This window comes from Paraburkholderia sp. EB58 (assembly GCF_050436665.1).
Lineage (GTDB): Bacteria > Pseudomonadota > Gammaproteobacteria > Burkholderiales > Burkholderiaceae > Paraburkholderia.
Window position 1 is genome coordinate 57,672 of the sequence record NZ_JBNDMQ010000032.1, and the last position, 54,240, is coordinate 111,911.

Annotated in this window: 45 protein-coding genes and 2 pseudogenes (1 of these 47 cut by a window edge); 19 read left to right on the forward strand and 28 right to left on the reverse strand. The window is 56.5% G+C overall.

The window, feature by feature from the left end; all coding sequences use genetic code 11:
* A protein-coding gene (locus P3T40_RS33895; RefSeq protein WP_429272078.1) for an FAD-dependent oxidoreductase crosses the window boundary here: on the reverse strand, positions 1-711 show its 5' portion. The gene continues 1,326 nt to the left of window position 1, outside the view; only the first 711 of its 2,037 coding nucleotides appear in the window; the start codon lies at positions 709-711; the stop codon falls past the left edge of the window.
* Between the two features lie 246 nt (positions 712-957).
* Between P3T40_RS33895 and P3T40_RS33900 the strand changes: the two genes are divergently transcribed.
* Positions 958-1,542 (forward strand): TetR/AcrR family transcriptional regulator, encoded by a 585-nt coding sequence (locus P3T40_RS33900; protein ID WP_429272079.1) that lies wholly within the window; start codon positions 958-960, stop codon positions 1,540-1,542.
* A 186-nt stretch (positions 1,543-1,728) separates the two neighbouring features.
* Here the strand turns inward: P3T40_RS33900 and P3T40_RS33905 are convergent, their stop codons facing one another.
* On the reverse strand, positions 1,729-1,983 hold the full coding sequence (locus P3T40_RS33905; RefSeq protein WP_429272080.1) for a hypothetical protein: 255 nt from the start codon (positions 1,981-1,983) through the stop codon (positions 1,729-1,731).
* Positions 1,984-2,728: 745 nt separating this feature from the next.
* Here P3T40_RS33905 and P3T40_RS33910 point away from each other — a divergent pair.
* On the forward strand, positions 2,729-5,041 hold the full coding sequence (locus P3T40_RS33910; protein WP_429272120.1) for a YjbH domain-containing protein: 2,313 nt from the start codon (positions 2,729-2,731) through the stop codon (positions 5,039-5,041).
* Positions 5,042-5,064: 23 nt separating this feature from the next.
* Positions 5,065-5,778: a carboxypeptidase regulatory-like domain-containing protein gene (locus P3T40_RS33915; protein ID WP_429272081.1), complete on the forward strand. Its 714-nt coding sequence runs from the start codon at positions 5,065-5,067 to the stop codon at positions 5,776-5,778.
* A gap of 90 nt (positions 5,779-5,868) precedes the next feature.
* On the opposite strand, the gene galU is transcribed toward P3T40_RS33915, so the two are convergent.
* Together galU and P3T40_RS33925 are read right to left on the reverse strand one after the other, a co-directional pair.
* A complete protein-coding gene (gene galU, locus P3T40_RS33920; RefSeq protein WP_429272082.1) occupies positions 5,869-6,753 on the reverse strand; it encodes a UTP--glucose-1-phosphate uridylyltransferase GalU in 885 nt (294 codons plus the stop codon).
* Positions 6,754-7,321: 568 nt separating this feature from the next.
* The gene (locus P3T40_RS33925) at positions 7,322-8,248 is read right to left on the reverse strand and encodes a GlxA family transcriptional regulator (RefSeq protein WP_429272083.1); all 927 of its coding nucleotides are present in this window, start codon (positions 8,246-8,248) and stop codon (positions 7,322-7,324) included.
* Positions 8,249-8,855: 607 nt separating this feature from the next.
* Between P3T40_RS33925 and P3T40_RS33930 the strand changes: the two genes are divergently transcribed.
* Positions 8,856-9,323 (forward strand): GDP-mannose mannosyl hydrolase, encoded by a 468-nt coding sequence (locus P3T40_RS33930; RefSeq protein WP_429272084.1) that lies wholly within the window; start codon positions 8,856-8,858, stop codon positions 9,321-9,323.
* An 18-nt stretch (positions 9,324-9,341) separates the two neighbouring features.
* On the opposite strand, the gene P3T40_RS33935 is transcribed toward P3T40_RS33930, so the two are convergent.
* The 3 genes from P3T40_RS33935 to P3T40_RS33945 form a co-directional block, all read right to left on the reverse strand.
* A complete protein-coding gene (locus P3T40_RS33935; protein ID WP_429272085.1) occupies positions 9,342-9,620 on the reverse strand; it encodes a hypothetical protein in 279 nt (92 codons plus the stop codon).
* A 112-nt stretch (positions 9,621-9,732) separates the two neighbouring features.
* Positions 9,733-11,142: a UDP-glucose dehydrogenase family protein gene (locus P3T40_RS33940; protein ID WP_429272086.1), complete on the reverse strand. Its 1,410-nt coding sequence runs from the start codon at positions 11,140-11,142 to the stop codon at positions 9,733-9,735.
* A gap of 32 nt (positions 11,143-11,174) precedes the next feature.
* Positions 11,175-12,440, reverse strand: a complete 1,266-nt coding sequence (locus tag P3T40_RS33945) for a glycosyltransferase WbuB (RefSeq protein ID WP_429272087.1) — start codon at positions 12,438-12,440, stop codon at positions 11,175-11,177.
* A 645-nt stretch (positions 12,441-13,085) separates the two neighbouring features.
* Between P3T40_RS33945 and P3T40_RS33950 the strand changes: the two genes are divergently transcribed.
* The 3 genes from P3T40_RS33950 to P3T40_RS33960 all read left to right on the forward strand — a co-directional run bounded on the left by P3T40_RS33950 (position 13,086) and on the right by P3T40_RS33960 (position 16,622).
* A complete protein-coding gene (locus tag P3T40_RS33950; RefSeq protein WP_429272088.1) occupies positions 13,086-13,727 on the forward strand; it encodes a hypothetical protein in 642 nt (213 codons plus the stop codon).
* Between the two features lie 697 nt (positions 13,728-14,424).
* Positions 14,425-15,633: a glycosyltransferase gene (locus P3T40_RS33955; protein WP_429272089.1), complete on the forward strand. Its 1,209-nt coding sequence runs from the start codon at positions 14,425-14,427 to the stop codon at positions 15,631-15,633.
* 95 nt (positions 15,634-15,728) lie between these two features.
* Positions 15,729-16,622, forward strand: coding sequence for a beta-1,6-N-acetylglucosaminyltransferase (locus P3T40_RS33960; RefSeq protein ID WP_429272090.1), 894 nt, complete (start codon positions 15,729-15,731; stop codon positions 16,620-16,622).
* Between the two features lie 399 nt (positions 16,623-17,021).
* On the opposite strand, the gene P3T40_RS33965 is transcribed toward P3T40_RS33960, so the two are convergent.
* Entirely contained in the window at positions 17,022-17,288 is a 267-nt protein-coding gene (locus P3T40_RS33965) for a hypothetical protein (RefSeq protein ID WP_429272091.1), read from the reverse strand.
* Between the two features lie 601 nt (positions 17,289-17,889).
* Here P3T40_RS33965 and P3T40_RS33970 point away from each other — a divergent pair.
* The 4 genes from P3T40_RS33970 (at position 17,890) to P3T40_RS33985 (ending at position 23,727) form a co-directional block, all read left to right on the forward strand.
* Positions 17,890-19,026, forward strand: coding sequence for an acyltransferase family protein (locus P3T40_RS33970; protein WP_429272092.1), 1,137 nt, complete (start codon positions 17,890-17,892; stop codon positions 19,024-19,026).
* 364 nt (positions 19,027-19,390) lie between these two features.
* Positions 19,391-20,899 carry a hypothetical protein gene (locus tag P3T40_RS33975; RefSeq protein ID WP_429272093.1) on the forward strand — a complete coding sequence of 503 codons (1,509 nt, stop codon included), beginning with the start codon at positions 19,391-19,393 and terminating at the stop codon, positions 20,897-20,899.
* Positions 20,900-20,968: 69 nt separating this feature from the next.
* Entirely contained in the window at positions 20,969-22,351 is a 1,383-nt protein-coding gene (locus P3T40_RS33980; RefSeq protein WP_429272094.1) for a hypothetical protein, read from the forward strand.
* Between the two features lie 266 nt (positions 22,352-22,617).
* Positions 22,618-23,727 carry an acyltransferase family protein gene (locus P3T40_RS33985; protein WP_429272095.1) on the forward strand — a complete coding sequence of 370 codons (1,110 nt, stop codon included), beginning with the start codon at positions 22,618-22,620 and terminating at the stop codon, positions 23,725-23,727.
* Between the two features lie 265 nt (positions 23,728-23,992).
* On the opposite strand, the pseudogene P3T40_RS33990 reads toward P3T40_RS33985, so the two are convergent.
* The 14 genes and pseudogenes from P3T40_RS33990 to P3T40_RS34055 all read right to left on the reverse strand — a co-directional run.
* Positions 23,993-24,407: pseudogene (locus P3T40_RS33990) on the reverse strand (transposase domain-containing protein); the annotation flags it as partial.
* A gap of 54 nt (positions 24,408-24,461) precedes the next feature.
* Positions 24,462-25,064, reverse strand: a complete 603-nt coding sequence (locus P3T40_RS33995; RefSeq protein ID WP_429272096.1) for a putative colanic acid biosynthesis acetyltransferase — start codon at positions 25,062-25,064, stop codon at positions 24,462-24,464.
* Positions 25,061-26,203, reverse strand: coding sequence for a glycosyltransferase family 4 protein (locus P3T40_RS34000; RefSeq protein WP_429272097.1), 1,143 nt, complete (start codon positions 26,201-26,203; stop codon positions 25,061-25,063). Before P3T40_RS34000 ends, P3T40_RS33995 begins: the two co-directional genes overlap by 4 nt.
* A gap of 42 nt (positions 26,204-26,245) precedes the next feature.
* Positions 26,246-27,496 carry a hypothetical protein gene (locus P3T40_RS34005; protein WP_429272098.1) on the reverse strand — a complete coding sequence of 417 codons (1,251 nt, stop codon included), beginning with the start codon at positions 27,494-27,496 and terminating at the stop codon, positions 26,246-26,248.
* A complete protein-coding gene (locus P3T40_RS34010) occupies positions 27,493-28,632 on the reverse strand; it encodes a glycosyltransferase family 4 protein (RefSeq protein WP_429272099.1) in 1,140 nt (379 codons plus the stop codon). Before P3T40_RS34010 ends, P3T40_RS34005 begins: the two co-directional genes overlap by 4 nt.
* 12 nt (positions 28,633-28,644) lie before the next feature.
* Positions 28,645-30,093: an oligosaccharide flippase family protein gene (locus tag P3T40_RS34015; protein WP_429272100.1), complete on the reverse strand. Its 1,449-nt coding sequence runs from the start codon at positions 30,091-30,093 to the stop codon at positions 28,645-28,647.
* The gene (locus P3T40_RS34020) at positions 30,065-31,015 is read right to left on the reverse strand and encodes a GDP-L-fucose synthase family protein (RefSeq protein ID WP_429272101.1); all 951 of its coding nucleotides are present in this window, start codon (positions 31,013-31,015) and stop codon (positions 30,065-30,067) included. Before P3T40_RS34020 ends, P3T40_RS34015 begins: the two co-directional genes overlap by 29 nt.
* Before the next feature lie 5 nt (positions 31,016-31,020).
* Positions 31,021-32,139, reverse strand: a complete 1,119-nt coding sequence (gmd, locus tag P3T40_RS34025) for a GDP-mannose 4,6-dehydratase (RefSeq protein WP_429272102.1) — start codon at positions 32,137-32,139, stop codon at positions 31,021-31,023.
* A 65-nt stretch (positions 32,140-32,204) separates the two neighbouring features.
* A complete protein-coding gene (locus P3T40_RS34030) occupies positions 32,205-34,418 on the reverse strand; it encodes a polysaccharide biosynthesis tyrosine autokinase (protein ID WP_429272103.1) in 2,214 nt (737 codons plus the stop codon).
* A gap of 4 nt (positions 34,419-34,422) precedes the next feature.
* Positions 34,423-34,863: a low molecular weight protein-tyrosine-phosphatase gene (locus P3T40_RS34035; RefSeq protein WP_429272104.1), complete on the reverse strand. Its 441-nt coding sequence runs from the start codon at positions 34,861-34,863 to the stop codon at positions 34,423-34,425.
* Complete coding sequence (locus P3T40_RS34040; protein WP_429272105.1) at positions 34,860-35,906, reverse strand: polysaccharide biosynthesis/export family protein; 1,047 nt, start codon at positions 35,904-35,906, stop codon at positions 34,860-34,862. Before P3T40_RS34040 ends, P3T40_RS34035 begins: the two co-directional genes overlap by 4 nt.
* A 171-nt stretch (positions 35,907-36,077) precedes the next feature.
* Entirely contained in the window at positions 36,078-37,457 is a 1,380-nt protein-coding gene (locus tag P3T40_RS34045) for an undecaprenyl-phosphate glucose phosphotransferase (RefSeq protein WP_429272106.1), read from the reverse strand.
* Positions 37,458-37,502: 45 nt separating this feature from the next.
* On the reverse strand, positions 37,503-38,933 hold the full coding sequence (locus P3T40_RS34050) for a mannose-1-phosphate guanylyltransferase/mannose-6-phosphate isomerase (RefSeq protein ID WP_429272121.1): 1,431 nt from the start codon (positions 38,931-38,933) through the stop codon (positions 37,503-37,505).
* 187 nt (positions 38,934-39,120) lie between these two features.
* On the reverse strand, positions 39,121-40,134 hold the full coding sequence (locus tag P3T40_RS34055; RefSeq protein ID WP_429272107.1) for a helix-turn-helix domain-containing protein: 1,014 nt from the start codon (positions 40,132-40,134) through the stop codon (positions 39,121-39,123).
* 1,081 nt (positions 40,135-41,215) lie between these two features.
* On the opposite strand from P3T40_RS34055, the gene rfbC reads away from it, so the two are divergent.
* Both rfbC and P3T40_RS34065 read left to right on the forward strand, forming a co-directional pair.
* Positions 41,216-41,764, forward strand: coding sequence for a dTDP-4-dehydrorhamnose 3,5-epimerase (gene rfbC / locus P3T40_RS34060; RefSeq protein WP_429272108.1), 549 nt, complete (start codon positions 41,216-41,218; stop codon positions 41,762-41,764).
* Positions 41,765-42,123: 359 nt separating this feature from the next.
* Positions 42,124-43,059: a GlxA family transcriptional regulator gene (locus tag P3T40_RS34065; protein ID WP_429272109.1), complete on the forward strand. Its 936-nt coding sequence runs from the start codon at positions 42,124-42,126 to the stop codon at positions 43,057-43,059.
* A gap of 42 nt (positions 43,060-43,101) precedes the next feature.
* On the opposite strand, the gene P3T40_RS34070 is transcribed toward P3T40_RS34065, so the two are convergent.
* Positions 43,102-43,404 (reverse strand): hypothetical protein, encoded by a 303-nt coding sequence (locus tag P3T40_RS34070; RefSeq protein ID WP_429272110.1) that lies wholly within the window; start codon positions 43,402-43,404, stop codon positions 43,102-43,104.
* Positions 43,405-43,857: 453 nt separating this feature from the next.
* Complete coding sequence (locus P3T40_RS34075) at positions 43,858-44,256, reverse strand: response regulator transcription factor (protein WP_429272111.1); 399 nt, start codon at positions 44,254-44,256, stop codon at positions 43,858-43,860.
* A 1,027-nt stretch (positions 44,257-45,283) separates the two neighbouring features.
* Between P3T40_RS34075 and P3T40_RS34080 the strand changes: the two genes are divergently transcribed.
* Both P3T40_RS34080 and P3T40_RS34085 read left to right on the forward strand, forming a co-directional pair.
* A complete protein-coding gene (locus P3T40_RS34080) occupies positions 45,284-45,679 on the forward strand; it encodes a hypothetical protein (RefSeq protein ID WP_429272112.1) in 396 nt (131 codons plus the stop codon).
* Positions 45,680-46,411: 732 nt separating this feature from the next.
* Positions 46,412-46,804 (forward strand): hypothetical protein, encoded by a 393-nt coding sequence (locus tag P3T40_RS34085; protein ID WP_429272113.1) that lies wholly within the window; start codon positions 46,412-46,414, stop codon positions 46,802-46,804.
* Positions 46,805-47,599: 795 nt separating this feature from the next.
* Here the strand turns inward: P3T40_RS34085 and P3T40_RS34090 are convergent.
* Positions 47,600-47,833, reverse strand: a complete 234-nt coding sequence (locus tag P3T40_RS34090; protein WP_429272114.1) for a hypothetical protein — start codon at positions 47,831-47,833, stop codon at positions 47,600-47,602.
* 655 nt (positions 47,834-48,488) lie between these two features.
* On the opposite strand from P3T40_RS34090, the gene P3T40_RS34095 reads away from it, so the two are divergent.
* Together P3T40_RS34095 and P3T40_RS34100 are read left to right on the forward strand one after the other, a co-directional pair.
* On the forward strand, positions 48,489-49,055 hold the full coding sequence (locus P3T40_RS34095) for a phosphatase PAP2 family protein (RefSeq protein ID WP_429272122.1): 567 nt from the start codon (positions 48,489-48,491) through the stop codon (positions 49,053-49,055).
* A 217-nt stretch (positions 49,056-49,272) separates the two neighbouring features.
* Positions 49,273-50,298 (forward strand): GlxA family transcriptional regulator, encoded by a 1,026-nt coding sequence (locus P3T40_RS34100; RefSeq protein ID WP_429272115.1) that lies wholly within the window; start codon positions 49,273-49,275, stop codon positions 50,296-50,298.
* A gap of 223 nt (positions 50,299-50,521) precedes the next feature.
* Here the strand turns inward: P3T40_RS34100 and P3T40_RS34105 are convergent, their stop codons facing one another.
* Positions 50,522-51,070 (reverse strand): IS630 family transposase, encoded by a 549-nt coding sequence (locus P3T40_RS34105; protein ID WP_429272116.1) that lies wholly within the window; start codon positions 51,068-51,070, stop codon positions 50,522-50,524.
* Positions 51,067-51,528 carry a helix-turn-helix domain-containing protein gene (locus tag P3T40_RS34110; protein WP_429272117.1) on the reverse strand — a complete coding sequence of 154 codons (462 nt, stop codon included), beginning with the start codon at positions 51,526-51,528 and terminating at the stop codon, positions 51,067-51,069. Before P3T40_RS34110 ends, P3T40_RS34105 begins: the two co-directional genes overlap by 4 nt.
* 298 nt (positions 51,529-51,826) lie before the next feature.
* Between P3T40_RS34110 and P3T40_RS34115 the strand changes: the two are divergent.
* Positions 51,827-52,036: pseudogene (locus P3T40_RS34115) on the forward strand (ATP-binding protein); the annotation flags it as partial.
* 13 nt (positions 52,037-52,049) lie between these two features.
* Here P3T40_RS34115 and P3T40_RS34120 read toward each other — a convergent pair.
* On the reverse strand, positions 52,050-52,790 hold the full coding sequence (locus tag P3T40_RS34120) for a 3-ketoacyl-ACP reductase (protein WP_429272118.1): 741 nt from the start codon (positions 52,788-52,790) through the stop codon (positions 52,050-52,052).
* Positions 52,791-53,881: 1,091 nt separating this feature from the next.
* Between P3T40_RS34120 and phaP the strand changes: the two genes are divergently transcribed.
* Entirely contained in the window at positions 53,882-54,163 is a 282-nt protein-coding gene (gene phaP / locus P3T40_RS34125; RefSeq protein WP_429272119.1) for a TIGR01841 family phasin, read from the forward strand.
* Positions 54,164-54,240 lie beyond the last annotated feature (77 nt).

Genomic DNA, 54,240 nt, shown 5'->3' on the forward strand with positions numbered 1-54,240 from the left:
GATGCCTTCTTCCTTCGTGACGCCGCCGGCGAGCATTTCGTCAGCGGTATAGCGAAGCCCGAGAAGGAAATTTTCCCCCACCCGCGCGCGGATCGCCCGCAACACGTCAAACGTGAATCGCAAGCGGTTATCGAGCGCCCCACCGTACGGTGCACCCAGCGTGTTCGTAAGGGGCGACCAAAACTGGTCCATCAGATGACCATAGGATTCGATCTCAAGCCCGTCGAGTCCCGCTGCTTTCATGCGCTCAGCAGCATCAGCGAAGTCTCGAATGATGCGATCAATATCCCAGTCTTCAATCTTCTTCGGGAACGCCCGATGCGCGGGCTCACGGGCGTGCGAGGGAGACACTGCCGGCAACCAGTCGCCCTTGTCCCATCGGGTCCGGCGCCCCAGGTGCGTGAGCTGGATCATGACCTTTGCGCCATGCTCGTGGCATTCGTCCACTAGGTCCTTCATCCAGGGAACCACCTCGTCCTGATAGGCGAGGATGTTGTTGAAGACTGGCGGGCTGTCTTTCGAAACCGCCGCCGATCCCGCGGTCATCGTCAGGGCGATACCCGCTTTGGCCCTCTCGACGTGGTAGGCGCGGTACGCCTGCTTCGGCATGCCGTCCTCTGCGTACGCCGGCTCATGCGACGTAGTCATGATGCGATTGCGGAAAGTCACATGTTTGAGCGTGTACGGTTGCAGCAACGGATCGGTAGACATGCAAGCGCCTCTGGTCACGAGTGGGGACGTCTCAACTGCTTGGGTTGGTTGAAGATTAGGATTTGTGTACACACGTGTCAAGTTCATGGACATTGATGTACACTTTAATCATCAATGCTCTATCAGCGCTCAACGGTAGTCATTGCGGCACAATGCGCCGTTGATCCAGCGCGCAGTAGCCGGATTCGCTCACCAGGATTTCATCTCGTGGACCAAACCGTTGACGCCGTACGCGGCTCGGCAGACATGTGGCTCGATGTCGCCTACGAAAGCCTCCTCGATGGAGGGATCGAATCTGTCCGCATCATGCCTCTCGCAAAGAAGCTAAATTTATCCCGCACGAGCTTCTACTGGTTCTTCGAAGATCGTGAAGCGTTATTGGCCGCGCTTTTGAGCCGGTGGAAGTCCACGAACACCGGGAACTGGATCAAGCGGGCCGAAGCGTATGCAGAAAACGTATGCGAAGCCGTACTCAATGTGTTCGATTGCTGGTTCGACGATGCGATATTTGACTCGCGGTACGAAGCCGCAATAAGGAGCTGGGCACATCAGTCGCCGGAGATTGCCCGCGAGGCGGCCGACGACGACGAGCGACGGGTCGCCGCCCTCACCGCCATGTTCACGCGCTTTGACTACAAACCACTCGCGGCTGACGTTCGAGCCAGGGCGATGTATTTCACGCAGTTGGGATACCTCTCGACCCAGCCCAACGAAGACATGGCAGTACGCATGTCGCGCATCGCCGAATATGTCGAGGTGTTTGCGGGCGTACGACCGGAGGAACGGGAGCTCCAGCGGTTCTTTTCGCGGCGAGGCTTTAATGTGAGCTGACATGCTAGTGATGTCGAGACCACTTCTTTAGCGAGTAGCGAAACCATGATCAAGCTCGGCGTGCTCGGCGTGGGGGATCTCACCGAAAGACGGTAGCGGTCTATCCCGCCGAATCGATGGATGTATTCAACCAACTTGCCCAGCGCCAACAGTGAGAGACACCGCCTATAGGCGTGCCACCGTCCATCATCGGAACAAAGCAGCGAAAAACGAAACGGTGCCAACTGGAAGTGCCGCAATTGAACCCCAGCCCATAACCCTCAGTGCGCTTTCCAGCGCAATGCTCAGTGAACCACCCTGAGGACGGGAGCGGAACTCGAGACTAAGCACCCTGTTGAAATGTTCTGTCACGGTCCATACCGCGTGGAGAAATCTCAAGAAGATGTAGACCGTGACCCAAGCGAAGCAAAAAGTGAAAACTGTTGAAAAGGCGATAGTCATACAGGCTCCGTGCCATGCTCGGCTCGTCCGAGTGAGTGGCTTATGAACCGGATTCATCGACTCCAGGCGCGGTTAAGGCCCAGCATTCACAATGCGTGACCTGCATTACCGGGTAGGAGATGCGAAAAGATGCGACCTCCGATGAAGCATGAGCGGCCTTATCGCGCATGGTCATAGCGGCATCGGCAAGCGAGGGCACACAGGACAAAAATATCGCATAGCCAATTGCTTGATATTTGCCAAAACAATGAGAGATTCCGCCAATCGCTTGCCGAGCGGCGCGGCGAGGAATCGGATCCCGATCGTGCCTCAATAGCCAACTTCAGGTCGCATTCGGACACTCGATGGCGGAAGCCTTATTCGTTCTATAGGATCGTCCCGAACTACAAGAACCCCTCAGCAAAGCCCGCGCGGTCCTTGTGTTGTGTATTGCGTATTTGCAAGGCGTGACGTTTCGACATCCGGACTGCCTCGCCCCGGCTCGCCGTCGCTGGATGCGGCATGAGCGTCGCGGCAGCTCCCTCTTCTATTCCGTAAGCCAAGCGAACCCGACACCGCTCAGGCGGCCCCCGTTCGTTCGTAAAGTGGGCGCCGGAGCTTGCACGCCTGTCAATTGGTTCATCGATAAAAAGGATTTAGCAGATTGCACGCAAATCGACCTCGACTCGCCCCACACGCGCTGGCACTCGGCGCTGCGTTGGCATTTTCCGCGTCGGCGCATGCAGTCGATCCCGCGCTTAGCTCCATGGGACAGGCAGGCGGCCTGGTCATTCCGTATGCATTCGCATTACCGGAGGGCGTTGCCGAAGCCCAGTACAACAACTACATCGATCCGCGATACGGGAATCAGGCGACTAGTTCCCAGATCTACTGGGGGGCAGTCGGGATCCTGCCGTATGTCGAGGTGGGTGGCGGCCTAGCGAACTATCCGGGGAATGTGCCGGCACCATTCCCCGGCGCGGATCACATCATTCTTCGTCACCTGATGGCCGACGTTAAAGTGGAAGTGCCGCAGTTCTTCAAATATCAGCCAGCCATTGCGTTCGGCATGACCGACATCGGTGGCCAAACCCACTTTTTTCGCTCCAAGTACGGCGAGGTATCACAGCCTGTCGGGCCGCTCAACCTCACAATCGGCTACGGGCAAGGCGATCGGCTTGACGGCGTGTTTGGCGGTGTTCAGCTGTCGCTCTGGAATACGGGGCTCTCGCTGCTGGCAGAAGACGACTCGAAGACACCCTACGCTGGCGTGCGTTATCAGTCGCCCCGCATTAGCTGGCTAGCTGACGCCAACATAATCGGTACGGTGACGCGCGCGCTCAGTTCGACAGACGGTGTAATGCCGCGCACGTCGGTCTCGGTGGGAATTCAGATACCGTTCGGCAAGCGGTTCAGCCCACAGCGCTGCGCGGACGGTTTGTGCGACGGTCCCGAGGCTCAGGTGCAGCAGGGACCAACCGATGCAGACGGAGTCGAAGCTATCCCGCTGCGCAGCTTGCCGCAGCCACACCCAGTGGCAGAGCAAGCGAATGACGTCCCCGAACAAGCAATTTCATTTGTCTCGCCTCTGCAATCCGACGCATCCGTCGAGGTGGCTGATGATGCATCGCCTGCGGTGCCCGCTGAGCGCGCACCGGCCAATCACGCGTCGCAAGACACTTCAGCGCTCGATTCGGTCGCCGCGCAACTGTTTGCCCTGGGCGTCGATTCAACGCTCGATTCGATCGCCGAGCAACTGCTTGCCATGGGTCTCGAACGCGTGCGCGTCGCCGTCAGCGGGCAGGATCTCATCATCGAATACGAGAACCACCGGTACAACCAGAACGAAGCCGATGCGCTTGGCATTGTGCTTGGCGTGGGAAGCATCAATGCGCCGCGTGGCATCGAGCGAGTCCATGCGGTAATAAAGAAGGACAATCAACCGCTCGCCGACGTTGCAGTCGATCGCGAAGCGTACACACAATTCCTCGCCGGCGGCTCACCCGCAGCGGCAAGCGCATCGATGACGATGCGAACGCACCCGACCTATAACGCAGACTCGATGGCATGGCACGGCAACGAGCAGTATCACGGTCTCATGCGTATTCAGGTCTCGCCCGTTACGAACTATCTATACGGCACCGAGTACGGAAACTTCGACCTGTCGCTGGGAGCGAACATCGCGGGATTCGTTCCGCTTTGGCGGGGTGCCGAGCTGTACGCGAGCTACATGGCGCCGCTGTACAACACGAAGAACATGGACGAAGGTCAAGTGTTCAGTCAGTACCGTCTGCGCGGCGGGCTGTACAGCGCGGCATTGACGCAGAGTTTCTGGATCATGCCGCAGGTCCTGAACGAGGCCGCCGTGGGCAAGTTCGAGTACAACTACCTCGGCGTCGAAAACGAAACCACCGTATTCGTCCCTGGCCGTCCCGACATCGTCCGTCTGCGTCTCGCGTATCTGCACCAGGAGCCCGGCCAGGACACGCTGCCGCACGAGACGAATGCGATGCTCACATACAGATGGGTACAACCGTCGTGGAAGTTATGGATCGAGGGCGGCGTGGCCCGCTATGTCGGAGGTGACAAGGGACCGCTCATCACATTTACGCGTTGGTTCGACGATGTTTCAGTCAGCGTATCTGGCGAACATAGCGGCCGAGGCACCTTTGCGGGCGCAGCCATCAGCTTCCCGCTCACGCCGCGTCAGGGCATGAAGCCGGGTATAGCCCAGGTCGAGGGTTCCGAACAGTTTGCATTGGACTTCCGCACGCGCGTTGGCTCGGCCAACTATCTGACGCCTGGCGCAGCGGAGAACCTGAACTTCCCGTATAGCACCGACCAATATCTTCTGAACCAGGGGCGCTTTAGCGCGGGCTACTTCGCGACGCAGCTCTATCGGATGCGCGACGCGTACGACCGTTATGCAAAACCTGCTACCGATCCGGCGGAATCGGAGCGGCACGACGAGACAGCCGGTCCTTCCGCTGCAACAACCGTGGTTCCACGAGACGTCTGTGAAAACCGTTCACAGGATTTGAAAGCAACGCAGGCGCAGCCCCTTGCTTGCCAATTGTGAGTGACTTTCTTTTGGAGAGAATGATGAAGCTACTTGACACCCGCGTGTGGCGCACGCTGCAGTTTGGATCGATCGCGCTGGCAAGCAGCGCGCTAGTCGCATGTGGGGGAGGCGGCAGCAACCCACAGGGGACCATCCAGGGAACGGCGGCAGTCGGCGCCGCGATGGCAAATGCCACTATCCAGTTGAGCTGTAAGAGCGGCTCCGGCAGCACGACTGCGAATTCAAGCGGGGCCTATACGGCTACGTTCACGTTCACCGGCCCATGCCTGATTACGGCTACAAGCGGCTCGACTGTCCTCAATTCGATTGCTTCGGGTGCTGGGACGTACAACGTCACGCCGCTCACACAGTTGCTTCTGAGCTACATTGCCGGCCAACTCGGCACGACGCTCAACGGTTTGATTGCTGGGATCACGACCAATTCCAGCTTTCAGAACGCGCTGACGAGTAGCACGGTGGTCGCCAACGCAGAAAACGCGGTGGCGCAACTGATACAAACCACGTATGGCGTGACGCTGTCCACGAACTCGTTCCTGACTACATCGTTCACGCCGGGTCAATCTGGAGCCGACTCGGATCTCGACAGCCTTCAGGCGGCTGGGGCTATTACGAGCGATGGCCAACCCGCCGCAACGCTTTCGAGCGCGGCCGTGACCTCGGGCGCCTCAGCGCCCATTTCAGCCGGCGGCGGCTCAGGTACGGCGACCGGCGGTACCGGTGGCACGGGAACCTAGACAAAGCTCCCGGATGTTTGCCTGCCGTCCTCTTGGACGCGCAGGCCTTCCCACCGTCGCAGCATCAATGCGCGACGATGAGTCAATCGGTTAAACAACCCGCAGCGCAGCCATATGCTCTTCCAGGTATGCCCGGAAACCAGCGCTAACTTCCGGGTGCCGCAGTGCGAACTCGACTGTGGCCTTCAGATAGCCGAGCTTGCTGCCGCAGTCGAAACGCGTGCCGTGATACTTGTACGCTAGCACCTGCTCGTCGGCGAGCAGCGACTGGATCGCATCGGTCAACTGCAGTTCGCCGCCGGCGCCGGGCTTCAGCGCGCGCAGATGTTTGAAAATTCGCGGCTTGAGCACGTAGCGGCCCACCACGCCGAGGTTGGACGGCGCGACTTCCGGCGCCGGCTTTTCGACGATGCCCGACATCTTGATGATCGAATCTTCCCATTGCTTACCGTCGACGACCCCGTAGGACTTGGTCTCCGACGGCGGGATTTCTTCTACGCCGATCACCGAGCTGTGATAGTGATCGAACACCTCGACCATCTGCGCCAGCACGGGCTGCTCGCCGTGCAGCAGGTCGTCCGCGAGGATCACGGCGAACGGGTTGTCGCCGACCAGCTTCTCGGCACACATCACCGCATGGCCGAGGCCGAGTGCTTCGGCCTGGCGTACGTAGAAGCAGTCCACATGGCTCGGCTTGATGCTGCGCACCAGTTCCAGCAGCTTGTCCTTGCCGCGCGCTTCGAGCTCGGCTTCGATCTCGTACGACTTGTCGAAGTGATCTTCGATAGCTCGCTTGCTGCGGCCCGTGACGAAGATCATTTCGGTGATGCCGGCGGCCATGGCCTCTTCGACCGCGTACTGAATCAGCGGCTTGTCGACGACGGGCAGCATTTCCTTCGGGCTCGCCTTGGTCGCCGGGAGGAACCGGGTGCCAAGACCTGCTACAGGAAAAACCGCCTTGGTAACTTTTAGCATGAGAGATCCGGGTGTGATTGATTACGCAGCTACGCTTTGACACAAGAGCATTAAAAAAGCCTGCCCTCCCGAAGGAGAACAGGCTCAAGTTCCGAGGACCATCTGCTCGCCCTTCAGACCTCGTACATTTGCCGGTCCGTCAGACGACCAGCAGTCAGGATAGGGCAGCCGAAAGCTCTGTGATAGCACATGGCGGAAACGATCGTTATTTTGGCAGCGCAGCATAAGGGATATTTGACTGTCTCGCCGTAACCGTAACCGTAACCGCTCATCTTGATCCCATAGAGACCCATAAAGCGCGCTCGAATCGCCCAGCTTTGCGATCGCAATCGTTTGCGTGCTGTGAACTAGACCTTATTTATTATTTTATTTGCTTTTAAATTATGTGATGGTCTGCAATTTTTACCTGTTACATATACGCAAACCTGATTTCCAAATCTTGCTTAATCAAAAAAGCAATAATTGGTTCGATGCGATGAGGTTTTTCAAAAAATCTCATTCCACTACAAATAATTTCGTAATGCGCGAATATGCGGCGACCGAACCGCTGCTACGGCGGACAGTCGCGTTATGCCGACTTGTTCATGGGGCGCTTGCTAGCGCGGTACTCGGTCGGCGTTGTGTCGAGATGTTTGCGGAAGAGCTTCGAGAGCCAGCCACCGCCCCCGAGTCCACAACGGCGCGCGATCTTGTCAACCGGCAGATCCGTTTCGACAAGAAGGCGGCAACACATGTCAAGCCGCACATAAGACAGATACTCGGACGGCGTGACGCCCATTTCGATCTTGAAGCGGCGCAGGAAGTTTCGCTCGCTCATGGCTGCAACCTGTGCAGCCTCATCGATGGAGATCGGTCGGTCGCCATTTGACTCGAGCCAGCGGGCCGATGCCTGAATCTTTTCACTCACGTACGTGGGCGCATTCTCGCGGATGGTCGCCGTAAAGCGCGCCTGTTGAGGCCGCGGCTGGACGTGATCTGCAATCTGGCGCGCGATTTCGGGGCCGAAATCCTCCTCAACTAGCGCCAATGCGCTTTGCAACGGACTGGGGAAAGCCGTCGTGACCCCACCTTCAGGCGCACAGTATGAGTTGGTTTCCGAAGCGCGACGGCCCCAGCGCGGGGTACTGTCAGCGCGTCCAAATCCCGCGGCGTCGAGCAGCAACCGCCCTTCGCCGAGCGGGACCACCAGTTCGCTGCGCTGGCATTCGCGACGCAGCCAGGTAGTCAAGCGCTCATCGCGTACTGCATTGCGCACCCCACCTCCGCCGCTGACGAATAGCGTGTGGAAACCGTCCGGATGGCGCCGCTCCTCGACTCCTTCGGTCCAAACAAACACGGACGACGAGCTATCGATACGGCCACCGACTGCGGATAGAAGGAAAACGTTGTAACTTGCCTGGCCGCTCACAGGGGTATCCGTACTGGTGAGCGCATTCGCCGACTGGAACACTTCCAGGACCGCAGCTGTCTCGGGCAGCGCAAAGCCACTTAACAAAACAATTCCAATGTTTCTCGCCGTCCGCACGCCTTGCAAAACGCCCAGCGGCTCTACGCCTTTTCTCTGAACCGCCTCAATACACCCCATCATCTGAATTCCCCGGAAATTAGAAGAGCCCCTCCAGCTTCTTTTTGAGCTGGATTATTGGTTGCAAACATCGTACAAAAGATTTTATCCCGCCATTATGCACTGGCGGAATTTGCCAACATGTTGGCGGATCCAATCAACGCCACAATCGACCCCAATTGCGGCGCAACAACAGTGGGAATTGTTACCGACCTAGGTGAATTGGAAGCCAGGCAAACGAATTTTCGCTCGACTTAACGACCGCTGCGAAAAATAGTATTGAAATTTGAAAAATGTGCGGCAAATGGTCATTCAGAAACTCGCAAACGATTGGGGTGCCCGATCAGGCACGCTAATCCGTTTGGACGGCCCGCTGCGAACGGAGAATTACGGCAGCGCATCAGCTGACCGATCGCGTCCGCACCCGTGTCGCAAGCCGAAAATACCTTGTCGAATTTCGCCAGGCCTCGCACGGGCAAGTATTTTTCGGTAACGATGCGCAGTGGCCGAACCATCCCTGCGGCAACCCAATGTCACTATGCTTCCAATCGAAAAATTCCTGCAAACGGTCGACGCCACCCCTTTGGTCGCCATCGATCTGATTGTCCCAAACGAGAACGGCGGTTATCTGCTTGGACACCGCGTCAATAAACCCGCACAGGGGTTCTGGTTCGTACCGGGCGGCCGCATCCGCAAGAACGAACGCCTCGACGACGCGTTTCGCCGGATTGCATGCGATGAACTCGGCAGCGCAGCCGTCGAGCGAACCGACGCCGCTCTTGTAGGCGTATACGAACACCTGTATGAAGACAATTTTAGTGGGCAACCCGGCATCTCGACCCACTATGTGGTACTGGGCTACAGGCTGCGTCGCCCGATCAAGCTGGAAAATCTGCCCAACACCCAGCACACCGCCTACCGCTGGGCAACCGAGGAAGAAATCCTGGGCGATTCAGCCGTTCACTTGAATACGCGCGCCTATTTTGGCGAGCCCTTGTCACGCTAACTCTCGACTGCAGGGCGCTTAGCGGCAAGTGCCGGCGAGAAGCGCCTCGTCCTCACGCTCAGCCGCAGCCGCGATCGCAAGATTGGTCGCCTCGCACGCGGCGCTCAAGCATGCCAAGTCGTTCTCGCTCATCGGCAATGCCTCGCAGGCGCTTTTGACCAGCGCGACATAAGCCCGTGCCTGGACCGAAGTGACGTTGCCGTTTATCACGTCATTTCGATGCGCCCACAACAATTCCACGGTTGCTTCGACCAGTTTGGTGGTTTGATCCTCTACGCGGGACAGATTGTTCGACATCGATCTCCCTTCAGGGAAAATATTCCACAAGGTCATGTAGGCAGCCGGCACGGCAACTGAGCACCGTGCCTGGCTGGCAACGAATGGCTGGATCCAACGTGAGAGCTGCCGCTCAGCCCTGCACGACGCGCAGGGTCTGCGCTGTATCCTCGACGGTCGGAACGTACGGCCGGCCTACGCTGTAGTACTCGATCCCCAACTCCGCCATGGCCGTGGGCTCATACAGGTTGCGGCCGTCAAAAATCAACGGCTCGATCAACGCCTGAGTCAGCGCGCCAAAATCAGGGCTCTTGAATACCTTCCATTCGGTGACGATCACTACTGCATCGGCACCGTCCACACTCTCCGCTTGCGTCTTCGCAAACGACAGTCGCGAGTGCGCTTCCGGCGCATCGCGCAGGTCGAGCGCGAAAACGCGCCGTGCTTCGTCAATCGCTACGGGATCGTATGCACAAACGGTTGCGCCGCGTTCGAGCAACCCGATCACCAGCTTGCGGCTTGGCGCCTCCCTCATGTCGTCGGTGTTTGGCTTGAACGCTAGCCCCCATACCGCGAACGTGCGGCCGGTCAAATCCGCACCGAGTCGATCGGTGATCTTGTTGATCAGCACGTCCTTTTGTTCTTCGTTTACCGTCTCCACTGCCTCGAGAATGCGTAGCGCCTGACCAAACTCGGCGGCAGTCTGCACGAGCGCGCGTACATCCTTGGGAAAACACGACCCGCCGTAGCCGGCACCCGCATACAGAAAGTCGTAACCGATCCGCGGATCCGAGCCGATGCCACGACGTACCGACTCGATATCAGCCCCAACGCGATCGGCGAGATTCGCGAGCTCATTCATAAACGAGATCCGAGTAGCCAGCATTGCATTCGCGGCGTACTTGGTGAACTCGGCAGAGCGCACATCCATGTAGCGCGTGCGTTCATGATTGCGGTTAAACGGCGCATACAGGCGCTTCATCTGCTCACGGGCGCGTTCGCCGATTTCGTCTGCGTCGCTGCCAATGACGATACGATCCGGTCGCATGAAGTCATCCACCGCTGCGCCTTCCTTAAGGAACTCAGGGTTCGACACGACCGAAAACTCATGGCGCGCGCCGCGGCGCGTCAACTCGCTGGCAATGGCCTCATGCACGCGTTGCGCAGTTCCGACCGGAACCGTTGACTTGTCGACCACCACCTTGAAGCCGTCCATGTGACGACCGATGTTTCGCGCTGCAGCCAGCACGTATTGCAGGTCGGCCGACCCATCTTCGTCAGGCGGCGTACCGACAGCAATGAACTGCACATCGCCATGAGCGACGCTTGCCGCGATATCCGTAGAGAACTGCAGGCGTCGGCTTGCGCGGTTGCGATCGATCAGTTCTTTCAAACCGGGTTCGTGAATCGGCACGCCGCCGCTGTTAAGGATGTCGATTTTGCGTTGATCGACGTCAAGACAAAAAACGTCGTTACCGATTTCCGCAAGACAGGCTCCAGTGACAAGACCCACGTAGCCGGTGCCGATAATGGTGATCTTCATGTTGTCCTTGTAATGAAAAGACGCTTGCGATTTCAGACGTCCGAATGCCGCGCGTCAGCTGCCGAGGTGCCAGAAGTACCGGCGCGCAGCGCGGACAATTTCGTCTCGAATTCGCTCAATACGGCGTCGCGCGACAGCACTGCCTGGGCGAATTCTCGACCCGCCGCCCCGAGACGCGCTCGCTCGACCGCGTTGCTGGCCAGCCTTTCGATGGCCGAGACCAGCGAGATCGCGTCTCCCGGCGGCACCACCACGCCACGAGGGAATACGGCTTCGTACAACTCGGTGCCGGGACTGGCCATTGCTATGACTGCCCGGCCGCTCGCTAGCATGCCAGTCAGCTTTGATGGCATCACCAGATCCGCCGCGTCAGCGCGCTGAGGCAACACGTGAATATCGGCCAGGTTCAATAGTTCGTTCAGTCGGTCAAGCGGCTGCAGGTCGATGAAGCGACAGTTGCGCAAATTGCCGCACAGCGCTGTGACGGCATCCCGTGCCGGGCCGGTGCCGCAGAACACAAAGATCACATCGTCGCGCTGGGCAAACCCAACCGCGGCCGCCGCGAGCACTTCGAGGCCCTGTTTCGCGCCCATGTTTCCCGAGTAAAGGACCACTGTTGCGGCGTCAGGGATACTCAGTTCGCTCCGTAGCCGGCTATGCCGATCGAGCGGATAGATCGATTCGGTGTCGGCCCAGTTTGAAAAGCGCACGACCTTGCTTTCCTCGACCCCTTTGCGTAACGCGTGTTCAACCATCTTTCCTGATATCGTAGATACGGTATCGAAGCGTTTGAGCAGCACCCGCTCGAACGCCAGTGCCGTACGCTTTAACAAAGAGCCCTTCAGCATACCCAAGCTGAATGCAGCGTCTACCTCGTAGTCCTGAATGTGTAGCCACGCATAAGCACCTGTCAGTCGAGCGACCAACCAGCCGGTCGGCGCATTCATCAAGCTCGGCGCTATGCAGACGACCACATCCGGCCGCCAGAACACGTGGCGCAACAATACAGGGAAACTCGATAGCGCAAAACTTGCCAAGTGGGCAATGCGCCGCGCGCCCTTCGGCCGCGAGGGTACCCATAGCGGCGTACGCCAGATATGCACACCGTTCCGCCGCTCATTCGCGTAGCGGAATGCGGAGAAGCCGGTGGCGATGCGCCATGCGGGGTAATACGGTGGCGCACAAACGACGCGCACCTGGTGACCGGTAGCGGCGAGTGTTTCCGCCATCTCGGCGGTGTATTTGCCAATCCCGGTTAACTCCGGCGCGTAGTTGATGCCATATAGAAGAATTTTCATTGGGCTCCGGCGCAACATCGCTGCAAATGTTGCAGCGCATAATGACTGCATCTTGAGCGATGCGCATCTCAATGAGGCGCCATGATGTTGGTGTAGTCCGCCAACATCATGGCCGTCCTTGTGCGTGCATCACTCAATTAAGAGAAGATGACGGCGGATACACTTGTGGTCCGAGCAGCCGTTAATCGAGCGTTACTCGGATCTGCCTGCACGCGGCCGAGCGCAACGATATGAGCGCGGCGCAGCGAATTGAATTCGGGGTATCGGTCTGACGCGGCGCTTGACAGTCAGCGGCCGCTCTCCTCGCTTCAACTGTGTCAAGCACCAGATCGAGCAGCGAGCGCCATCTTATCGAACGGCGTCCTCGTTCTCGATGGGACGGCTGAACACGTCCTTATATTGGCTGATACCGACACATCCGGCATGTGCTCATCCCAGCCAATCTTTGTCGAAAACCGCAATTACCTTGTCGCTTTACGCCAGCGCACCCTCGAACAAGTTTTCTTCAGTAAAGATGCACGCTGCTCGGACTGTCACTCGGGGGGGATATCCGGTTAGTTGCTATCGGTACGCCGACTGGTTTTGGTCCGGTTCTGACAACGGCAATCTTGCCGATGAATCGACCTGCATATGCATGAGTCACGGATGAAAATGAAGACCCTGTTAATGGTGTTGGCGTCGGCGGTGACCGCGCTCGCCTGCGCGTCGGCCAGCGCACAATTCAGCTCGAATTCGATGCAGGACCGCACTTCGTCTCGCAGTCAACACACCAATGCACAGTCCGCTTCAGAGTTACCCCTGAATTCCCTGTTAGGAGCGCCGCAGGACGACGAGGAAACCCAACTTCCCGACAACCATGCCTCAAGTTCGGCGCGGAGCCACGCTTCGACGCAAAACAACCAGAAAGGCAATGCACAGGCCGATCAGGATTCCGCACTAAGTCCGCTTTTAGGTGCCCCGGAGGACTACGAGCGTAGCTACATTTCTGGGCTCGGCTACGCCCCCAAAGAGCAGGCTACCGCGGATGAGGCGGCCGACTATAGCCTTACGCCAGTTGAGAGAATGTCGGCGCCTGATCCTGCCGAGCGCGGAAGCGCTTCCTCTGAAGGAGCGGCATCTCATAGCGGTACGGTTGGCACCCGCGTCGCAGGTGAAGGCCGCAAATTCCAAGAATTCCAGCCGCCCACCACCCTTACCCGGACATCGATTTCTGCCTCGCAGTACGATTCATTCGGTGCCACCGCCGTTTCGGATCCTACGAGCACGATCTACAGGCCACCATGGTAGATCGGCTCCTCGCGGAATACTTCGGGCATAAAGCCGAATCTCCGGTTGAGCTGGGTTGCTTCAGCGCACCGCTTGCAGTATCAAGCAACCTCCTCCTATATCGGTGAAAAGCGCGACCGAGTCGGCTTCACCGTGCCTGTGCTAGCCGTGAACGTGAAAGCTGTGCTTACCCAGATCAATCCCGATCCGTGTCACGTCTTGCATGATGGCCTCTTCACAAAGAAAAGCACCCGACCAACGTAACTCGCTCATCGGGAGGGGAAGCCATCTCGCCAACCGCCCGGCGGCAGTTGGATTAGGGGTGCGGATTCTGTCTTTACATCGTCCGAATCCTTCAATCCTTTGGCGGATGCAGGTACGCGTTGGATGAAACTATAGAACCTTTTGAGTGGTGCTATTGCGGGCACTGCATGGCAAACATATTGCTTAATCGGCCACCGGAAACGAATAACCGAAAAATCGGTGATCTGCACAACTGCGGCGGTACGCCCGGTGTTAGCAGACACACTCCATCGAACCAGATTTGTGGGAACAGGTCACGTGCGGACGCCAAAACACTCGGCGGGCGCGGCTCCAGCGCTGACCAGCATTCGATTTTTCGCGGCACTGATCGTCGCTCTCTTTGCGAGCCGATGCCCGAGCACCTACGCATGAAGTTTATCGTTCAACCCGCGCTCCCTACTAACAGCTTATTTCGATGAAAATTCTGCATTTGCTCGCAACTCTCGACCCGAGAGCCGGCGGCCCAACCGAGAGTGTGCGCCAAAGCGGCATCGAGATGGTGTCGATGGGGCACGAAGTCGAGGTGGCGTCGCTTGATGCGCCCGATGCTCCATTTATCTCCGCATTTCCGCTGCCCACGCATGCGTTGGGACCGGCGCGCCGCAACTATGGATACACACCGCGCCTTGTGCCGTGGCTGCGCGAGCACGCGTCGCATTTCGACGCAGTGGTCATTAATGGGCTATGGCAATACTTTGGCTTCGGTGCATGGAAGGCTTTGCGGGACCTTGATGTGCGCTACTACGTGTTCGCGCACGGCATGCTCGATCCGTGGTTCAAGCACGCGTATCCGCTCAAGCACCTGAAGAAATGGCTCTATTGGCCGTGGGCCGAGTATCGTGTGCTGCGCGACGCGCGCGCGGTTCTCTTCACAACCGAGGACGAACGATTACTCGCGCGTGAGTCATTCTGGCTCTATCGAGCGAATGAACGGGTCGTATCGTTTGGAACCAGTGCGCCGCCCGCGAATGCCGCGCATCTGCGCGAGCAGTTTTGGAAGACCTACCCGGCACTGAAGAACAAACGCCTCATTCTGTTCCTCGGCCGGATTCACGCGAAGAAAGGTTGTGATTTACTGATCCGCGCATTCGCGAAGGTCGCTAATCTGGACAAGGATGCGCACGTCGTCATCGCCGGACCCGACAGCACGGGCTGGATGGCTACGCTGAAAACGCTGGCCGAAGAACTCGGCATCGCCCACCGTATTACGTGGCCCGGCATGCTACGAGGCGAACTGAAGTGGGGCGCGTTCTATGCGAGCGATGCGTTCATTCTGCCATCGCATCAAGAGAATTTCGGCATTGCGGTTGCCGAGGCGCTTGCCTGCGGCGTCCCCGTACTGATCTCGAACAAGGTAAACATCTGGCGCGAAGTTCAGGCCGACTGCGCGGGGTTCATCGCGCAAGACACAATCGCCGGCACCGAGGAAAATCTGCGCCGCTGGCTCGCGCTCGACCCAATAGTGCGCATGGAGATGCGAACACAAGCGGCCAATACGTTCAACTCACGCTTCACTGTTCAGGCAATGGCGAAGGATTTGCTGAATGTTCTGCAAGCAGATTCGACTGGCTTACAACATGCGAGTGGGTCGTCTTCCGCGTCTGTTTCGCCCTCTAAATCCTGAAGATACTCCATCTGCGCTCGTGGCCCTGGCTCTTAACACCCGCGCATTGAAAATTGGATCGCACCGAAAAAATCCATTCCAGTCGGGCATTTACCATGAAAAAATTAGCATATCTTATTCTAGTGCACTCCGACGCCCAGCAATTCGGAAAATTGATTAATTCTCTGGGAGAAAATTGCGATATTTATGTGCACGTGGATAAGAAGGCCGAGATCACGCCTTTCTTGCAAATCGCAGGTGGTAAAAATGTCATATTTGCAAAGTCACGTGTCTCAATATCCTGGGCCGGCATATCAATGATCGATGCTCAGAATATTTTGCTTATCGATGCACTAAACAACAAGGAACGCTACTCGCATTTAATATTTTTATCGGGAAGTTGCTATCCAATAAAAAATCAAAAAGAAATATATGAGACCATCACGAAATATCCACAAAGAGAATTTATTAAATTCATTGACATGAGGGAAAGCCCGGGCCACTACATGAAGCAAATCAAGAGAAAATGGTTCAATGAACCACTCTTGAGCGAAAATTGGCCGCTCTCACACAACCCCGAAAAAATATTAAGGAAGATCGCCACTAAATTCAATTTTATAAATCGATGGAATGATGCAGTAATTCCCTGTTTTGGGAGTCAGTGGTGCGCGCTGACAGTTGACTGCTGCCAACATATAATCGACTATCAACGCAACAATCCATGGTATAGAGAGATGAACCGTCTCACCTTTTCGCCAGACGAACACTACTACCATACGATAGTAGGAAACTCCCCCTACGCAGACATGTCAGATGGCGTCCAACACTTTGAAGGGCGCGGAACGTGGCGCTTAGCCAATTTTCACATAATCGACGAAACCCTTGCAAAATGGTTCACGATTCGTGACTGGGACCAAATAGCGACTTCTGACAAATTATTTGTTAGAAAAGTACGAACATTAGATGGTACAGAGTTAGTTGCTCGCATTAATCAAGAGATCCTCTCTTAATTTTTTCAGACAGACGACTTTTAAGCGATGCCCAGTCCGGCATACAGAGGCATCCAACTGATGGCACACTGACCGGCATAGCAGCGGTTCAATGGAAGAATTCATTGTGTATAACGGGGAGTGAAGTCAGATTGATCTATTCCCATCCGATGGCGGCCAAATATCTTGGATATTCGAACCTGAAAAACTCGCCAATCGATACTCACCTCTGGGCATCAATCGAAGCGCGCATGAACGCGCCGAGGCAAGCTGCGTTTGACATCGTCGAATCGCCGAGGCGATCAAAACAAGCGAGACCCGCGAGAGCGTTTGACATTGCGATATGCGTGGCCACCTCGCGGTAGGCGATCCAATGCTCTTGACGAAAGGCCGCACGTGCCGTCGTCGAGAGCGCATAGATTAGATGGTGGTCAGTAGTGCCGGTTCGACGGCAATCGACTTCCCGTCGATCAGGCCGCCCTCCGCGGGCATCATGCCGAACTTGATGCGCGGCCACTGCCCAAAGTAGCCGCGCATTTCGCGACGCTTGACTCGCTTGTGCGTATCGGCGGCGTGATCACCTCGACGATGCGCGGAACGTCGAAACGCCTCGACACCGCGATAGGTTCCACGTAAGCGTCCGATCGTGCTTGCAATTGCCCCCTTCGTTGCCACGAAACCTGGCATACGTCATATCAGTGCGTAAGAGAGATGACTGGTGAACGGCGGGCGGCGAGCGAGTCCAGAGCTAATCGGCTATACGGGCAAGATGTCGATTAAGCGAGGAAAAAATGGCTTGCTAAGACCACTGCCTTAATGCGGCATCCTGATGCATTCGAGCCTGGTTGTCACCACCGAAGGACTGCCACTGGGCCTGGCTGCGCTCCGTGCGCGCGGCGTAAGAGAGAACGCCAGACTGAGACTGCTCAGGCGAGTGAGATTCTCGCCCGGCCTCGGCATTGCCTGTCGGTATCGGGTCATTCGTCGCCCACGCTATCCTTTCATATGAATCGATCGCGACAAAATCGATCGGCCACACCGATCCGAGAGCCGAGATTGGAATCAAAACTCAGGCTATACATCGTCCGAATCCTTCAATCTTTCGGCGGATTAGATCACATTGATCTAAGTATCCTCCGCTAAGATCGCTCCAATCTCCCGACGGATTGGTTTGCGGCAGTCACTCATGTGACCAGAGTGGCCTAACTTTTTTGGCGCGTTCACAGCGAGCATCGGTACGCGGTTGTTCGCGTCGACGCTACTCGGACAGCCTGAGGGAATCTTCCACGTGCGAACAGCCATACGACCAGGCGGCGAACTGCCAGCGCTAACTAGCATTCGATTTTTTGCGGCATTGACAGTCGCGCTATCGCATTTCACCCGACTCGGACTACTCAATCTGCCAGCTGCGTTTCTAGCCTTCGTCGACGGCGGTCGGCCGGCAGTGTCACTTTTCTTCGTATTGTCGGGCTTCATTCTGACTTACAAGTATCAAGGGTCGATGGACGCCGGAGGCGCATCGCGGTTCTACGTCGCCAGGTTCGCAAGGATCTATCCGGTGATGTTGCTTTCTCTGCTCATAGCGATGGCTGTCACCATCTACCTACTGCGAACTGACAACAGCACCTTGGTGCTCGATTGGTATGCGCTAAAGAGCAACGTCTTTGCATCGCTCGTTGCAAGCCTGGTAGCGCAGCTACTACTGCTTACAGGCTGGTTTCCGTTCGCATCGATCAATCAGCCCTGGAACGGCCCCGCATGGAGCATTTCATGTGAGGCCTTCTTCTATGCTCTTTTCCCTTGGCTGCTTCGCAAACTAGGATCGAAAACCCTCAGCAACGTCGCATTGATGTGTGCTTCGGCTTGGATTCTCCAGGGAATCTGGATCGTTTCTGTGGCCCACTGCCTACCGATTGGACGAGCGGGCTTTGTCATCTCCCAATTTCCTCTTACCCACCTGACGGAATTCGTCATGGGTATCGGATGTGCGCTCTTCTTCATCCATGTTCGATCAACCGGTCGGTCGTCGCATCGTTTCGGATTTGCGCTTGTCTCGACAGCGTTGCTAGCGATCGCGCTCCTTGCCGCTTTTCACCTCGTCAAGCCCGCCTATTATCTCGAGTCACCCTTCTTCGCGGTGCTAATACTCGGTTTGGCCCTGCTTGAGCGCCCAGTGCTAGGGCTACTCAACACCCGACCCCTCGTAGTTCTTGGGGAGGCCAGCTTCTCGTTGTATCTGATTCACGTGCCCCTCGCGCATTTGGCCCATATTGCTGGGCTTCATCGTGACAACGGATGGGTAGCATTACTTGTCGCTGTGGGCTTGAGCGTACTGGTATTTCGCCATTTCGAAGAGCCAATGCGCAAACGAATCCGATACGGAATTGCCCCGGCGCGACAAGCGACGGCTTCTACGGCATCGTGAGTCCGTCGCCGGGCGATTCAATGGCCGCACCTTGGAAACGAGAAGACCGCCGAATGGCGGATGTATGGGGGTGCGCGATAGGAATTTCCGCTTCGCGTCGGCGGAATCCTTCAATCTTTTGGCGGATTCGGCCAGATTAGCGCAGGTATTCTCTCATTCGGGATCGACACATTGGCACTCTTCAGAACGTCAGAGTATCAGTTACTTATCTAATCCGCCCGGAGAGAATGTCCGGCTGACTTGGTGCTCGCCCCCCAGGAATCCAGCGCATTGGCTGCACTGACCACCAACAATCGTCCATGCCGCAACAGCACCGGGCTCCGATTGATGTGATGCCCGCAAGAACTCAAACGCTGATGACAACATGAAAGTGACGCGCCGCATGATATTGGCCCGATTGGGCCAATTTGGGCTCGGGCTTGCACTGAACCGTACCCCGAACGCTACCGCCGCGGCCCAAAGCCTCACCATACCTCGCACGCAACTCGAAACGCTGGAAGAGGAAAATTTCAGCGCACGTGGGCGCGCGGGCGCCATGGGTGATGATAAGGCTGATGACACCGCAGCGCTTCAGGCGTGGATCAACTACTTAGTTGCCAACCATAAGCGAGGCACGCTTGGCACAGGTACCTACCGCGTGAGCGCCCCTCTCGTCATCCCAGCCGGGTACGAATGGGCGATAGATGGCGACATTGCCGGCGGCACGCGGATTCTGCAAACAGCGGACAACGTGCCGATCCTTGACATTGGCGCGACCGGCCCCAAGCCGCTGATGCACACTTGGCGAATCTCTAACATCGAGTTCGATTATGCGAACGACCAGCCCGCTTCGAACAAGAACGCTAACCCGATCCTGTTCTCACAAATGGTATGCGAGTTCACGCTGGCGGACTTACGCTTCGCGCGCGGCTCGTATGCGATCAAGGTGAAACCCGGCATCGGTGGTCCGTGGGGCGGCGACTGGGACAACCTTGTCTTCGGGGGCAAACTTAGCGGTGGAGCGATGGATTGGACCCGCGCAACTAACGCCGTGCCGAACAACAGATGGGGACGCTTTTTCATCGACTGCCACAGCATGGAAGGTCCGGTCCTCCGGAATATCAAGGGGTATAACTGGACCATAGACACGATCGAGTTCATCGCCGCCAACCGTGGAGCACAACTCATATCGATGCAGCCGGGCTCGATCTGCACAATCGGAGCACTCAAACTCGAGAACGGCATCTATCACAATGCGGTCGACCTGATCGAAATCGGTGCTGGCGCGCATGTCAAGCTCGCGCAGTTCCATATCGGCGGCAATGCTATGGTCCTGCATCCGGATGTGGGCGCGATAACACTTTTTGCGACGGGGATTGGCGGCCCTACGGGTATGTTTGAACTCGATACCTTGGTCGCGATCTCGACCGAGTTTGGCGGCGACATCTTCGTGATCAGTGGGGCCAAGGGCGACATGAGCATCAGAGATATATCGCTTGACCGGCATCCTTGGCAGCTCTGCGACAACACTTCGACAGCAACCGGCGACACGTTGACTATCGATCAGTACAAGAACGGCCACCTATCGGGGAACCTTGGAGACGCTAACTACGTCGTCACGCTTGGTGATCCAAACGTCCTGTCGTTCGAGACGCCCTTCACTTCGCCGCGCACGCTGGAACTACCGTCTATCGCGAACAGTTTGTTCAACGGTCTCTACTATGAAATCCGACTGGACGGCGCGGTCAATGGCGAAAATACGCTCACGATTGAGTGCGGGAGCACACAGAAATTCGTCGTCCGGAGCGACAAGATCACGATTCGCTTCGCGTGGCGCCGCAATGCCAACGCGGCAAATGGATGGATCATGACGCAATACGAAGCACTGCCGTGAAGCGAACGTTGCCCGAAAACATGCAACGTATGTAATATCGCAAAAATCAGATAAATTATAGAGGGAAAGATGCCGGGGAAATACGCTCCACTACTGATCATGCTTCTTGTCTTTCCTTTGGCCTTCGACTATAAGAGCGTGGATAACAATCAGGGCCACTTACTCCAGATCGCGCTTGCCGTGCCTCCGATAATCACGGGCATATTGCTGGCCCTAAAGGGACCGAAATTCCGCTACAGGTCACAACTTAGGTCATTCGTGATAGGCGCGCTCGTGGTGACCGTGGTCGGAAGCATCGTACCCCAGCTCATTAATGGAAACGAGATCGGCAACTATTTGCGCGTGCTACTGGCCTTCATTCTGTTTCTCATTGGCTATCTGGCGGGGTGTCACCCGTGGAGCGAAAGCCGATCAAAGTCCTTCGATTTCTGTATCTTCGCGGGCATGGCCCTGTCGATGGTTATGAGCTTCGTATTCGGGATGGCAACCGGTGGTTCGATTGACGACGTCCGGTATCACATCATCTCCCCAGTGCTTTTAGGCTTTCAAGGGACGCTGCTTTACGACATCGTCATGCAGCGCTCACGATCAAAGATCGCATTGGCGCTCTTCGTTGCCACAATGGTCATCGAACTTTTGAGCGTCACGCGAAGCTTACTCATTGGCACTGTCCTGCTGTTCTCCCTCGCTACGTGGCTCGCGGCTCCGACGATCCGTCACCTAATCAAGTCACTGCTGCGTACTTTCGTTGTCGTCGTGGCACTTGCGGGAGTGGTTATGATCGGAGCGGAGTTGGTCTTCCCATCCGTGCTTGACCACTGGACTCAGCGGATTTTCTTCGCCGAGAGCACGAAGAGCGGCAAGGACCCGACGACGCTCACCCGCCTAGCCGAAATGGAGGATCAGTACGATCAAGTCACGTCAACCGGCACATCGATGTTTCTTGGGATGGGATATGGACATCACTTCGGCTATGCCAAGGACTACATCCCTGAGTTAGAAGATATTGCAACACGTCAGAATCTGGAAGACATGGATGCTTGGGAGGCTGGTCATAATTTTTGGGTATACCAATTCTTCGCCGGTGGGATTCTTTTTGGCACGGTCTTACCGATTGCATTGCTATATGCGCTCTATCGATGCTCTGTATCGTATCGCCGCTGGCGACGTGCGATCCCCAATGCCGTATTCCTTCCCAATATGGGCAGGTATCTAATGGTAGTCTCCGGTATGGTTGTTACCACGATCGGCGGGAACCCCATGGGAGCGCGCTACTCTGGACTGATATATGGGCTCGCGTTGGGGCTGCTTGTTGCGGCTCACTCGAAAGGCATCTTGATGCTACGCGAAGCGCAATACTTGGAAAATCTCAAGCACCCTCGAGGACGTGGCGAGAGGGAAAAATCGAACCCGGCGCGTGTCGAAATCGAACTGAACCGTTTTGCTAAATGATGGCAGACGTTCGCTATTCTATAAGCCGAGTAATACGCAGTCTATCGAACCGCTCATGGCGACCGGTCTTGCTCTCATTTTGTACTGGGACTTTGCAGACGACTCGTTCGCGTACAGCTCATGTTACTCACGACCCGACGAAATGCCTAACGAAGGTGCGGCGGATAGAGACATAGTTTTTGTCCACCCCTACGCGATCTCCCTAACTAAGCTGCCAATCAGCGGCTCGCACCATCGGCCGACCATAGATTCCAAAGAAGCGGGAAATGAAAAAATCGCAAATCCAGTCATTCGAAGGCTTGCGCGGTGTCGCGGCGATCCTGGTCGTGCTCTATCACGTGACCAACCTTCACTTTCTCGCAATAGTCAAGGCCGGCTATCTGGCGGTAGATCTCTTTTTTGTCCTAAGCGGCTACGTCATGTGTGTCAGCTATGGAAGCCGCCTCTCAACTGCAAGCGAGTTTCGATCATTTATGCTAGCGAGATTCGCAAGACTCGCACCTCTATTATTTTTCTCTTACGCCACTTATTTTCTATTCGATAATATTTTTGCCGACGGCACGCATTTTATATCGCCATCTTTATTCGACGTCGCCGCCACGTTATCAATGACATTTGGGCTCGGGCTGCCACATATTAGAGTGTTCAATTTCGCGAGTTGGAGTATTAGCACCGAATTCTACACCTACGTCCTTTTCGGCATGCTCTGGATTCACATCCCAACACGATATCGAACAGCGTGTGCAACAGCACTAGTTGTCAGCACAGCCATTACGCTCTTCACGATAGACTACGCCATAAATCATTGCAGCTCAAATGGGAAAGCATGCTTGGATAACGTCGCGTCCGCAGGAGCGACTATTCGTTGCATTAGTGGATTTTTCTTAGGAGTCTCCGCTTTTTACTTTTCGAAGATTGACCTATTTACGGAATTACTTACGCGTCCGTTTGTCAGCACAGCAATAAGCGCAATTTCTGTTGTAATAATTTCAATCTCGACTACCCACGGGCTAGCTGCATTCCTATGCCCCGCCATATTTCTTTTACTGGTTATCGCTCTTAGTACTGACGTAGGGCCGGTTGCATATTTTCTTAAAACAAAATTACCCCAAACGCTCGGACGCCTATCTTATTCGCTGTATTTAATGCACATGCCCTTGTTGCTCATCTTTGGCAATAGGCTTGAGCGGTCCTCCGGTATTCTTTTCATCGATTGGCTTTCAGCTTTTTTGATATGCCTCGTATTGACGGCTGAAATTACCTTCCGTTTTATTGAAACACCCGGGAAAAAATTTATCCTCGATAAATTCTCCAATAGTAAAATTATCTCGAAAAATCAATCAAATGACACATTGAAAACAGATCACGCCTCATGATAACCACGCTGCAACAACTGCTATCGCACACGCTCCGTGAATCTCGTCAGCAGCGGCATCTAAAATGCCACCCCTCTCTGGAATTGCATTCAATGGCTGGCGAGCCGCCATAATGCGGTGACATTCCAGGTCACCGCACACTGCAAGCACCCGCAGTTTCGCCGAATGAAGGTAGCGGCTGGAAGTAACCGTCCAGCCACGACCGTTCTTGACCGCGTGTTGATATCGAAGAGTCGAAGGTAGCGCGTTGGACTCGGGCGAGGTCAAGGTGAAGTCTTTCGACGACGATCCAAGGCAACAGTTCGTCTACGCGATTGGCCGGGATGCTCGGCGATGCGAGCGATGACGTGGCGCAAGTAGGTCTCGGGATTAAGGCCGTTCGTTCTGACCGTACCGACTACGGTGTAGATTGACGCGCTGCGTTCGCCGCCGCTGTCAGAGCCGAAGTGCAGGAGCTCTTTTCGGCCGAGAGCGATGGCGCAAGGCGCGTTCAGGGCGATTATTGTCGATTTCGAAGGTACCTCCCTCTACATCACATACGGCGTCAGCGCAGCCCGCTGGTTAGGCGCGTAGTTAGTTGATTGCTTTAGCGGTATCGTCTCTCCATGACACTGTACTCAATGTCGGACGCAGCCAACTCTCAACACACCAAGTAGCGGACTAGCCTGTTTCGGCCGAATACTTGCCGATACCGCTCAATTTCGGCGCGTAGTCGATGCCACAGATCAGCATCCCTATGCGATTTCCCTACGCTTTATGGGGCGACACGGATGACCGAAGCAAACCATTCCGGCTGGCATGTCAGTGAATACGGTACTGCGCGCGCCGATCAGAGCGCCACGCTCGATCGTCACGCCCGGGGAAATAAAAACGTCGGCCGCCACCCATGCCTGTTCACCGATACGAATAGGCTTGCTGCGGATTGCAAAGTCGGCGCGAGCCGGATCATGATCTCCGCCGCACAGATAGGACCGCTGAGAAACAACCGCGTGCGCACCTATCTCGATCGGTCCAAGGCTGTAGAGCACCACGTCATCTCCGATCCAACTGTATTCCCCAAGCGTGACTTTCCATGGGTAGGTCACTACGACCGTCGGCCTAAGTAACACCCCCTTACCAACGCGTGCACCGAACGCGCGCAACAGGAAACGCCTCCAACCATACAAAAATTGAGGCGACGGACGAAATAACAAAGCTTGGCAAATCCACCACAACTGAACTAGCACGGCGTTGCGCCCCCGAAATCCGCTCGGTATGGAAAACCGGCGCAGATCTTGGAACGTGGGTTCGTTCGTCGTTTGCATAGCTTCTTGCTTCACGATGGGCTCGCAATTCATCGTTCAATTACCTTGTAGACGACCTCGGCTAACCTTTGGCCCAATGTCGGCGAATTGAGTCGCTGATATTTTGAAAAGGCACCAGTTGCCGTTTCACGTATCGCTTCTGGCGGCAACGCCCAGATTTCTCTAAGCGATGTAGCCAACGCCTCTACCCCCCCTTCCCGTGCGTAAAGAAACCCAGTTCGGCTCGTTTCTACATACTCGGGCTCTGGTCCCATGTGCAACGGCAACTGGTCGTGTACCAGCGGAGGCAAACTCAAACCGAACATGTGCACGACACTTAGACCGGCGGCTCCTGGGTAACAGCCGATGCGGCATGCTCGGCTTATCGTCGCGATCTCATCGTCATTAAAGACTGCGCCGTGCCAAATCAGGTGAGTGCGATGCGCGTAAGTTCGCTGGAGTCGGTCGCGATGTTCTCCACCGCCCACCAGATGCAGGACGATTGAGTAACCCTCGCGGCGCAATTTCTCTACGGCCTCGATAAGGCCTTCAACGTTCGAGCCCTCGCGAAGGCGTCCGAGAAACAACACTCCTTCCTCGGTGCCGGTTTTCTCCGACGGATCCACGGTTTGTGCGACCGTAAGCGAATTACTGGCTACGACCAGCTTCGAACCTGAGCAACCGATTCGCTCAAGCGAATGCCGGGAAGCCTCCGAGTAGCAAACATACTGAGTCGACAATGCGACCGCCGTCCGATAGCAAAGGGTTCGCGCCAAGCCGGATTTCACATGACGATAGAGCCCCTGACCATGGATCACAATCGGCACTCGCAACACCCGCCCGGCGACGAGCGCGAGCCATAACGACAGATACGTCACGTCGGCAAATATCAGGACTGCGGATGGCCGCTCGCGCACGATACGCCACAATACCTTCGTCTGGATTTTGATCCGCTTCGAAAGCAGATGAACAACGCCGGTCTCGATGAATTCCTCGCACTCCGGATTCTCTCGCGAAAAACCGCGAACCTCGACGCCATCCGAACTGGCGAATACCTTGACCTTGAAAAGACGGCCCAGCGCGTCGACAACCTCAACCCTGTATCGCGCAATCAATGGTTGCACATAGAAAACCGTGCGTTTCACCCCGGACCGGTTAGCGGTCTCCGTGCCAAGGCTGGTCTTCTCCGACATTAGTTTGTCAATCACAATGCACCCTTGCGACGCGCGACAGAATCAAGAGACAAGGCGCCGCTCCGAAGTGCCGCTTACGGTCTGAGCGGCGACGATGGCGTCAATGACGTTGCGCCCAAACGCTTGCGGCGTATGCGCTGCGGCAAACTCGAGCAACGACGTCGTACCGCGCATCGCAGCGACCGCTTCGATCAGACGCGGCCAATCGAACCGCACGCCAACACCATCCGACATAGCAAAGTCGGTCCATCGAATGCCAAGCCCATGCTTTTGTCGGTTTCGTTCAATCAAACCATAGCCGGCCGTGACCACCGGCACGCCGGCTTGGGCAGATTGAATCAGTACTCCACTCATGCCGCTAAAGTTCTCGTAACAAAGCCAGACAACGTCAGCGCATGCAAATGTATGCCCTTCCTCCACGTCGCCAACAAACTCGTCGACGATAACCAGTTGCCTCTCGAGCTGCGGATGACGCGAGAGAAATTCGCTAACCATGCGCTTCGCATCGGCGTTCTGCGCACCCACCAACAGCAACCGGAAATGCGCCGGCAGATCCGGCGCGCCAAACAAGGTCAGCAGCTTTGCAAGCCCTTTGCGCGGACTTAACGCGCCATATGACGCGACGACGAAATCGCCTGTTGAAAAACCATAGGCTGCACGTGCAGCGGTTCGCTCGCTAGGTCGCCGAATTGACGACACATCTGGAACGTAGCGAAACTTTCCGGCGCGGGTCGGAATCGACTGGAGCACATAGTCGGCCAGCGGTTCATCGATCGAAGTCAGCAGCCTAAGATTCCGCGCACGTAGCGCGAGACGGAACAACCACTCACTAATCCTATCGCGTTTGTCAGCTTCCCTGGTGATGCCGCATTTGCGGTGATGAAACGTCGCGGCAACCACCATGCCCCCGAAAGGTGAATCGCCAAACGGCGAACCGTACCAGCCTACTACCTTGTCAATGTAGTTGAAATAAGGCAGGTAAACGAAATCGATGGTCTGTCGCCGGGAGACCGCTCGATGACCCGCCTGGAACGCACGAATCGACGAAATTTGTGCACGAAGCAAGTCCAACTGGCTACTGCCTCCAGGTACTGAGTCAGGCATCAACACAACCTCCAGATCCTCGCCGAACTCGTTCACAACTGCCTTGCATGCTGGATGGTGGCTCGCCCTAGCACTGGTCAGGAGTATGACTTTCCACCCGCGAGACAGGGCCTCCGCCGCAATCAAGCGTACATATAGGATCATCCGGTGACCAGTGGCTTCCGGTTCGACGATCATCAGCGTAGTCATATCGCGCCCCGACGTGCGTCCCCGTTGAATTCGTCTTCGGCCAAAATCTGCCGGAACAAATCAAAATAGCGCTCACCCACCCGTTCGACAGAAAACGCGCCCAGGTCTCGCTCGTAACGCCGTCTATTTCCGATAAATTTCTCCACCGCCAAGGCATAGTGCGAGCTATCGGTTGAGACGACGCTGATCACGCCGGCAAAGCGCACTATCGCGGTGAATGCATCGATTTCTGACACCACCATCGGAATGCCACTTGCTAGCGCCTCGATCATCGCAACACTGTGTGCCTCGCGTACCGATGGCATCAAATAGATATCCGCCGCAGATAACAGCGCGGGTACATCAGAACGGCTGCCGAGCCAAACAACATGCCGAGAGAGCTCAAGCGCGGCTATCTGCTCGACGACCGTCTGCCGATACGCGTCGTCTTCCGTCAACCCGGCAAACCACAGCACGGCATCGTGTCCGGCATCCACAAGTTTCTTGAGTGCAAGCACACTAGAGGCCTGATTCTTGACCGGGACGACACGCCCCACCTGCAGCAAAACGGTCGTTTGGTCCTCAACGCCGAACGACGCGCGTAACCGATGCCCCGCCAGCATGTCGAAGCGAAATCGATCGATTTGTGTCCCATTCGGAATCGTCTCAAGGCGTCGCCCGTCGCCGAAGCGCGCTTCGTAGTTCTGGCGCGCCGCATTGTTGACCGTGACAATAGCCGCTGCGGTAAAGCGCAGCAGGTATTCCGAAAGGCGAAGTGCCACGCTCGAGTAGTCGTCGTTGGTTGCGGAGTGCAACACGCTGACGATCGGGACATGTGTGCCCGACAGCCGTGCCGCGACACGTGCGTACGCGGACGGAATTACAGAGTGCGCTACCACGATATCAGGCGCGAAGTCCCTGTACGCGCGCATTATTGACAGCATGCGCCCAACGCGACCTCCCGCATGCGCTGGGCCCATGTATTGGACACCGTGCTGCGCGAGTGACTCCAACAACGGCACAAAATCTGGCTCGCTCGGATTCAAAGCCGCAATGCCGCAAGTCGCACCTCCTGCGGCATGTGTTTCCGCCAGACCACACGCGAGGATCTCCGCGCCGGAATGTCTCGGTGTCAAGACGATATGAAGAATATGCATTGGGTCGCCTCCTCAAGTCGTCAACGAAAAACCAGCCCGCAGTCTCTGTAGCGGTAACACCAGTGCCAAGGCACTCACGAGCCCTAGTCCTACGGCGTGGTACGGAAGCGGCGACAACAACTGGCCGAGGATCACAATCAAAGCGGCGGCGGGTATGCCCACCGTCGCAATCGGCAGTAGTTGCCGCACCTGATCATGCGCGTCCGAAAGAACGTCGCGTAGCATTAGCGCGGCGCAGACAAACACCGAAGTCATTGCAGAAAATGCGACTCCTATAGCCCCAATCCTCGGAACAAGAACTGCGGACATAGCCAGTAAAACCCCTAATTGCACTACAGTGGCACGCGTTACCCGGCTTGGCCTTCCAGTACCACGCAAGTATGCAGTCAGCAGCCCAACCAGTACGCCGGCCGCCATCAGATAGACGAAAACCCGGAAGAACGGCACCGCTCCGCTCCATTGGTCGCCAAGCGCCAACCGGATAATGTCGTGCGCAGCCACACAAAGAAACGTCGCGACTACCAGCGCAATGGTCCCCAAATGACTAAACAGAGACATCGCATACCGTACGGCGCGGTTCTTATCCTGCCTCGCGACTTCAGAGAAATTCGGAAACAGATACTGGCTTAGCGCGATACCGCAATCGGCCACACCAAATTGCGCGAGACGACTCGCCGTTTGGTATAACCCAAACGTCAAGACTCCGAAGCTCTTGACAATGATGATCCGGTCTAACTGATTGACAATCACCGTCAACAAGCTGTTCATCCAAACCCACCGGCCGTACTCCATAATCTCGCCAAGCGGCTTGGTGTCGAAGATCAATCGAGGCCTTGTCGAGAACACGATATGCGACGCAATGGCCCTCATGAACTCCGACAGTGGAAGCGCAGCAAGTACCCAGACTACGTCACGATGCGTATAGGCTGCGACGGCTGATACCAAAAAATCAACCATAACGAAAGTAGTCGTCAACAACGCAACGGTTCGAAAACGCCGTTGGCGCTGTGCGATCACCACGCGCACACTGACCATGCTTCGGGCGAACGGCACTAGCGCAACCATCTGCAAAACAGTCGTGCCCTCCGGAATGCTCATCAAGTGCGCAATCGGTCTTGCGGCAGCGTACAGCGCAACCGTGAGCAACAAGCCCCGCACCGCCGTCGCGGTCCACAACGCGTCCAAGCCGCGCTGATCCAGCATCTCACGCCGCTGGATCAGCGCATGACTCATTCCCATCTCGGTCAGCGACTCCGCAATCGACAGAGCCATCAGGCAAGCCGCAATCAAGCCGATCGAATGCGGCCCCAACAGCCGCGCGAGCAGGAAAAATTTGAACGCCACCAGCAAGCGCGCCACGGCCTGTTGTGCAAAGACCCAAGTCGCGCTGCTTTCGTCAAGTCGTATCATCTGTTTTTCTATCGGTATGCGACTAGATTCGCTCGACGACTTTCGATTCATAGCGTCGCAAGAAGTCCTGGTAGGTCGCAGCCAGTCCATCTTTAAGACTGATCCTCGCGCGCCAACCCAGGTCTGCAAGCTTGCTAACGTCAAGCAGCTTTTGGGGCGTGCCGTCCGGCTTGCTGGCATCAAATTCAATGCGGCCATCGAACCCGACTGCGAGCATCGCAGCGCGGGCGAGTTCCTCGATCGTGACATCCTCACCACAACCGACGTTGTACAAGCCCGCCCCAATGCCACGCTCAAGCAGAAACACCGCCGCGTCGGCCATATCGTCGATATGCAGGAACTCGCGGCGTGCCCGGCCCGTACCCCAAACCACGAGACTGTCGGCACCGCCGACTTTCGCTTCATGAGCTTTGCGTAGCAGCGCCGGCAACACGTGGCTCGTCTTCAGGTCATAATTGTCGTTCGGTCCATAGAGGTTGGTAGGCATCAACGACACGTATTGCGTGCCGTACTGGCGATTGAAGGCCTCGCATAGTTTGATGCCGGCAATCTTTGCTATGGCGTACGGCTCGTTGGTTTTCTCCAGCGGACCCGTCAGCAGATAATCTTCCTTGATAGGCTGCGGACAGTCGCGTGGGTAAATGCATGACGAGCCAAGGAACAACAGCCGTTGAACACCTGCTCGAAACGCCGCATGAATCACATTGGCTTCGATGATCAGGTTCTGATACAAGAAGTCTGCCGGGTAGGTGTCGTTAGCCAGGATACCCCCGACCTTCGCGGCGGCCAACACGACTACATCAATCGCCTCGTCGCGGAAGAACGACTCCACGGCAGCCTGGTTGGTCAAATCGAGTTCGGAACGGCTACGCGTCACCAGGTTGTGATAGCCGCGAGCAGTAAGCCCGCGCACCAAAGCCGAGCCAGCCATTCCGCGATGACCTGCGACAAAGATTCGAGCGCTCTTGTGCATGATGATTACTCGTTGTACTCGAATACCTTAAAGCCGGCCAGCGTCACCAAGGCATCCCGCTTGGCCACCTGATAGTCAGCCCGCACCATCTCCTTGACCAACGCCTCAAACGACGTAACCGGTTTCCAGCCAAGTTTCTCGTGCGCCTTGGTCGGATCGCCTAGCAGAGTTTCGACTTCGGTCGGCCGGAAGTAGCGCGGATCGACACGCACGATCACACTGCCAGGCGTCAGCTTCGCTTCGGTGCCTTCGACCTTCTCGACGATACCCACCTCGTCGACGCCCTCGCCCTCAAAACGTATGGTGACGCCCAATTCGGCAGCCGCATATTGAACGAACTGACGGACGCTGTACTGCACCCCGGTCGCGATCACGAAGTCTTCAGGCTGCTCCTGCTGCAGCATCAGCCATTGCATCTCGACGTAGTCCCGAGCGTGCCCCCAATCCCGCAGCGCGGACAGGTTACCCAGGTGTAGGCAGTCCTGCAGACCCGTTGCGATACGCGCAATCGCCCGCGTGATTTTGCGAGTCACGAAGGTTTCGCCACGTACGGGCGATTCGTGGTTGAACAGAATACCGTTGCATGCGTAGATGCCGTACGCCTCGCGGTAGTTGACCGTGATCCAGTACGCGTAAAGCTTGGCCACAGCATAGGGGCTGCGAGGATAGAAAGGGGTTGTTTCCTTTTGCGGGGTCTCCTGGACCAACCCGTAAAGTTCCGATGTCGACGCCTGGTAGAAGCGCGTCTTTTTCTCTAAGCCGAGAATGCGGATCGCCTCAAGGATCCGCAGTGCACCCATTCCGTCCGCGTTAGCCGTATATTCCGGTTCCTCAAACGAAACCGCGACGTGGCTTTGAGCAGCGAGGTTGTAGATCTCGTCCGGTTGCACGCGCTGGATAATGCGCGTGAGGCTCGTCGAATCCGTCAGGTCGCCATGGTGTAGTACGAAACGACCATCTGAGGCGTGCGGGTCCTGGTACAAGTGATCGATACGATCGGTATTGAACAACGAAGCGCGTCGCTTGATGCCGTGCACTTCATATCCCTTGTTCAACAGAAGCTCCGCAAGGTACGAGCCATCCTGACCTGTCACGCCGGTAATCAAGGCAACTTTTCGATTCATGTTTGATGCTCCTCAGTATCGTTGCGCCGTGTTCGTCCGTGCGCCATTCCGTGGTGTTGTCGTAATTAATCGGGAGTGCTCTCGTAGCCGTAATAGCCGGAGTAATACGTTCCATATCCGACACGCCGTTGTGGGACATCGGTGAACAGCACGCCTTTCAGCGTTACGCCGCCATTGCGCAAACGGTTGGCGGATTCCAGAATCTCCGCCATAGGATGTCGGCCGTGCCGAACTACCAGCAAGGTCGCGCCTGCATGCCTGCCGATTAGCGCCGCGTCCGTGACCGCCAATACCGGCGGAGTGTCGACGATGACGATGTCATAGCGGCTCGAGAAGTAATCGAGCATGGTCTTGAATCGCTCGCTCATTAGCAGTTCAGCAGGATTCGGCGGCAATGAGCCCTTCGGTAGCACATCCAAGCCCGGCAGCACGTCGTGCAAAACGGCACTTTCGATGTCCAGTCCCGCGATGGCGTCCGACAGCCCCGGCTGTCTCGACACGCCGAAATAGCTGTGGAGGGCGCCACGCCGCATATCGGCGTCAATCAGCATCACGCGCTTGCCACCGCTCGCGAGCACCGCGGCAAGGTTCACGGACATGAACGACTTGCCGACTTCCGGACGCGGGCCAGTGATTACGAGCACATTGTTCGAGACGTCGAGCAACCCGAACTGCAGCGCAGTGCGCAAGCTGCGAATCCCTTCGATCGCCACGTCTTGCGACGCTGTCGACGCTAGCACGTGATGTCCCCCGCGGCCGCGCCGGATGCTCTGATTCAGGCGAACCTGCGCTTCGCTGTGCGGCACCGTCGCGTACACCGGCAACCCGAGTGCCTGTTCAATTTCTTCACTGTGTTCGATCCCACCAAATAGCGCCTTCTTCACGAATGCCGCTGCCGTTCCTGCAATCAATCCCAGCACGGCCGCCAGCGCGATCACGATGAGCCGCTTCGGTTTCACCGGCAAATCTTCTGCGACGGCATAGTCGACCACACGGACATTGCCCACCTCGCCGGCTTTGACGATGCGTAACTGCTGCGCGCTGTCCAGCAAGTTCGTATACAACTCGGTATCGACACGGACATCTCGCAACAGCCGCAAGGCAGACTGCTCCGTGTCCGGCAAGGTCATGACGTGTTTGTTAAACTCGTCCTGCTGCGCCTGCAGCGATGCAATCTGCGCGGTTAGAGCGACTACCGCCGGGTGTGACTCGGCAAAGCGTTGCGTCATCTCGATACGCTGTTGCTGCAAATCGACAAGCTTGGTTTTGTTGTCGACGATCTGTTGCAGCAGCAAACGGCTTTCCTCGGTCAGGTCAACGGTACCTGCACGGTTGCGGAATTCGTTGTAGCGATCCTCCGCCTCGTCGAGCTGCTTGCGCAATTGCGGTAATTGTTGATCCAGAAAAGCGAGCGTGTGCTCCGCTTCGGCGGACTTACGGTCGATGTTCTGCTGGACGTAGGCGCCCGCAATGGTGTTGAGGATCTCCGCGGTACGGTTGCTGTCTGCACCGTCAAGCGTCACGCCAATTACCCCGGATTGCTTGGTCTTTTCCGCGATGACAAGTGCATCCTGCAACTGGGCGATGGTGGCGAGGGTCGACGCACGCTTCAAAATGAACTGCGTGCCCGGCCGAGCCTCAAGTCGCGCCACTTGCAATTCGACCTTACCTTTTGGTTCTTCACCATCGGCTCTCTGGCCAACATGGCCCCGAAGAACGACATCACCATCGGGATCCAACAGCTCGAATTGCTCGTCGCCGCGCGCCACCAGCCTGTACTCAGCGTCGTACCTTCCCCTCGGCACATCGAAATCCGAGACGTCGATCGTCTCGCCGCCCCACGCGAAACGGCTCAAGCCGAACAACGGCGCCGCCGGTTTGTCCGCGCCGGCATGGCGTGCCAGCATCGCTCCAATCATCGGAAAATAACGCGGCCTCGCACTGATATCGAGGTGCAGCGTACGCACTGTCTGACCTACGACAAGACGCGAGCGGATCAACTCGATTTCAGCGTCAGCGGTCTGCTTGGTATCGAATATCGAAGCCAGGTCACCCAGCGCGTCCTTGGTTGAGTCGGCGTTATCCTCAACCTGGATCATTGCGTCTGCGCGGTAGACCGGCGTCGCGAGAAATGCGTAGAGCGTCCCGAGCAGCAACACGGTCGCGGCAGTCGCCAGGATCAGCTTCCAACTCTCCGCGACGACCGCAAGGTAGTCGGAAAGGTGGATTTCATCGCCATTGGGCGTATCGATGATTCGGTTTTGATTTAAGGATGCCATGTAATTAGTTAGTCAATCGAACCATTGCGTCAATCCACCGCTCCAGACCTTGCTCGATCTGCGCTAAGGTCATTTCGAACACCGCGCGGTCCTTGCGATAGGGGTCCACTACGTCAATCCCCTCGTGCTCGGCAATGCGATATACCTTTCCCTTCGAGAACGGGTAGACCGCTTCGATTCTTCTGCACTGTGCCGCTGTCATTGTCAGCACCAACCTGGCCCAGCGCATGTGTTGCAGGTTTAAGCCCACTGCGGTATGACCGGCGATGTCGATCTCCCGCTCGGCCATCAACGCGATTGCCACAGGATCAGGGCTACGTCCGACGAGCGCACCCAATCCGGCTGAGATCACACTGATGCCGGGTAGTTGCTTAGCGAGCAGGCCTTGTGCCATCGGACTGCGGCAAATATTTCCCTCGCAGACGAAAAGGATGCTATCGATCATTTCGTGACGACCGCCCCGGTCAACCCCGCATTGATAGCCGGCAACAACAGGCTCAACACTCGGCTGATGCGTACCAGACCATTGCCGTCCACGTACACCACATCTTTGGGCTGCAACTCAAACTGATTGGCCAGCACCATCGAAACTGGCGAATGTGCATTGAGATGGAAAACCTGAGGCGCCACGCCTTCCGAGCCGCGAACAACGTAAACCTGGGCTGCATCAGCGGTGCTCGTGTTCAGGCTCCCTGCCTGGGAAAGCGCGTCGCTCAGCGTAAGTACTCCGTTCTTCAGCGGAATGGCAGTCACTGGCTTATTGACCTCGCCCATGACATACACGCCGTTGTCATCGCGTGAGGCGACTTTCAGCATGTCGTCGTCCTTTAGCACGATGTTCGCCGGATTCTGATCGCGCTCAAGCATGCGCGACAGGTTCAACCGATACGACACACCATCACGCACGAGAGTCACTCGGCTTTGATCCGCCGTTGATGCGAAGCCACCGGCGCCACTGATCGCTTGATACAGCGTCATGGGAATGTCGCTAATCGACACACCGCCGGGCGTATGCACCTCACCGTCAACGTAAACCTGCTTGGCACGGAACGACGCAACCCGAACCGTCACCTGAGGTTTGATGAACGCTTTGACCAGCGAGGCATACACCAACTGTTGTGCCTGATCGATGCGCAGTCCCGCGAGATGGACGCTGCCGGCATACGGAATCTGCACATTGCCGTTGTTGTCGATCACAAATCCCGCGGCCGGATCATAGGGGTGCCCGTTCGTTTGGGTCTGCGCCCCCTGTGCGGCCGTCAACTCGGGGTGATCCCAGATCGTTATCTGTAGAACGTCGCCCACGCCAAGCGTGTACGGTCCCGATTTGCCAAACAATTGACGAACCTGATCCGCAGTCGCCTGAGTCTCGGCCTTGTGCATCTTTTGAATCAAAGCGATATTGATTTCAGCGATTGGAACCTGCGCTTCGACTGGCGGCACGTTTTCATTACCGCTGGTGACAGGCAGTGTCGCAGGAGTATTCATACGCATCCCTGGCGCAACGGCGCAAGCCGACAGGACCGCGCTTACGGTCGCACCCGTCAGCAGGTGAACACACCGGCGACAAAGGGGCTTCGTTCCGTCTCCAAACAACTTCCACAAGAATTGCATCAAGTCTTCCTCAACTTACTGTGTATGTACGTCTGTGTGCAGACGTCAATATGCGTTGCTACTAACTAACCCCTTTGCCACGGTCGCCACGACGATCCGCATATCCAGCGCGAACGACCAATTCAGGAGGTAGTAAAGGTCATGCTCGACCCGCTTCTGCATCTTCTCAAGGCGATCAGTTTCCCCGCGGAACCCATTGATCTGCGCCCATCCCGTGATGCCAGGCTTGATCCGATACCGATGGATATAGCCGTTAACAATCTTTCGATAGAGCTCGTCATGCTCGATCGCGTGGGGACGCGGTCCAACCACTGACATCTCGCCTCGCAGTACGTTGAAAAACTGCGGCAATTCGTCAAGACTCGTGCGCCGCAAAAGTCTGCCGACGGACGTAATTCGGGAATCTCCCTTGGTCGCCTGCGTAACCACGCCTGCGCTTTCCACATGAGGGCGCATCGTGCGGAACTTGTAGATCTTGAAAATGCGGCCGTCAGCGCCCTTGCGATACTGCGTGAAAAACACCGGCCCTCGTGAAGAGAGTTTCACGGCGACTGCAATGACCAACAACAGTGGCGCTAACGCGAGTAACGCTACCGCTGCAAAAATGCGATCGAATATGTCCTTTTGAACCAGTGCGTGCGCCGGCAGCGGCGACGCCATCAAGTTGATCGCCGGTGCGCCGATCAGATCGATCATGGCGCCATCAAACATCGCTACGCTTTGCATGTCCGGAATGAAACGTATGTTCACGAGCTCATTCCGAAATTCATTGACGAAGCGCTGTATCGTAGAGCCTTCCGAGAGTGGTAACGCCAGCCAGATTTCCTGCACACCATTGCTTCTGACGTATTCCGTGAATTCGTGGAAATCGTCGATCACCGACACGCAGGCCAGCGCGACATCCGTCCCCGGGCGTACATCGAACATCGCCGATGCCCGAAAGCCGCTCGCCGGTGACGCCTCCATCTTGCGGACGATACGCTGGCAATGCGCGCCGTAGCCCACCACTGCCACGTCACGCAAATTCATTCCTGCTCGGCGCACCCTGCGCAGCACCCCATACGTCATCAGCCGGGACGCAATTAGCACCCCACCCGTAATGGCCGTCCAGTAGGCAAGCCACAAACGAGAGATCACTTCCGTGCGATGTAGTGAAAACATCAACACCAGACCGCAGGCTTGCACCACAATCCAGGCTAGTGACGCTCGGCTCACAAGCCGCAGCAGCGAACGCCCGCGCCACGACTCGTACAAACCAAATGCAGGAAACGACACCAGTGCGAACGCCACAGAAAACGTAATGAACGCACCATCGAGGCGGCTTTGCACCGTGTCTTCAAAGCGAATGTGCGATGCCAACACAGCGCCGGCGACTATGAGAAACACATCGACTAGCCGCGCCACTAACCCCTGTATGCCAAGCATTTTGCGACTCCCACCTAAAGTTGGACTGCATCACCCGCCAACGCTTCACGCACGACCGTACGTGTCGTCAAACCGAACGATGTCGTCCTCGCCCAGATACGATCCCGACTGCACTTCAATGAGCTCGAGCGGCAACTTGCCCGGGTTCTCCAGCCGATGCGTTACGCCCAAGGGAATGAACGTCGACTGATTTTCGCTAAGCATGAATTGCTCATCGCCACGCGTGACAAGCGCAGTGCCACTGACCACAATCCAATGCTCCGCGCGGTGATGATGCAGTTGCAACGACAGACGACCGCCAGGATGAACGACGATCCGCTTGACCTGAAAGCGGTCGCCGTGATCGATCGAATCGTAGTAGCCCCACGGACGCCGTACCTTCCGGTGCGCATCCGCTTCTGGAGCCTGCTGCGCCCTGATCCGGCTAACCAGGCCCTTGACGTCCTGCACACGCGACCGGTCCGCGACCAGCACCGCATCATCGGTCTCGACGACGATCACATTGGTCACACCAACGCACGCAACCAGCCGTCCTTCAGAATGTGCAAAGCTCGACGTCGCACCCTCGAACACCACTCGGCCCCGCGCGACGTTGCCATCAACGTCCTTATCCATGGCATCCCACACGGCATCCCATGAGCCAAGATCCGACCATCCAGCTTCAAGCGATACGACTACACCCGACGGCAGTTCCTCGTCTGACCCAAGCCGCTCCATGACGGCATAGTCGATCGAATCGGACGGCGACTGTTTGAAGGCGTCCGCGCTCGGCCGGAAAAATTGACCTTCGGTTGCCCCCTGCGCGAGCGCCAATACACAAGCGTCATGCATCGCGGGCTGCAACCTTCCAATGGTCTCGAGCCATACGCTTGCTCGCACAACAAAGATTCCGCTATTCCACCAGTACTGCCCTGACGCGAGGTACTGCGCGGCAAGTTCAGACGCCGGCTTTTCCACAAAGCGCTCAATCCGTTGAGCGCCAGCGCCGATGACAGCCCCGAGCTTGATATAACCAAAGCCTGTATCGGCCCGCGTCGGCGGCACGCCAAGGGTGACAATCGCGCCGGCTTGCGCGTACTCCGTCGCGAGCGCAATAGCGCGCTGGAACGCTTCCAAATCGGCAATCGCATGATCTGCCGGCATCGCAACCACAATCGCGTCCTCGCCGTCCGCGGATGCAACTGCGGCTGCAAGCGTAAGCGCTGGCGCGGTGTCACGTCGCACAGGCTCGACTACGATGCGCGCATCAATGCTGCTCGCGCGAAGTTGCTCCGCGGTCACGAACCTATGCTCGTCCCCACACACGATGATTGGCGCGCATGCAACACCCGACTCAGACGCGAAGCCCTTCATCCGTCCAACTGTCTCCTGCAGCAACGAGTCGGGTCCAAGCACACCAATCAGCTGTTTCGGATATTGCTCGCGCGACATCGGCCACAACCGCGAACCAGAGCCGCCGGCCAACACCACGGGCACGAGGCGCGCAGACGCCCTAAGTCGGCCACCGCACTCCTCTTCCTTGTGGACTGGCTCACCAGCGCCGCTGCCTTGATTTACTTCATCTGTCAATGACGACACCGTAAGTACTCCTACTGTTAAGTGCTTGAAGTGCACACAACGAGCGCCTAATATATTGAATTGGGTGACTAAAGAGTCCCTTCAACTACGAAGGATCACCCGCCGCCAAGCCACGAGCATGAATGCGATATTCCGAAGGCGTGAGCCCCATCCGTTTGCGAAAAATCTTGGCAAGACGGTCACCGTTGATCCAACCGCATTGCTTTGCAATCTTGTCAATCGGAGAATCAGTCTCCACAAGTAACCGGGACGTCATCTCCAGGCGAGTCCGCAGCAGAAACTCAGACGGCGTCACACCAATCTCCTGCTTGAAGCAACGCAAGAAGTTCCGTTCGCTCATCGCCGCAACCCGTACTGCTTCGTTCACGGAGATCGGTCGCCCACAATTCTCTTTTAACCACCGCGCCGACGCCCGTACCTTCTCGGCCCGGGTCGGCGTACTCGAATCCGACAATACCGATGCGATGATGGGAGAACCATTTAGCGAAAGACGTCCAGCTGCTTCCCGTGCGACGTCGACGCCGAGATCGCGCTTGACCAACATCAGAGCCGTCTTGGCCGGCTCATAACGATCAGCCTCTTCGCCCATATCGTGCCCCCCAGTCCCCGCCAACTGCTGCGAGAAGCCAGCCGCGTCGTGCCACTGTCGCGCGCTACCACCGCCCGCGGCCTCGAGCAGCATCCGCCCCTCGCGAATCGGTTTCACCACTTCGCTTAGTGGCAAAACCTCCCGAAGCCAGTTCACTACACGCTCGTCACGAGTCGCGTTTTGCGCGCCCTCTCCATCTACAATAAACAAAGCGTCAAAGCCGATGGCGTTCCGTGCGTCGCAGGCGTAGGTCCAGACGTTGATCGCTGAAGAGCAAGCCACATTTCCCCCTTGGGCCGAGTAAAAGCGAACGTCATACAACGCATCACCTCTCGATCGTGCAACGCAGATCTCGTTTGCCACCTGGAATACCTCTGGAATGACTCCAGCCGTAAGCAACGAGAATCCTTCGAACAGTACAACGCCGATGTCTCGAACCGAGCGCCTGCGCCTCTTGCCACTGGCAGACGCCGCTCCGTTATCCGGATTGTCGAGACCTGCGTACACCATAGAGCTTCCCCAACGTTATGCGATTTAGCGATGCCTCATTCGCACCGAGAATTTTTGCGAGTTGCAGCGCATCATACATAGGCCGCCAAATGGCATAGCGTGACTGACGGAAAGCGCCAACATGTTGGCGGATTAGCCCACACGATCACGAGCGTGGATCACGCCACGCATCTCACATGGCGCGAAACCTCCATAACGTGAAAACGCCAAACAGTTAAACGCGCACATATTCGGACTAAACGAAATGATTGTGTCCCTAAAATACCTTCGTCATTCCTCCGTCATTCTGTGTCCTTGATCTCACCTCTCGATTACGGCATCGCGATGAAACCCAAGAGCGTTCGTACGATGCGGCATTCACGAGCGCTTCTTGCTAGAGGTGGTTGACTGGTGTTCGAGCGCAGTGCAGTGGCGCGTCCCCCCCCGCGCCGGTACGGGCTGTCCGGGCCGTTGACGCTAACCCACTCTGTTCGCGTGCGGACCATTCGTGCGGGGCTAGCACATGCTCATTTGACGCTACGCAGCAACGCAATGGACGCAGCGACGGCCTATAAGCTGGACTCCAAAACGATTTCCCATTCCCAATGCGTATTTGAAGTTTTGGAAAAAAATTGAAATAGATACGAAGTAGAGATCGCGATGGATATTGATTGCGCAGCGTTACGTGAGCACTCGTCCGAAGACACGCTTAGGCAGCGTGCAGGTAATTTTTCCGACGCCGCTAATTGGTACTGTAAGCACACGTAGCACGCGCCGGATGGGAAGAAAACTGCTAGCGCTAGTCCGCCAACGTCGTCACGAGTCTGGCAAAAATGCTGCACCGCAATAAGCATGTCGCGCCCGCCGCCATCTCCCGTTCGCACCTGCCGTGATCAAATTCTCTCGTGCCACCTGTGCGAAGCTTCCTGGCTCTACTATGCAAGCCGGTTCTTGGCGACGTTGTCAAGCCAGACTGATTCACTGGCATAAAGGGTAGATGGCGTTCTACTCCACAGATTTGGCGGAAACGGCAAAGGCCGCCCTTGTATGATCAAAGGCCATATGCAGCGCACTCTCCCCGTTTCCAGCCCGATCGCCGTCCATGACCATTAAGGTTCAGCACACACCGATTCGCGACGTCAAGCTGATCGAGCCATACATCTCCAGCGACGCGCGAGGCGCGTTCTTCGAGAGCTTCGACCAAAGCGAGTTCGACGAAAAGGTAGCGCGCGGTTACGCCTTCTCTCAGGAATACCACACCGTTTCGGCCCACAACGTACTTTGCGGCCTGCACTACCAGATCCAGAGTCCGCAGGGCAAACTGGTCCGGGTCGTATCCGGCGAGGTGCTCGACGTGGCGGTTGACCTGCGGCGTTGGTCGACCACCTTTGGCCGATGGGTCAGTGCGCGACTATCGGCGGTCAATTGTCATCAGTTGTGGATACCGCCCGGCTTTGCGCATGGCTTTCTGGTGTTGTCAGAAGTCGCGGAGGTGTTGTGCAAGGCCACCGAGCGCCGCATTCCCGATAAAGAGCGCACGTTACGGTGGGACGACCCTGACGTCAACATTGCATGGAACCTCGACCGCCCCCCGGTTCCCGCCACGGGGAGTGCGAATAGCGTGAGTTTTAGCTCGGCCGAAGTCTACTGACGGTAGTCGGAAGACCGGGGCCCCCAGGGCGGACTGCCCGTCTTAACACACACAAGTAACCATTCGCTTTCCGAATCATTTAGACGGATAGCACTTGCCAGTTGCCGCCAGCCCGCACCTTCTGTGCTGACGAGACTAACTCAACCCTGAGAAATTTGTCCGTCCCGGCCAACATGTTAGTCGATTCGGCCACACACTAATGCTACCGGAATTCCGTGTGTAGGATTGCCCGCGAATAAGCACCTGCTCAAACGCCGGAGGAGGCCATTATATTTGTGGGGGACGCTCAGATGGCAGGTTTTCCGGACCGCGAGCCGCGGCATGCTGCGCAATCTCAGGTCTTGCCGAATAACGGCGCAGTGAAACGCATCGGCATTGCGCTGTTTAACGGCTTTGCGTTGCCTGATGTGGCCGCAGTCGCGGAGATCTTCCAGTCAGCAAATACGCTGGGCGAGACTACCAGAAGTGGCTTCGTACCATACGATGTCTGCCTGTTATCGGTCGCCGGCGGCAGAATTTCAAGTTCATCGTCCGCCTTAGTCTCGACTGAGACGATCGACGCGCACCATGTTGCGGACAACTTCCACGTACTGTTCATTGCAGGCGGCACGGGTGTGAATGCCGCATTGCGCGATGGACGTCTGGTGACCTGGCTACGACGCATTTCCCCTTATACGGAAGTGATCTTTCCGATCGCCGAAGGACGCCTGCTGCTCGATGCAGCCGGCTTGGAGCCCACTGCGGACGATCCACGGCGCGACGTACCACGCGCTCAGGTGTTGCATGACGGCTTAAGAACCCGGCCGTCTCCCGACATCATCCATCCACTCCATGCTGTGCTAGCGGTGGTCGAAAGCGACCTCGGCGCCAGACTCGCGCAGACTATCGCTAGTGGTATCGAGCCACTGTTGCAGACGCGGTTCACACCGATCGTTTCCAAGAACGCGTCAGGCGGTGTCAGCGAAAAAATACGGAACTCAGCGCGGTGGCTCGAGATGAACGGCGAACGCCCTATCAAGATCGATGAAGCGGCCAAAGTGGTCGCAATGAGCTCGCGCAATTTCCTCCGACGCTTCAAGATGGAAATGGGTATGACGCCGTCCGACTATCTTTTATTCGTCCGGCTGGACATGTGTTGCCGCCTGCTTGCTGAAAGCGATCTTCCGGTAGACAAGGTGGCGCGACGCTGCGGCATCGGCAGTGGTGGACGACTCTCGAAACTTTTTCGCAGATATCTTGGGACGAGTCCAACCGAGTATCGCTCGCTTAAACGACGATCATTGACGTCAGCTTAGCGTTCTGCCGACCACGGCGCCGGCATACCCAATGACCCGCAGCTACTCGAAACCGAGCCGATGACTGAGAATCGGCGCACAGAAAAGTGCAATCGTACAGCCAACAGCCTTTCCTTCGAACTCTGCAACAGCGACGCGCGCCCGATACAATTGCGTCATCAAGTCGAACAATTGAGGAAAGCAGTACAGAACCGCCATGGCAATAAAGCATCGTTCCAGAATCGCGATACGCCAGCCCTTCGACAAGGCTACGGCTGCGGCGACGATGCGCAGCACACCGAATGCTACGAGCGCGCCCACTGCCGCCTGCTCGCGGATTAAATACGTTGGAATAAATTCATCCATTCTTACCTCCAAGACGTTCTCAGTAGCAGAAGCGGATTGACCGGCTACGGCTACTCGGAATGACACGTCGTTGCGGCAGGTTGCGAAACAAGTCCCAATGGATGGCGGCCCATCGCGCCACATGGTCAAGTTCGAGCTTCCGGATTTTCTACGCTACCGTTGACATTGATTCGCTGGTTTTCTTCGGATAACCAACGTTCGACAATGAGCAGATAAATAAATGCTTTGATAGACGCTTAGATGCGCATTCGACCGCCAGATGTTATCTGCCTATTGCCAAGCTGGATGTCGAATGGCTGAATCCACCATCATGTTGACGGATTCGGCGATGCTCATGGGAAGCGCGTCGCGCTGAGCGTGCCTGCCTGGGACAGGCACCGCAATGGACGTCATGCCCAGGAAGTCACGGCATTGACGCGGGATGATCGCCAGCATCCTGCCCGCGGACGCTTGCTAGATAGTTCTGGAGGTAGCGAATGCGGAGTGTGGATTGCCGCGATATTCGAAAGCATGAATATGCGCAAGGGACTGACCGGCGCTCAGTGGCTTCTCGAGATAGATCTTTGCGCCGCTCTCCAGCCCCGAGACGATCGCGTTTTCCGGCGTAAGCGGCGTCACGCACAGAATGATTGGAATTGAGGACCTATGCTTGGAGAGATAGCGCAGAGTATCGTATCGGGCGATATCCGGAGCGGCCCAATCGAGTATCACCAGGTCAATGGATACCTGCTCGAGCAATTCGTGTAGTGATTTGTCGTTTACCACACCAAAGCAGACGTACCCAACAGATGACAAGGTTTCGAGTGCGCAATCGAGTGCTGTGAGATCGGATTCTAGTATCGCGATTTGCATATGATTATGGTCGACCGTTGAGGGCAGCGACGAGGTCTGTTCGGGCGCACACGTCCACAAACTTTCCTTGCCGCGCATTACAGAACGGAGGGGATACCTTGACGATCGGAGTCTACGCGAAAATGCGCGACAAGAATGTCAAAACTTGACAAATGCGAGAAAATTTAGCAAGAGCACATAAAATACTCGCGCAAACAGCCGTCCGGCTTCTAACCTTTCTTCGCCCTTTCGACGCCTATAACTTCGGAAATCGCTAACTTTATAAGCCGATAATGCCCACAAGGCGTAGAACCGTCGATGAAGAATTAAGTTGGACGCCGCCCATGTGGCTGCTGCGTATTGCAGACGCCAACTATCGGGACTGGTCGCGTTACACACAGTGGAATCACTAGTACTTAACCACGTCCGTGAGAGTTGACACGATACCCACCGGCAACGCCACAGCCGCCAACAGTGCCATGCGCCGCAGCAACCTTGCCCTTGCGGCCTCCCTCTTACCGCGCGCACGCCATGGCTGCAACTCAAGACTGAGAAATCCAGTACTGTGCCTTGCGCCCGCCCATAAGGCCGATTGCAAGCTGTACGCAAGGTAAATGAGAACCCATGCAAAGCAAAGCTTGGAGAGAATTAAAAGAGTGATGTTCATATGGTCCCGCGCTATGTGGTCCGCTCAAAGGCGAGCGTAAGCTAAGCAGACCGTGCAGGGTACGCTGCGATGCAACACGATGGGTAGGACAATGTTTGGGCATTTTCCGCCGTATTTTTTTCCGACTTATTTATAGGCACTCCCGAACTCTCGCTGTTGTCGCGTTAGGTCAATAGCATGGTCTTTTCCGCCGCTCACGTCGCCGTTCAGTCCTTCCATTCTATGATCGGGTCGGGCCTTAGAGTTTGAGCGAGTCGGTCGAAACTCCCTCGTAGTTTTTAGCCAACTGCTCCAAGATCCCAGCAACTTCGTTTCTGCCGTCGACCTCACGCATGCCGATCTGTTTAATGATTGGTTGGTATTTCTTACTAAGTCAATTTCATGATTTCTTCGTCATCCTATCCGAGCATTGGCGCGCAGGCCGAATTCCTGACCTATCTCGTGATGTCGCAACTAGTTAAGCGCCATCTGACCGGCGCGTGGCTAACGGTCGAGCATCTGGTCGAATCGACGCATCTCTGGATGCATGCTAACGGCCACGTCATTGACTTGATGAAGCGCGTCTCTCTAGCCAGCCGTGCCAAAGATCTGGCGGCTTGTGTGGCTAGCGTCAGCGAGGAAACGCTCGACGCCAAAGCGTTGAGCCGCGCGTTCTTAGATCACCTGAATCTCAACTACCAGTCTCAGCCGGTGGCCGAGATATATAGAAGTTGCTTGGCCTTGCTCGTTCACGAGCGATTTTCCGTCAGGCAGACGCTGCAGCCTAACGGGCAATAAGGCTCTTAGCGTTTTTCGTTCTTCGATGTATTGCGGCGCCGTAGGGTTTTAGTGGCGCACGCTGCCAAATACGTGGCCTCGTCCGCCACTCTCACCGCGTCCGATCCCTGTCGATCTATGATCGTGCCTGGTCATCTCAGGGGCTACCCCCGTAGCGCCCGCTGAGCCTTAGCCTGCCGCCTCCCAAGGGTGAGCAGGCTTTTTTTACGTGAGTCCGTCCAAGAGGTGGTCTGCTTGGTGATCCATAAACAGCCCCGACGGCACGCTCGATTCAGAAGCGGCTTCGCCTGATCCTCAGACTACCAGTACGGGGGTCGACTCGCCTGGCAAAGGCAAACAGCGCCGCAATGCCCACGGCACAAACAACGGAAACAGCAATGAGCATACGAATCTCGCCAAAGAAAGTATGCGAAACGGTATCAAAACAAACGCCGATGCAGCGCCTCTCACGTTGGTGCAATCGGTCAACCTTTTGGCTTAAGTGGCCATCCGATCCCATCGTCTCAAGTCGCGCTGTAGATGCAGATGCGGACAAACCCGTGACCGACTCTGCACTCGTCGGATTCTGACCACATTTTGTCGAGACCAGATGAATTGGAACGTCCACCATTTGCATGAGATTTATGATCTCGCAGTCGGCCAAAGAGGTGATCATTTCTTTGCGAGCTCACCTTGGCAAAAGCAATACCCATTGCGCATCACGACGGAACACAACTGACGAGCCCGATATACATGGAACAAGCACTTGCTTTCGACCTGCTAGCGCCCACGGAACTGCTGACCTATTTCGTTGTATCGCAATTGACCGCGCACCATATGAGCGGTGAATGGCTCAAGGCAGACGATCTGGCCATATCGGCGCAAAGCTGGCTGCGAGTCAACGGCTGCAACATGGCCTTCCTGCAACGCAGAAGACTGGCTGTTCGGGCTCGGCATCTAGCCGAACACGTAGAACGAATCTCCGATACGGCGTTTAACGAAACCACTAAAGCTAGCATGTTGTTCAGCGGACTGGGGCTGGACTTCAGGTCTCCGGCGTTAGTGGAAATTTATCTCGTCTGTATGAACGATCTCCTCGGCGAATCATCTACTGATCAAAACCCAAATAAGCAGGAGCGGCCATAGTTTTCCACTCTCTGCCCCGTCACGGCTGCTCTCTCCGACACGATACCCTTTAATGCCGTTCGCATCCCAAAACACGGCACAAAACACAGGGGCGTATGAGCTTTACTCTCTGGATTTTTTCCAAATTTTGTTTTGCTTGTGCCATTGGCTATCTGATCTTTAGCTTTCTCTCCGCGCGATGGGCTGCGAAACGACATGACGGAAGTTCCCTCTATCTCGAGTTCCAGCCGCAGCGTGCGCGTGGATCAACCGAGGTCGCCAGGGCGAGGTTGCTAAAAAAGATGCGGTTGTGCGCTGCCGTGGCGCTCCCAATCGGGATCGTGTCTCTCGTCGTCTCTGCGCTTCTGTCGTAGAGACGTACAACATGTCAATCTCAAATCAAACTTGTAGGAGTGCAGATCGTCTTTACGGGAACTTGCGATCTGACATGACAGTGAGTTTCCACCCTGCCCGGCCAACATATGGTTCATTGACGCCGCGGAACCTATTCCGTCCGCTGGCCCACCTATACTAAAACCGTGTCGATGTGGTCCATCGCATGATCTGAGGGGTTCTCTCAGGAACACCGCCCCCGGCGGACCTACCTCTTGGATGTTTAGCCTGCCGCGCTCTTGTTCGGCAGGTTTTTTTTGTCTACTCATTGAAACGCGTCGCCACGCAGTTGCCGGATGTGCGCAACCGGTTAAGGACACCCGCTCTTTCGAGTGCACTCGGCCCGTCAGTTGGAAAAAACCAGGAGACGCCGTTCACCGCGAGTGTGCGAGAAAACTCATCGGTCCGGGTAAGCGAAAAGATTCATGCATCGGCACCATACATCTCGGCAAGGAGTTCGAGCGGAGCGTATCGCGTGAAATGTCGCATCCGTGCGAGGTATTCACGATCTCTCGTGCTCGCTTCGATCTGCTTCTCCAGTTCAAGCCGCAATTTTATTTCGCGATCGACTATGACAGACTTCAGCACACGTGCGTAAAGCGAGTCCTTGTCATCAATTACCTGGTACTCGTTCAGGAGGTCAAAAATTTCGCTCATCTTGTCCTACGTTCGTCGCATTCACCGCGGTTCATCGCAGCAGGGATGCCGACCGAACCTATCGAAAAATCCATGTTACCAACATCATCCCTGCAATTACGAGGCATACAAAATCAGAACTGTTCATAGCCAGCCACGCTGATCCTCCTCCCGTGCGGACCCACTAAAAAAGCCCGCTCGCCCCTGGGAGGCGGCAGGCAAACGGTCTGAGGGCCTACTAGGTGACCGTGCGCAATCATAGATCGGCGGAAATCGAAGGCGGCGAGGGTGGCGGAGCAGACCACAGAAATGGCTGAGTACGACAAGGGAATTGAGCCCGCAGCGGGACGCCGTTCGCCGCGTTCAACACATCATCGAGTGACGGTAGACGGAATAGCTCCATATTGTGAGCGACGAACTCTGTTGCTTGCGGCCGGCTTTGCGCTCGGCCGAATCAGACAATGCATTGACGGAATTGGTTAAGCAGGAGCTGCGATCATCTGCACGAGACTCCCCTGGTCTCATGTGATGTTATCCTTGGTGGCTGCCTGCGTAAGGGGCGGCCATTTTTTTGAGCGCTCTTCCCGGGCAACCATTTCCCATTGCACCCTACGGTGAAATGGACCAGCCGTACGGGCGCGGTCTGCCAGCCGAATAGACCCATCATATGAGCACCATCTGGAATGTAATCAGCAACTTTGGCGATGCTGCGCTAACACTTCCGCTGGCAGTAGGCTGCGCGATATGGATTGCGGCGTCTGACCGACAAGTCGCCGCTTACTGGCTGATTTTTCTATCAGTGGGAGCGACGATCGTAGGTGCAACGAAGATCCTGTACGCTGGGTGCGGCATAGAAATCAGGGAAATCGGCTTTCGCGTTGTTAGCGGACACGCAATGCTCTCATCGGCTGTATGGACGACGTGCATCCCATTGTTTCTGCGCCGTGCAGGGCTTACCTCCGTCGGTGTAACTCTTGGCCTCGCGGCCGGCGCCATCATTGGCGCCGCACGCGTGTTTGAAGAAGCGCACACAGTGTCAGAGGTCGTCGCAGGCTGGGCGCTGGGCTCGGCAGTCGCACTGGTGTTCGTGCGTCTGCTAGAAAAATCACGCCTTAAACTGCGAGGCACCGCCGTCGCCGCCGCCTCGCTTCTCCTGGTATCCGGGGTAGCGTATGGACACCACGCGCCTTTCCAATCTCTGATTGAACAGTACTCGCCGGGCATCTGCAGTCGCTTTTTATAAGGGCCTGCATTATTGGCCGCACTAGCGGTATCTCCCGGCACCGGTAGATAGGTATTGAAGGCCGTAAGAGAACGTAAGGGAAAACGCCTTTAAACTGAGACGCACGGTATAGAACAACAAAAAGAGGTCGATATTATTCGCGATCCACGGCCCACCGGTTCTGTTGCTTCGCAAAAGACGAGCGGGCGGCACCACATGTCAACAAAGGCGTTCACTCGTGTTCACCGATCAACTTGCAGGACCCTTTCCAGGCATCGGGCGACCGCTGCCGCACTTTTTGCCACAAATTAGCAAGGTTAGACGCATCGGCATCGCCCTGTTTAATGGCTTTAAACTGTCGGACACGGCTTCTATCGCCGAGGTGTTCGAATCGGCAAACGCCATTGCGGAAAAATCCAAACGCGTTGAAACACGTTACGAGCTCTGTCTGCTATCGGTTGATGGCGGCAAAATAGACAGCTCTTCCGCCCTATGCGTTTGCACAGAGGCTATCAACGCCCGCCGCGAGGCGGACGAGCTCCACGCACTATTCATAGCCGGCGGCGCAGCAATGCACAGCCAACTACACGACGTTCGTCTAATCAGGTGGCTCCGCGAGGTTTCGCAGGCCAACGAGCACATTTACTCGATCGGCACCGGTCGTCTGCTCCTGGAGGCAAACGGGCTGACGCAGATCACCACCGAGCGGACGGGCTCTGCCGGCTTCGGCAATCACCAACGAAACCAGCCGAGTTTCGAGCCGTCGGATAGTCCGGCAGATGCGCTGCAGTCCGCGCTTCGTGTTGTCGAGGACGACCTCGGTGCGGATATCGTCCGTCAGATCGCTGGCGGGTCAGAGGCTCGCATTACCAAACCGTTCACTACGACGGAGCGCGCGGACCACGCAGGACCGGTGGATGAAAAGCTCCAGGCGGCGGCACGGTGGCTGGAAACCCACTGCGATCGCCCGATCTCCATTAGTAGCGCGGCGGAAGTAGCAGCCATGAGCGAACGCACTTTTCTGCGCCGCTTCAAGTCGGAGATTGGTCTGACTCCGTCTGATTACCTGCTGAAGGTGAGGCTCGATATGAGTTGCCGCCTCCTGGCGGAAACTGACCTTCCCGCCGACAAGATTGCCCGCAGATGCGGGCTTGGCAGCGGCGGAAACCTCTCCAGACTGTTCCGGGCTCATCTCGAAACGACACCAATCAGGTATCGCTCGGAGAACCGGAAATACTCCGCTTGTCGTGATGGACACGACTGATCTGCCATAACGCCTGGCCGCTTGCGTTGCTCGACCAAGTCGTTGTCCTTTGACGCTCCTGCATCAACCGCGTTCATTTGCCAAACCGTTGCTCCTCCCGGGCTCGTATGCAACCGCGGCGAGGGCCGCATTACTCGGTCCGCCGTTTCCTGCAATTGGCTTTTGCCTGAGCGTGTCCGAATCTGTTTTCGTTCGACGGCTTCTAAAGCGTTTTGCTAAGTGTTCAGGAAAAATTGATTTGAAAATCGGGGCCGTACCTGCTTAGCAGTGCCGCAAGTTCGGCATCGATGGTTTCGCGAGTCCAGGTGAGGGCTCGACGCCATCGGTATTTCAGGTGCCGCCAGACGATCTCGATCATGTTGAGCTCGGGGCTATAGGCAGGTAGGTAAAACAGGATGACCTTATGTTCGAGCAGCCAACGTTGGCGCGTCGCGTCGCTGATACCGTGATGGATGCTGGCATTGTCCAGCACGATCACCGTGGGCAGACCGTTCCCGGTGGCGAGCACACTGTCGATGAAGCACTCGACATCCTGGGCTTTAATGGTGCCGGCATGCGCGGCGTGGATCAGCGTGTTCTCACCGAAGTCCAGTGCGCCGATCACGCTGCGGCGGCAGTGAGGGTTCGGTTCGACCTGGTGAGGCAAGCCTCGTGGTGACCAGCTACGTTGAACCGGCGGCGATCCATGCAAGCCCGCCTCATCGAGATACAGCAACCGCACGGCGTCCTCGCGTGCAGCCTGCTGGAGTTTGTCGAGTGTGGCCTGTTTCATGGCGAACGCTTCTTTGTCGCGCTTTTTTTAAGCGCGTAGCGGTTGCGCTTGAACGAAAAGCCGTTGCGCTTGAGAGCTTCGCCCAGCGTTTCGATCTTGCAGGGCAGCGGCTCGTTGAGGGCGGCTTCGACGCGCTGGGCAATGCCACCAAGGCTCAGCGCTTCGGCGCGGGCGATCTCAAGGGCCACAGCGATCTGGGCTTCAGTCAGCAGCGCATGCCGGCCGCCGTTATGTGCACCCATCAAGCCGCATATGCCCCGCTCGCGCCATGCGTGCGACCAGTTGTAGACGCTCTGGCCACTCACGCCCAGTTGCGCCGCAATGGCACGCGCCTTGAGGCCACGTCCGAGCATCAACAGGCCCGCCGCGCGTGTGCGCGTATCCCGATGACGGTGATTGATCGACATCTGCTGCAATGTCACCTCCTCGACTGCCTTCAACACTACGACACACTTCATCCACGACCCCGGCACCGACCAAGACGCCAGGTTAGCCAAAGTCAAACCGTTTTACCAGGAACACTTATCGGCAACTTGAAACACCTGTCGCCGAACCCGTATTAACTTAAACCAACCAGCCTCCACGATTCCCGGGGCGGTTCAGTGGGGAAACAAAGTATGCTGCCAACATGACGTCCTCCTGTAGTGGCGATCGGCCACGAAAGACGTCATCATTATGCGGAGAGACAGGTGTTGGATCTGCCGCGTTCACGGACCTCTGGGACAGACACTCTGCGTAAAAATAGACCCCGCATTAAATCTGGACTTCGCCGAATGGTCCAGTGTGTTCGGCGACGCGAAGATGACCACGGCATTGCTGGACCGGCTGACGCACCACTGCCACATCGTGGAGACCGGCAACGAAAGCTATCGTTTCCGGCATAGCAGCGCCAGTGCAAAGAAACGCATCCGGTCGCGCGAAGCGGCGCGCAAAGGCGACAGCGCGAGCGCGGCCGAATCAGCCTGACGTCGTTCGCCTCTTAACCCATATGCAGGCCGCCGTTCAGCGAGAAGTCTGCGCCAGTAGCGAAACCGGATTCGTCGCTGGCAAGCCAGGAGACAATCGAAGCAATCTCTGTCGCTTCTCCGAGGCGCCGTACCGGAATGCTCTGGACGATTGCCTCCAGTACTTCAGGACGGACCGCGCGCACCATATCGGTTCCGATGTACCCGGGGGATACTGTATTCACCGTGATGCCCTTCGTTGCAACTTCCTGGGCAAGTGACATCGTGAAGCCATGAATGCCCGCCTTGGCAGTCGCGTAGTTGGTCTGGCCGAACTGCCCTTTCTGTCCGTTCACAGATGAGATGTTGATTATCCGCCCCCACTCCCTGCTCACCATCCCCTCGATGACCTGCTTGGTCACGTTGAAAAGACTCGTGAGGTTCGTATCAATGACGTCGTTCCAGTTTTCCCTCGACATTTTCCGAAACACACCGTCCCGCGTAATGCCGGCGTTATTCACCAGCACATCGATCTCACCGACCTCTTTCTTTACTTTCTCGAAGGCGCCCTGGGTCGATTCCCAGTCGCCAACATTCCCCTCTGAGGCAATGAAGGAGAAGCCAAGCGCGCTCTGCTCGGCCAACCATCGCTCCCGTCGCGGCGAATTCGGTCCGCATCCCGCTACAACCGTCAGCCCATCCTTATGGAGCCGCTGACATATAGCGGTCCCAATGCCACCCATGCCACCGGTCACGTACGCAATGCGCTTTGCCATGTTCTACCCTCACTTTCAGTTACGGTTTAGGAAACAATATTCTTGTACGATTGTGTGATGACACTTTGCCAGCGCGCCGGCCATTCAGTGTGCCAGTCGCTGTTATAATCACTTTTGATATTCCGTTATGCTTATTAATTTTCAGGCGAGCGTATCCGCACAACCGAACTGCGTCAGCGCGCCCCGATACAATGCGGTAACGACATGTCCGGGGTCAGCTACCTCAGCCCAGATATCGCTCGAAGTTTGAGTTGCAGGTCGTCATTTTTTTGACGCAACACACACCATTGCACTCTTTCCTGGATCAGCGAACTACGTCAACTGTGCCTGCCCTGTGCAAAGCCAGTGAATGTCCAGATTGAATGCGGCGGCGAGTCGTGTACAGACGTTCAGCGGTGGGACCGTGATTCCGCGCCGCCAATACTGCACGTCCGCCTCACTTACATCTAACCACTTCGCTGCCCGGGCCGAACTTACTCCAGCCTGTTTGAAGGTCCTGTCAAGGCGTGCGGCGAGAGCTCGCCTGAGGCGGTTGTCCTCAACGCTACGCTCGAGGTGACCGACATGTCTTGTATCTTGCTTCATCCTGCTTGATATCTCTCAATATGTTTTTATGCAAATCTTGCACCGATCCATTCGCGGCGCTCAATGAAGCTACACGCACGTCATTACATCCTCGTGACGCCATGGTGGGTCGCCTCATCTCTTCGCAAGCGTTTGGCATAAGTTGCGCTGGCGTCGTTACTATTCCTCCCTCGCCGCCTTGGTGTCAAACAAAAAATAAATTGTGCCGTTCCACAAGCCGAGGTAAAGCGTTTCGCCTGGATGTCAGAGGTCGGCGATTCTCACCAGGGTTTTTCCTTAAACACCCTGTACGTCAATCCGATCAAGACATTTCGCATTTCGAGTACTCGCCGGAAGGTGCCGACAGCGGACAAACGACTGCCAACCGCGCGAGTAACCTTAGAATTAAGTCTGCTTCATCGCACCAATGATTCCGACTCTACGGCTCGTTTTCCGTGGTTCCGTGGTTCCGTGGTTCCGTGCGTCGGTCGCCCGGACATGCGCCACCCCATCTCTAAGGAGTTCGTATGAGCAGTCTCGTGTCTGAACAACTGGTAGTCGTGCAGAAAGCCGTCCTGGAAGCAACGTTTGGTTTCCAGACCAAGGGGTTCGAGGGCATTCAAAAGGTGGCAGAGCTGAACCTGCAAGCCGTCACAGCAACCGTTGCCGACAATCATGAGGTTATCGCGCAGGCGTTTTCGGCCAAAGACGCACAGGATCTTTACGCGCTGCAGACGCGTCATGTGCAAGTCGCTGCAGACAAAGCGCGTATTGGCAGCACGTCTACGAAATTACTAACCAGTGCATAAATAAGCGAACATAGATTGACGCTATGTTCTAAGCTTTAAGGAGCTTGGGGAGAGGCGCAATGCGGGAAGACGACGGC

Bases quoted from the DNA above. Each gene is read 5' to 3' on its own strand.
- P3T40_RS33975 (WP_429272093.1), top strand. From the start codon at position 19,391: ATGAAAGTGACGCGCCGCATGATATTGGCCCGATTGGGCCAATTTGGG.
- P3T40_RS33980 (WP_429272094.1), top strand. From the start codon at position 20,969: ATGCCGGGGAAATACGCTCCACTACTGATCATGCTTCTTGTCTTTCCT.
- P3T40_RS34035 (WP_429272104.1), bottom strand. From the start codon at position 34,863: ATGATCGATAGCATCCTTTTCGTCTGCGAGGGAAATATTTGCCGCAGT.
- P3T40_RS33910 (WP_429272120.1), top strand. From the start codon at position 2,729: ATGGGACAGGCAGGCGGCCTGGTCATTCCGTATGCATTCGCATTACCG.
- P3T40_RS34020 (WP_429272101.1), bottom strand. From the start codon at position 31,015: ATGCACAAGAGCGCTCGAATCTTTGTCGCAGGTCATCGCGGAATGGCT.
- P3T40_RS34005 (WP_429272098.1), bottom strand. From the start codon at position 27,496: ATGACTACGCTGATGATCGTCGAACCGGAAGCCACTGGTCACCGGATG.
- P3T40_RS34120 (WP_429272118.1), bottom strand. From the start codon at position 52,790: ATGGCAAAGCGCATTGCGTACGTGACCGGTGGCATGGGTGGCATTGGG.
- P3T40_RS34075 (WP_429272111.1), bottom strand. From the start codon at position 44,256: ATGCAAATCGCGATACTAGAATCCGATCTCACAGCACTCGATTGCGCA.
- phaP (WP_429272119.1), top strand. From the start codon at position 53,882: ATGAGCAGTCTCGTGTCTGAACAACTGGTAGTCGTGCAGAAAGCCGTC.
- P3T40_RS34070 (WP_429272110.1), bottom strand. From the start codon at position 43,404: ATGGATGAATTTATTCCAACGTATTTAATCCGCGAGCAGGCGGCAGTG.
- gmd (WP_429272102.1), bottom strand. From the start codon at position 32,139: ATGAATCGAAAAGTTGCCTTGATTACCGGCGTGACAGGTCAGGATGGC.
- galU (WP_429272082.1), bottom strand. From the start codon at position 6,753: ATGCTAAAAGTTACCAAGGCGGTTTTTCCTGTAGCAGGTCTTGGCACC.
- P3T40_RS33955 (WP_429272089.1), top strand. From the start codon at position 14,425: ATGAAAATTCTGCATTTGCTCGCAACTCTCGACCCGAGAGCCGGCGGC.
- P3T40_RS34085 (WP_429272113.1), top strand. From the start codon at position 46,412: ATGGAACAAGCACTTGCTTTCGACCTGCTAGCGCCCACGGAACTGCTG.
- P3T40_RS33945 (WP_429272087.1), bottom strand. From the start codon at position 12,440: ATGAAAATTCTTCTATATGGCATCAACTACGCGCCGGAGTTAACCGGG.
- P3T40_RS33930 (WP_429272084.1), top strand. From the start codon at position 8,856: ATGCTTCCAATCGAAAAATTCCTGCAAACGGTCGACGCCACCCCTTTG.
- P3T40_RS34010 (WP_429272099.1), bottom strand. From the start codon at position 28,632: ATGCATATTCTTCATATCGTCTTGACACCGAGACATTCCGGCGCGGAG.
- P3T40_RS34080 (WP_429272112.1), top strand. From the start codon at position 45,284: ATGATTTCTTCGTCATCCTATCCGAGCATTGGCGCGCAGGCCGAATTC.
- P3T40_RS33995 (WP_429272096.1), bottom strand. From the start codon at position 25,064: ATGAATTGCGAGCCCATCGTGAAGCAAGAAGCTATGCAAACGACGAAC.
- rfbC (WP_429272108.1), top strand. From the start codon at position 41,216: ATGACCATTAAGGTTCAGCACACACCGATTCGCGACGTCAAGCTGATC.
- P3T40_RS34040 (WP_429272105.1), bottom strand. From the start codon at position 35,906: ATGAATACTCCTGCGACACTGCCTGTCACCAGCGGTAATGAAAACGTG.
- P3T40_RS34030 (WP_429272103.1), bottom strand. From the start codon at position 34,418: ATGGCATCCTTAAATCAAAACCGAATCATCGATACGCCCAATGGCGAT.
- P3T40_RS33935 (WP_429272085.1), bottom strand. From the start codon at position 9,620: ATGTCGAACAATCTGTCCCGCGTAGAGGATCAAACCACCAAACTGGTC.
- P3T40_RS33915 (WP_429272081.1), top strand. From the start codon at position 5,065: ATGAAGCTACTTGACACCCGCGTGTGGCGCACGCTGCAGTTTGGATCG.
- P3T40_RS33940 (WP_429272086.1), bottom strand. From the start codon at position 11,142: ATGAAGATCACCATTATCGGCACCGGCTACGTGGGTCTTGTCACTGGA.
- P3T40_RS34090 (WP_429272114.1), bottom strand. From the start codon at position 47,833: ATGAGCGAAATTTTTGACCTCCTGAACGAGTACCAGGTAATTGATGAC.
- P3T40_RS34055 (WP_429272107.1), bottom strand. From the start codon at position 40,134: ATGGTGTACGCAGGTCTCGACAATCCGGATAACGGAGCGGCGTCTGCC.
- P3T40_RS33950 (WP_429272088.1), top strand. From the start codon at position 13,086: ATGAAAATGAAGACCCTGTTAATGGTGTTGGCGTCGGCGGTGACCGCG.
- P3T40_RS34000 (WP_429272097.1), bottom strand. From the start codon at position 26,203: ATGTCGGAGAAGACCAGCCTTGGCACGGAGACCGCTAACCGGTCCGGG.
- P3T40_RS34015 (WP_429272100.1), bottom strand. From the start codon at position 30,093: ATGAATCGAAAGTCGTCGAGCGAATCTAGTCGCATACCGATAGAAAAA.
- P3T40_RS34110 (WP_429272117.1), bottom strand. From the start codon at position 51,528: ATGAAGTGTGTCGTAGTGTTGAAGGCAGTCGAGGAGGTGACATTGCAG.
- P3T40_RS33960 (WP_429272090.1), top strand. From the start codon at position 15,729: ATGAAAAAATTAGCATATCTTATTCTAGTGCACTCCGACGCCCAGCAA.
- P3T40_RS33985 (WP_429272095.1), top strand. From the start codon at position 22,618: ATGAAAAAATCGCAAATCCAGTCATTCGAAGGCTTGCGCGGTGTCGCG.
- P3T40_RS34105 (WP_429272116.1), bottom strand. From the start codon at position 51,070: ATGAAACAGGCCACACTCGACAAACTCCAGCAGGCTGCACGCGAGGAC.
- P3T40_RS34045 (WP_429272106.1), bottom strand. From the start codon at position 37,457: ATGCTTGGCATACAGGGGTTAGTGGCGCGGCTAGTCGATGTGTTTCTC.
- P3T40_RS33905 (WP_429272080.1), bottom strand. From the start codon at position 1,983: ATGACTATCGCCTTTTCAACAGTTTTCACTTTTTGCTTCGCTTGGGTC.
- P3T40_RS33900 (WP_429272079.1), top strand. From the start codon at position 958: ATGTGGCTCGATGTCGCCTACGAAAGCCTCCTCGATGGAGGGATCGAA.
- P3T40_RS33965 (WP_429272091.1), bottom strand. From the start codon at position 17,288: ATGCCAGGTTTCGTGGCAACGAAGGGGGCAATTGCAAGCACGATCGGA.